The 54,855-nt window shown below is 69.6% G+C and carries 55 protein-coding genes, 3 tRNA genes and 2 pseudogenes (2 of these 60 cut by a window edge); 36 read left to right on the top strand and 24 right to left on the bottom strand.

Annotated features, from left to right (window positions below; all coding sequences use genetic code 11):
• Positions 1-1,089: the 5' portion of a hypothetical protein gene (locus ABZV77_RS08220; protein WP_356251825.1), read on the bottom strand. The gene continues 405 nt to the left of window position 1, outside the view; 1,089 of the gene's 1,494 nt are visible here — the first part of the coding sequence; it begins with the start codon at positions 1,087-1,089; its stop codon lies beyond the left edge, outside the window.
• A 145-nt stretch (positions 1,090-1,234) separates the two neighbouring features.
• Between ABZV77_RS08220 and ABZV77_RS08215 the strand changes: the two genes are divergently transcribed.
• Positions 1,235-2,173, top strand: a complete 939-nt coding sequence (locus ABZV77_RS08215; protein ID WP_356251822.1) for an NAD(P)-binding domain-containing protein — start codon at positions 1,235-1,237, stop codon at positions 2,171-2,173.
• Between the two features lie 44 nt (positions 2,174-2,217).
• Here the strand turns inward: ABZV77_RS08215 and ABZV77_RS08210 are convergent, their stop codons facing one another.
• Positions 2,218-2,670, bottom strand: a complete 453-nt coding sequence (locus tag ABZV77_RS08210) for a VOC family protein (RefSeq protein ID WP_356251819.1) — start codon at positions 2,668-2,670, stop codon at positions 2,218-2,220.
• Between the two features lie 78 nt (positions 2,671-2,748).
• Entirely contained in the window at positions 2,749-3,261 is a 513-nt protein-coding gene (locus ABZV77_RS08205) for a helix-turn-helix domain-containing protein (protein ID WP_356251816.1), read from the bottom strand.
• A gap of 102 nt (positions 3,262-3,363) precedes the next feature.
• Between ABZV77_RS08205 and ABZV77_RS08200 the strand changes: the two genes are divergently transcribed.
• Positions 3,364-4,887 carry an MFS transporter gene (locus ABZV77_RS08200; protein ID WP_356251813.1) on the top strand — a complete coding sequence of 508 codons (1,524 nt, stop codon included), beginning with the start codon at positions 3,364-3,366 and terminating at the stop codon, positions 4,885-4,887.
• Between the two features lie 99 nt (positions 4,888-4,986).
• On the opposite strand, the gene rarD is transcribed toward ABZV77_RS08200, so the two are convergent.
• The gene (gene rarD / locus ABZV77_RS08195; RefSeq protein ID WP_356251810.1) at positions 4,987-5,991 is read right to left on the bottom strand and encodes an EamA family transporter RarD; all 1,005 of its coding nucleotides are present in this window, start codon (positions 5,989-5,991) and stop codon (positions 4,987-4,989) included.
• A 112-nt stretch (positions 5,992-6,103) separates the two neighbouring features.
• On the bottom strand, positions 6,104-6,958 hold the full coding sequence (locus ABZV77_RS08190) for an SDR family oxidoreductase (RefSeq protein WP_356251808.1): 855 nt from the start codon (positions 6,956-6,958) through the stop codon (positions 6,104-6,106).
• 102 nt (positions 6,959-7,060) lie between these two features.
• Between ABZV77_RS08190 and ABZV77_RS08185 the strand changes: the two genes are divergently transcribed.
• Positions 7,061-7,441: a helix-turn-helix domain-containing protein gene (locus ABZV77_RS08185; RefSeq protein ID WP_356251805.1), complete on the top strand. Its 381-nt coding sequence runs from the start codon at positions 7,061-7,063 to the stop codon at positions 7,439-7,441.
• Between the two features lie 39 nt (positions 7,442-7,480).
• Here the strand turns inward: ABZV77_RS08185 and ABZV77_RS08180 are convergent, their stop codons facing one another.
• The 5 genes from ABZV77_RS08180 to ABZV77_RS08160 all read right to left on the bottom strand — a co-directional run bounded on the left by ABZV77_RS08180 (position 7,481) and on the right by ABZV77_RS08160 (position 14,662).
• Positions 7,481-8,572 (bottom strand): 2-oxoacid:ferredoxin oxidoreductase subunit beta, encoded by a 1,092-nt coding sequence (locus ABZV77_RS08180; protein ID WP_356251802.1) that lies wholly within the window; start codon positions 8,570-8,572, stop codon positions 7,481-7,483.
• A complete protein-coding gene (locus tag ABZV77_RS08175) occupies positions 8,565-10,496 on the bottom strand; it encodes a 2-oxoacid:acceptor oxidoreductase subunit alpha (RefSeq protein ID WP_356251800.1) in 1,932 nt (643 codons plus the stop codon). Before ABZV77_RS08175 ends, ABZV77_RS08180 begins: the two co-directional genes overlap by 8 nt.
• A gap of 520 nt (positions 10,497-11,016) precedes the next feature.
• Complete coding sequence (locus ABZV77_RS08170) at positions 11,017-11,676, bottom strand: response regulator transcription factor (RefSeq protein WP_055568996.1); 660 nt, start codon at positions 11,674-11,676, stop codon at positions 11,017-11,019.
• Between the two features lie 287 nt (positions 11,677-11,963).
• Entirely contained in the window at positions 11,964-13,328 is a 1,365-nt protein-coding gene (locus tag ABZV77_RS08165; protein ID WP_356251798.1) for a sensor domain-containing protein, read from the bottom strand.
• Between the two features lie 140 nt (positions 13,329-13,468).
• Positions 13,469-14,662 carry a sensor domain-containing protein gene (locus tag ABZV77_RS08160; protein ID WP_356251795.1) on the bottom strand — a complete coding sequence of 398 codons (1,194 nt, stop codon included), beginning with the start codon at positions 14,660-14,662 and terminating at the stop codon, positions 13,469-13,471.
• 228 nt (positions 14,663-14,890) lie between these two features.
• Here ABZV77_RS08160 and ABZV77_RS08155 point away from each other — a divergent pair, with 228 nt between their 5' ends.
• The 15 genes from ABZV77_RS08155 to ABZV77_RS08085 all read left to right on the top strand — a co-directional run bounded on the left by ABZV77_RS08155 (position 14,891) and on the right by ABZV77_RS08085 (position 28,205).
• On the top strand, positions 14,891-15,280 hold the full coding sequence (locus ABZV77_RS08155; RefSeq protein WP_356251792.1) for an NADH-quinone oxidoreductase subunit A: 390 nt from the start codon (positions 14,891-14,893) through the stop codon (positions 15,278-15,280).
• Positions 15,277-15,984: an NADH-quinone oxidoreductase subunit B family protein gene (locus ABZV77_RS08150; RefSeq protein ID WP_356252396.1), complete on the top strand. Its 708-nt coding sequence runs from the start codon at positions 15,277-15,279 to the stop codon at positions 15,982-15,984. The genes ABZV77_RS08155 and ABZV77_RS08150 overlap by 4 nt, the downstream gene beginning before the upstream one ends.
• Positions 15,981-17,132, top strand: a complete 1,152-nt coding sequence (locus tag ABZV77_RS08145; protein ID WP_356251790.1) for an NADH-quinone oxidoreductase subunit C — start codon at positions 15,981-15,983, stop codon at positions 17,130-17,132. The genes ABZV77_RS08150 and ABZV77_RS08145 overlap by 4 nt, the downstream gene beginning before the upstream one ends.
• On the top strand, positions 17,129-18,097 hold the full coding sequence (locus tag ABZV77_RS08140) for a complex I subunit 1 family protein (protein WP_356251787.1): 969 nt from the start codon (positions 17,129-17,131) through the stop codon (positions 18,095-18,097). Before ABZV77_RS08145 ends, ABZV77_RS08140 begins: the two co-directional genes overlap by 4 nt.
• Positions 18,097-18,672 (top strand): NADH-quinone oxidoreductase subunit I, encoded by a 576-nt coding sequence (locus ABZV77_RS08135; protein ID WP_356251784.1) that lies wholly within the window; start codon positions 18,097-18,099, stop codon positions 18,670-18,672. Before ABZV77_RS08140 ends, ABZV77_RS08135 begins: the two co-directional genes overlap by 1 nt.
• Entirely contained in the window at positions 18,669-19,271 is a 603-nt protein-coding gene (locus ABZV77_RS08130) for an NADH-quinone oxidoreductase subunit J (protein WP_356251782.1), read from the top strand. The genes ABZV77_RS08135 and ABZV77_RS08130 overlap by 4 nt, the downstream gene beginning before the upstream one ends.
• On the top strand, positions 19,271-19,687 hold the full coding sequence (gene nuoK / locus ABZV77_RS08125; protein ID WP_356251779.1) for an NADH-quinone oxidoreductase subunit NuoK: 417 nt from the start codon (positions 19,271-19,273) through the stop codon (positions 19,685-19,687). The genes ABZV77_RS08130 and nuoK overlap by 1 nt, the downstream gene beginning before the upstream one ends.
• On the top strand, positions 19,684-21,693 hold the full coding sequence (locus tag ABZV77_RS08120) for an NADH-quinone oxidoreductase subunit L (RefSeq protein ID WP_356251776.1): 2,010 nt from the start codon (positions 19,684-19,686) through the stop codon (positions 21,691-21,693). The genes nuoK and ABZV77_RS08120 overlap by 4 nt, the downstream gene beginning before the upstream one ends.
• Positions 21,694-21,699: 6 nt before the next feature.
• Positions 21,700-23,292, top strand: a complete 1,593-nt coding sequence (locus ABZV77_RS08115; RefSeq protein WP_356251773.1) for an NADH-quinone oxidoreductase subunit M — start codon at positions 21,700-21,702, stop codon at positions 23,290-23,292.
• Between the two features lie 2 nt (positions 23,293-23,294).
• Positions 23,295-24,830, top strand: a complete 1,536-nt coding sequence (locus ABZV77_RS08110) for an NADH-quinone oxidoreductase subunit N (RefSeq protein WP_356252394.1) — start codon at positions 23,295-23,297, stop codon at positions 24,828-24,830.
• Between the two features lie 185 nt (positions 24,831-25,015).
• A complete protein-coding gene (gene htpX, locus ABZV77_RS08105; protein ID WP_356251770.1) occupies positions 25,016-25,879 on the top strand; it encodes a zinc metalloprotease HtpX in 864 nt (287 codons plus the stop codon).
• A complete protein-coding gene (locus ABZV77_RS08100) occupies positions 25,876-26,271 on the top strand; it encodes a YccF domain-containing protein (RefSeq protein ID WP_356251767.1) in 396 nt (131 codons plus the stop codon). The genes htpX and ABZV77_RS08100 overlap by 4 nt, the downstream gene beginning before the upstream one ends.
• Before the next feature lie 16 nt (positions 26,272-26,287).
• The gene (locus tag ABZV77_RS08095) at positions 26,288-27,187 is read left to right on the top strand and encodes a hypothetical protein (RefSeq protein ID WP_356251764.1); all 900 of its coding nucleotides are present in this window, start codon (positions 26,288-26,290) and stop codon (positions 27,185-27,187) included.
• Positions 27,188-27,252: 65 nt separating this feature from the next.
• Positions 27,253-27,789, top strand: a complete 537-nt coding sequence (locus tag ABZV77_RS08090) for an SMI1/KNR4 family protein (protein WP_356251761.1) — start codon at positions 27,253-27,255, stop codon at positions 27,787-27,789.
• A 149-nt stretch (positions 27,790-27,938) separates the two neighbouring features.
• Positions 27,939-28,205, top strand: coding sequence for a GlsB/YeaQ/YmgE family stress response membrane protein (locus ABZV77_RS08085; RefSeq protein ID WP_356251758.1), 267 nt, complete (start codon positions 27,939-27,941; stop codon positions 28,203-28,205).
• 122 nt (positions 28,206-28,327) lie between these two features.
• Here the strand turns inward: ABZV77_RS08085 and ABZV77_RS08080 are convergent, their stop codons facing one another.
• Positions 28,328-28,816, bottom strand: a complete 489-nt coding sequence (locus tag ABZV77_RS08080) for a YajQ family cyclic di-GMP-binding protein (RefSeq protein WP_055564526.1) — start codon at positions 28,814-28,816, stop codon at positions 28,328-28,330.
• Between the two features lie 196 nt (positions 28,817-29,012).
• Between ABZV77_RS08080 and ABZV77_RS08075 the strand changes: the two genes are divergently transcribed.
• Positions 29,013-29,094 (top strand) — tRNA-Tyr (locus tag ABZV77_RS08075).
• A 131-nt stretch (positions 29,095-29,225) separates the two neighbouring features.
• Here the strand turns inward: ABZV77_RS08075 and ABZV77_RS08070 are convergent.
• The 3 genes and pseudogenes from ABZV77_RS08070 to ABZV77_RS08060 all read right to left on the bottom strand — a co-directional run.
• Positions 29,226-29,746 (bottom strand): annotated as a pseudogene (locus ABZV77_RS08070) (site-specific integrase); the annotation flags it as partial.
• 277 nt (positions 29,747-30,023) lie between these two features.
• A complete protein-coding gene (locus ABZV77_RS08065) occupies positions 30,024-30,269 on the bottom strand; it encodes a hypothetical protein (protein ID WP_356251755.1) in 246 nt (81 codons plus the stop codon).
• The gene (locus tag ABZV77_RS08060; RefSeq protein WP_356252392.1) at positions 30,257-30,439 is read right to left on the bottom strand and encodes a hypothetical protein; all 183 of its coding nucleotides are present in this window, start codon (positions 30,437-30,439) and stop codon (positions 30,257-30,259) included. The genes ABZV77_RS08065 and ABZV77_RS08060 overlap by 13 nt, the downstream gene beginning before the upstream one ends.
• A gap of 245 nt (positions 30,440-30,684) precedes the next feature.
• Between ABZV77_RS08060 and ABZV77_RS08055 the strand changes: the two genes are divergently transcribed.
• From ABZV77_RS08055 to ABZV77_RS08040, 4 genes and pseudogenes are all read left to right on the top strand, one after another.
• Positions 30,685-31,431 (top strand): XRE family transcriptional regulator, encoded by a 747-nt coding sequence (locus ABZV77_RS08055; protein WP_356251752.1) that lies wholly within the window; start codon positions 30,685-30,687, stop codon positions 31,429-31,431.
• A 2-nt stretch (positions 31,432-31,433) separates the two neighbouring features.
• The gene (locus tag ABZV77_RS08050) at positions 31,434-31,904 is read left to right on the top strand and encodes an NUDIX domain-containing protein (RefSeq protein ID WP_356251749.1); all 471 of its coding nucleotides are present in this window, start codon (positions 31,434-31,436) and stop codon (positions 31,902-31,904) included.
• Positions 31,905-32,035: 131 nt separating this feature from the next.
• A complete protein-coding gene (locus ABZV77_RS08045; protein ID WP_356251746.1) occupies positions 32,036-34,030 on the top strand; it encodes a hypothetical protein in 1,995 nt (664 codons plus the stop codon).
• A gap of 1,029 nt (positions 34,031-35,059) precedes the next feature.
• Positions 35,060-35,134, top strand: a pseudogene (locus ABZV77_RS08040) (DNA mismatch repair protein MutT); the annotation flags it as partial.
• Here the strand turns inward: ABZV77_RS08040 and ABZV77_RS08035 are convergent.
• Positions 35,130-35,969, bottom strand: coding sequence for an endonuclease/exonuclease/phosphatase family protein (locus ABZV77_RS08035; RefSeq protein WP_356252389.1), 840 nt, complete (start codon positions 35,967-35,969; stop codon positions 35,130-35,132). The pseudogene ABZV77_RS08040 and the gene ABZV77_RS08035 sit on opposite strands and share 5 nt — an antisense overlap.
• 883 nt (positions 35,970-36,852) lie before the next feature.
• A complete protein-coding gene (locus ABZV77_RS08030; protein ID WP_356251743.1) occupies positions 36,853-38,244 on the bottom strand; it encodes an NAD(P)-binding domain-containing protein in 1,392 nt (463 codons plus the stop codon).
• Between the two features lie 198 nt (positions 38,245-38,442).
• Between ABZV77_RS08030 and ABZV77_RS08025 the strand changes: the two genes are divergently transcribed.
• Positions 38,443-38,814, top strand: coding sequence for a metalloregulator ArsR/SmtB family transcription factor (locus ABZV77_RS08025; RefSeq protein ID WP_356251740.1), 372 nt, complete (start codon positions 38,443-38,445; stop codon positions 38,812-38,814).
• 80 nt (positions 38,815-38,894) lie between these two features.
• Entirely contained in the window at positions 38,895-39,380 is a 486-nt protein-coding gene (locus tag ABZV77_RS08020; protein WP_356251737.1) for an N-acetyltransferase family protein, read from the top strand.
• Positions 39,381-39,432: 52 nt separating this feature from the next.
• On the opposite strand, the gene arsB is transcribed toward ABZV77_RS08020, so the two are convergent.
• Complete coding sequence (gene arsB / locus ABZV77_RS08015) at positions 39,433-40,545, bottom strand: ACR3 family arsenite efflux transporter (RefSeq protein ID WP_356251734.1); 1,113 nt, start codon at positions 40,543-40,545, stop codon at positions 39,433-39,435.
• Positions 40,545-40,856 carry a metalloregulator ArsR/SmtB family transcription factor gene (locus tag ABZV77_RS08010; protein WP_356251731.1) on the bottom strand — a complete coding sequence of 104 codons (312 nt, stop codon included), beginning with the start codon at positions 40,854-40,856 and terminating at the stop codon, positions 40,545-40,547. Before ABZV77_RS08010 ends, arsB begins: the two co-directional genes overlap by 1 nt.
• A gap of 187 nt (positions 40,857-41,043) precedes the next feature.
• Here ABZV77_RS08010 and ABZV77_RS08005 point away from each other — a divergent pair, with 187 nt between their 5' ends.
• Positions 41,044-41,508, top strand: coding sequence for an arsenate reductase ArsC (locus tag ABZV77_RS08005; RefSeq protein WP_356251729.1), 465 nt, complete (start codon positions 41,044-41,046; stop codon positions 41,506-41,508).
• A gap of 117 nt (positions 41,509-41,625) precedes the next feature.
• On the opposite strand, the gene ABZV77_RS08000 is transcribed toward ABZV77_RS08005, so the two are convergent.
• From ABZV77_RS08000 to ABZV77_RS07990, 3 genes are all read right to left on the bottom strand, one after another.
• Positions 41,626-42,090 (bottom strand): MarR family winged helix-turn-helix transcriptional regulator, encoded by a 465-nt coding sequence (locus ABZV77_RS08000; protein WP_356251727.1) that lies wholly within the window; start codon positions 42,088-42,090, stop codon positions 41,626-41,628.
• A gap of 143 nt (positions 42,091-42,233) precedes the next feature.
• Complete coding sequence (locus ABZV77_RS07995; RefSeq protein ID WP_356251724.1) at positions 42,234-42,899, bottom strand: hydrolase; 666 nt, start codon at positions 42,897-42,899, stop codon at positions 42,234-42,236.
• A 177-nt stretch (positions 42,900-43,076) separates the two neighbouring features.
• Positions 43,077-45,785 (bottom strand): NACHT domain-containing protein, encoded by a 2,709-nt coding sequence (locus tag ABZV77_RS07990; RefSeq protein ID WP_356251721.1) that lies wholly within the window; start codon positions 45,783-45,785, stop codon positions 43,077-43,079.
• 243 nt (positions 45,786-46,028) lie between these two features.
• On the opposite strand from ABZV77_RS07990, the gene ABZV77_RS07985 reads away from it, so the two are divergent.
• On the top strand, positions 46,029-46,241 hold the full coding sequence (locus ABZV77_RS07985) for a hypothetical protein (RefSeq protein ID WP_356251718.1): 213 nt from the start codon (positions 46,029-46,031) through the stop codon (positions 46,239-46,241).
• 92 nt (positions 46,242-46,333) lie between these two features.
• Here the strand turns inward: ABZV77_RS07985 and ABZV77_RS07980 are convergent, their stop codons facing one another.
• A complete protein-coding gene (locus ABZV77_RS07980) occupies positions 46,334-46,990 on the bottom strand; it encodes an SDR family oxidoreductase (protein WP_356251715.1) in 657 nt (218 codons plus the stop codon).
• A gap of 148 nt (positions 46,991-47,138) precedes the next feature.
• Positions 47,139-48,434: an amidohydrolase family protein gene (locus ABZV77_RS07975; RefSeq protein WP_356251712.1), complete on the bottom strand. Its 1,296-nt coding sequence runs from the start codon at positions 48,432-48,434 to the stop codon at positions 47,139-47,141.
• Between the two features lie 244 nt (positions 48,435-48,678).
• Here ABZV77_RS07975 and ABZV77_RS07970 point away from each other — a divergent pair.
• From ABZV77_RS07970 to ABZV77_RS07935, 8 genes are all read left to right on the top strand, one after another.
• A tRNA-Thr gene (locus ABZV77_RS07970) sits at positions 48,679-48,751 on the top strand.
• Positions 48,752-48,798: 47 nt separating this feature from the next.
• Positions 48,799-48,871: transfer RNA gene (locus ABZV77_RS07965), tRNA-Met, on the top strand.
• An 88-nt stretch (positions 48,872-48,959) separates the two neighbouring features.
• Entirely contained in the window at positions 48,960-49,124 is a 165-nt protein-coding gene (rpmG, locus tag ABZV77_RS07960; protein WP_004571794.1) for a 50S ribosomal protein L33, read from the top strand.
• 104 nt (positions 49,125-49,228) lie between these two features.
• Positions 49,229-49,693 (top strand): MaoC family dehydratase N-terminal domain-containing protein, encoded by a 465-nt coding sequence (locus tag ABZV77_RS07955; RefSeq protein WP_356251709.1) that lies wholly within the window; start codon positions 49,229-49,231, stop codon positions 49,691-49,693.
• Between the two features lie 4 nt (positions 49,694-49,697).
• A complete protein-coding gene (locus ABZV77_RS07950) occupies positions 49,698-50,126 on the top strand; it encodes a MaoC family dehydratase (RefSeq protein ID WP_356251706.1) in 429 nt (142 codons plus the stop codon).
• Between the two features lie 127 nt (positions 50,127-50,253).
• On the top strand, positions 50,254-50,811 hold the full coding sequence (locus tag ABZV77_RS07945; protein ID WP_356251703.1) for a helix-turn-helix domain-containing protein: 558 nt from the start codon (positions 50,254-50,256) through the stop codon (positions 50,809-50,811).
• A gap of 77 nt (positions 50,812-50,888) precedes the next feature.
• Positions 50,889-52,334 carry an MFS transporter gene (locus ABZV77_RS07940; protein ID WP_356251699.1) on the top strand — a complete coding sequence of 482 codons (1,446 nt, stop codon included), beginning with the start codon at positions 50,889-50,891 and terminating at the stop codon, positions 52,332-52,334.
• Positions 52,335-52,372: 38 nt separating this feature from the next.
• On the top strand, positions 52,373-53,491 hold the full coding sequence (locus ABZV77_RS07935; protein ID WP_356252387.1) for a UDP-N-acetylmuramate dehydrogenase: 1,119 nt from the start codon (positions 52,373-52,375) through the stop codon (positions 53,489-53,491).
• Positions 53,492-53,529: 38 nt separating this feature from the next.
• Here ABZV77_RS07935 and ABZV77_RS07930 read toward each other — a convergent pair whose 3' ends face one another.
• Entirely contained in the window at positions 53,530-54,168 is a 639-nt protein-coding gene (locus ABZV77_RS07930) for an NAD(P)H-binding protein (RefSeq protein WP_356251696.1), read from the bottom strand.
• Positions 54,169-54,258: 90 nt separating this feature from the next.
• On the opposite strand from ABZV77_RS07930, the gene ABZV77_RS07925 reads away from it, so the two are divergent.
• A protein-coding gene (locus ABZV77_RS07925; RefSeq protein WP_356251693.1) for a helix-turn-helix domain-containing protein crosses the window boundary here: on the top strand, positions 54,259-54,855 show its 5' portion. It continues 6 nt past the right edge of the window; the window shows 597 of its 603 coding nt (coding positions 1-597); its start codon is at positions 54,259-54,261; its stop codon lies off the right edge, out of view.

Below are 54,855 nucleotides of genomic sequence, written 5' to 3'. Positions count from 1 at the left end.
GTCGCCGAGGGCGAGCACGCCGAGGGCGGCGGCCGGGGCGAGCAGGGCGTGGGTGGGGGCGAGGAAGCGCGGGGCGGCGTAGGGGACGAGGAGGAGGTACGGGAATGCGACGCACAGAGCGGCGACCACGGCGAGCAGGCACCCGCGGGAGCCCGCGGCTCGGAAGCCCGCGGCCCGGAAGCCCGCGGTGCCGGGCTGCCGCGGCTCGTGGCGCTCTCGGCGCGCCCCGGAGCCGCCCCGCACGCTCCACCACACCCCCACCGCCACCAGGAAGGGCAGCACGAGCCACCACTCCGCCGCGAGCGGGCGGATGTGGTCGCTGTCGCAGGGGCGGCAGAGCAGCGGCCCGTCCATGACGGTGAGGTGATGGACGAAGGAGAGCAGCGGGCGCAGGGTCCCCTGCACTTCACTGGCCTCCGCCAGCCGTTCGCGGGGCCCGCCGAACCGTACGTACGCCTCGACGACCCACGGCAACGCGCCCGCCGCGAGCCCACCGAGCACGGCCAGGACGCGGCTCCGCCCCCGCCAGGCGGGGACCAGCAGGGCGGCGGCCAGCAGGGGGGCGCCCAAGGCGAAACCGTCGTTGGGCCGCATCAGGGTGGCCAGGGCGAGACCGGTGAAGATCCCGGCGCGGGTGGCGGGGGACTGGCGCGCCCGGAGGAAGAGCCCGACTGCTCCGACGGCACCCATGGCGGTGTAGTGGTTGGGCATCGCGGCGCTCGCGTAGAACAGCACGAACCACAGGCCGCCGTACAGCGCGGCGGCGACCGCGGCCGCCGCGGGCCGCCCCAGGGGGCGCAGCCAGGGGCGGAATCCCAGGTAGAGGGCGGTGGTCGAGAGCAGTGTCAGCCACACCCTGAGCAGCACGACGGAGTCGCTCCAGGCGGCCACGGGCGCGATGAGGAACGGGACGCCCCGCGTCCGGGGCGCGCTGAAGGGGGTGGCGGGGGCGTGCGGCGCGAAGCGGCTTGCGTAGACGGTCTCGTCCCAGCCGAGCGGCAGGGTGAGCGGGACGAGGACGAGGGACAGCAGGGCGAAGGCGGCGCAGACAGCCAGGAGGAGGTGGTGGGCGCGCGACTGCGCTGCCATGCGGCCAGGCCTTCCTGATCCGACGTGCCGACGGGTACGTGCCCTCACCCAAAGGTAACCACGCACTAATTAGTGCGTACTTGAGGAGGTCGTGGCGACCGACACAGCATGGGGAGGCGATCAACTACAGGAACGGGGGCGGACCATGACGGACGCCGAGGGCACAGCCATGGGTACGGCTGCAGGGGCGGGCGCACGTACGCCCGTGACGATCATCGGGCTCGGCCTGATGGGTACGGCACTGGCCGAGGCCTTCATCGAGGCCGGGCACGGGACGACCGTGTGGAACCGCAGCGCGGAGAAGGCCGCCCCGCTCGTCGCCAAGGGCGCCTCGCATGCGACGGCGGTCGTGGACGCGGTCACCGCGAGCCCTCTCGTCATCGCTTGCCTGACGACGTACGAGGCCACGCTCGCCGCTCTGGAACCGGCGGCTGCCGCGCTGGCCGGGCGCACTCTGGTCACGCTCAACTCCGGCACCCCGTCCGGCGCCCGGGGGATGGCCGACTGGGCGGCGGGGCGGGGCGCCCGATTCCTCGATGGTGCCGTCAAGAACGTGCCGGGGGCCGTGGGGAACCCGGACACGTTGCTCTACTACGCGGGTGACCGTGCGACGTTCGACGCGTACGAGGCGACGCTGAAGGTGCTCGGCGGCGACACCGTCCACCTCGGCACCGACCCGGACCTCGCCGCCCTCTACGAGATGGCGGTCGGCAGCACGCTGCTCCCCGCACTGATGGGCTTCTTCCAGGGGGCAGCGCTGCTCCAGGCGCGCGGTCTTGAGGTCGGCTCGATGGTGCGGTACGAGGTCAAGTGGCTGGAGATGATCGCCTCGATCCTGCCGACCCTGGCCCAGGAGATCGACTCCGGCGACTACACGCGGCCCGCGTCGACGGTCGGCCTCTTCGACGCGGCGGCCGAGTACGACCAAGACATGGCCGAGGAGGGCGGCATCGACGTCTCCTGGCTCGCCCCGATGAACGACCTGGTGCGGCGGGCGGTCGCCGAGGGGCATCGCGACCACAGCATCTCGGCGCTGGTCGAGATACTGCGGAAGCCTGCGGAGGGAACCGCTCTGGGCGGTTAGTTGAAGCAGTGGCCAGTCGAAGCAGCGGTTAGCTGAAGCAGCGGTCAGTGGACGCAGAACTCGTTCCCCTCCGGGTCCGTCATGATCACCCACTCGCCTCCCGGCTCCTTGACGTGCCGCGCCACGGCGGCGCCCAGCGTTTCGAGGCGGGTCACCTCGTCGTCCCGGCGCCCCGGCCCGGTGTGCACGTCGAGGTGCAGCCGGTTCTTGCCGCTCTTGGCCTCGGGCACCCGCTGGAAGAGGATCCGGCGGCCCAGGCCGGTGCCGCTGGCCTCGTCGTACGGGTCGTCGGGGTGCCGGACGGCGATCAGGTCCCGCCAGGCACGGCGGCCGTCGAACTCGAGGGTCGCGGCCTCGGGGGCGGCGCCGAGGCCGAGGAGGCGCTCGATCAGTGCGCTGTTGTCCTCGACCTCATAGCCCAAGGTCGCGGCCCAGAACGCTGCTTGGGCGTGCGGGTCGGTGGCGTCGATGACGAGCTTCCAGTGCAGGGTGGTCATGGTAACCAGTTATAGCGGTTACGCGATGCCGACGCGCGCCACACGGCGAACCTCTGTCACCTAAGGGGCGATTGAGGGTCAGGTCGGGGCGGTCCCGGATCGTGCGGGGGCGGTGCGAGCGGCACTCTGGAATGGCTCGGACCGCGAGCTGGACGCCGACTCCTCCTCGGCGGTCCGCGCGTCGTAGTCGGCCCGGGCCGCGGCGATCTCGTTCTGGTGGTCCTCCGTCCAGGAGACCAGGGCCTGGATCGTGTGGTGCAAGGTGCCGCCGAGCGGGGTGAGTTCGTACTCGACCCGGGGCGGTACGACGGGGTGCACGGTCCGCTTCACGAGGCCGTCGCGCTCCAGCTGCCGGAGCGTGACCGTCAGCATCCGCTGGCTGATGCCGTCGATCTCGCGCCGCAGCTCCGTGAAGCGCAGACGGCGGCGATCCAGGAGGGCGATGACCAGCAACGACCACTTGTCGGCCACCCGGTCGAGGATCTGCCGCACCTGGCAGTCCTCGCGGGTGTCCCACTGGAAGGGATCCGCTTCGCCGTAGTCCACGGTGCCCGGGAGGTTACTCGGTGACTTTGAAGTGCCTTCTTCCACGGCTCCCGATGCTGCCGCAGGATGCCAGTGGTTACAAGAGGGAACCGACCCTCATCCGCGTAACCGCCCCTGCTTGCTGTGCTGCCCGTAAGGAGTCCCGTCATGAGTGCACGCGCCTGGGCGTTACTGCTCGTCCTCTGCGGCACGGTCTTCCTCGAAGGCATCGACATCGCGATGATCGCGATAGCGATCCCGGACATCAGGTCCGACCTGGGACTTTCGACCGGCACGGCCGCGTGGGTCATCAGCGCGTACGTCCTCGGGTACGCCGGGTTCACGCTGCTCGGCGGCCGGGCGGCCGATCTGCTCGGCAGGCGGCGGATGTTCCTCGGCTGGCTGGTGGTCTTCATGGTCTTCTCCGGGCTCGGCGGCTTCGCGACCGAGGGCTGGATGCTGGTCGTGGCTCGGTTCGTGACCGGGGTGGCCGCCGCGTTCATGACTCCGGCCGCGATGTCGATCATCACCACCTCGTACGAGGAGGGGTCCGAGCGGAACAGGGCGCTGCTGATCTTCGCCGGGACGTCGGCGGGCGGGTTCTCGCTCGGCCTGGTGGTGGGCGGGCTGCTCACCGAACTCGGCTGGCAGTGGGTGTTCTTCACGCCGGTGTTCTTCGCGGGCGTGATCCTCGCGGTGGGGGTCCGGCTCATTCCGAAGCGGGCCGACGAGGCGGCCGGGGCCGGGGTGGCTGCCCAGCACGCCCCCCGTGCCCCGCGGCGGTTCGACCTGCCCGGTGCCGTCGCGGCGGCCGGGGCCATGCTGTTGCTGGCCTTCGGCATCGTGCGGCTGGAGCACGGCTTCTCCGGCTGGCCGTTGACGGTCGGCGCGGCGGTCGCTGGTCTGGTGCTGGTCGCTGTCTTCGTGCGGGTGGAGCGGCGTACGGACGATCCGCTGGTGCGCCTCGGGATCTTCCGCACGGGGTCCGTGGCGCGGGCCGGGACGGGAGCACTGCTGTACCTGGGGGCCTTCATGGGCTTCCAGTTCGTCCTGACGCTCTACCTCCAGGAACTGCGCGGCTGGTCGTCGTGGCAGACCGCCGTCGCGATGATCGTGCTGGGCTGCGACGTGTTCCTGTCGCCGACGCTCACGCCGCGCCTGGTCCGGAGGTTCGGCAACGAGCGCGTGATCTTCGGCGGCTTCCTGCTGGCCACCGTGGGGTACGGCGTCTTCCTGCCGGTCGGCGCGGACTGGCCGTACCTGGCGATGTTCCCGACGCTGCTCCTCGCGGGCCTCGGCTTCGCGCTCACGCTCGGCCCGCAGATGATCGCGGCGACGGACGGTGTGCCGGAGAAGGAGCAGGGCCTGGCGAGCGGGCTGCTGCAGACGGCCACACAGTTCGGTGCCGCGATCGGGATATCCGCGGTGACCGCCGTCCACGGTCTGGTCTCGGGAGGAACGGGTGGAGGGGTCGGTGGGGGCGGTGGCGGCGCGGATCTGTCCGCGTTCCGCGTGGCGTTGGTGGTGCCGTTGGTGATGGCGGCGCTGGGCACGACCGTCGCGGCGGTCGGCGTATGGGGGGCGAAGGGAAGGGGCGGCGCGCGGCTCCCCGAGTCCCTGCCGCAGAAGGCCGCAGGCCGGAGTGGAACACCAGAGGCGCAGGCCGCTCTGCCTGCGTGCGAGGTCGGCTAGCCGCCCACCACCGGCCAATCCGCCCCCTCCACCCCATCCACCCCATCCACCAAAAAGGGAGGGAGCAGCCGAGCCACCCCCTCCCGCACCCCTCGCCCCTCAGACCGCCGCCTCCTGCTCGCCCCGCTCAGCGATGGGCCCGGCCCCGGCCCCGGTATCAGCCGCAGCCACCACCCGCGCCGCAGCCAGCCGCGCCGCGTTCCGTCGTGCCGTCCGCAGCGCGTCCCACGTCAGGAGGGAGAGCGCCAGCCACACCAGGGCGAAGCCCGCCCAGCGCTCGGCGGGCATCGCCTCGTGGAAGTACAGGATTCCGAGCAGGAACTGGAAGACGGGAGCGAGGTACTGCAGGAGCCCCAGGGTGGAGAGCGGCACCCGGATCGCCGCCGCCCCGAAGCAGACCAGGGGAGCGGCGGTCACCACGCCGGTGGCGGCGAGCAGCGCCGCGTGCCCGGTGCCCTCCGTGCCGAAGACGATGTCGCCCTGCGTGGCGAGCCACCCCAGGTAGGCGACGGCGGGCAGGAACTGGACGGCGGTCTCGGCGGCCAGGGACTCCAGGCCGCCGAGGTTGACCTTCTTCTTCACCAGGCCGTACGCGGCGAAGGTGAAGGCGAGGCAGAGGGAGATCCACGGCGGCCTGCCGTAGCCGAACGCGAGCACGAGCACCGCGGCCACCCCGACGCCGACCGCCGCCCACTGCACCGGCCGCAGCCGCTCGCCGAGCAGCAGGACGCCGATGGCGATGGTGACCAGCGGGTTGATGAAGTAGCCGAGGGACGCCTCGACGACGTGGCCGGAGTTCACGGACCAGATGTAGACGCCCCAGTTGACGGTGATGACCGCCGCGGCGACCGTCACCAGCAGGAGCCTGCGCGGCTGGCGCAGCAGCTCGCGCGCCCAGTCCCAGCGTCGTACGAAGAGCAGCGCGATGCCGACCACCACGAGGGACCAGGCCATCCGGTGGGCGAGGATCTCGACGGCACCGGCCGGTTTGAGGAGCGGCCAGAAGATGGGGACGAGGCCCCACATCCCGTAGGCGGCGAAGCCGTTCAGCAGCCCGACGCGCTGCTCGTTTCTTCCCGACGTCCCGGCTGCTCCGCTGTCCACGGCTCCTCCTAGGTGCACGGCAGTCCCACTGCTGCCGCACTGAAGGTAGCGCCGCGAACCCCCGCCTGTCATGCCCGTAAACAAAGGACAGTCATGACGGGGGAGTCGGTCCTCAGAGCGCTGTCGCGACGGCCTCGGAGAGCGGCGTGGTGGGCCGGCCGATGAGCCGCGCCAGGTCGCCGCTGGTCCCGGCGAGCAGGCCCCGGGCGACCGCCGCGTCCACGTCGACGAGGATCGCGGCCATCGGCTCCGGCACCCCGGCGCCGGTCAGCACGGCGAGGTGCTGCTCGGCGGGGACGTTGGCGTACGAGATGTCCTTGCCGCTCTGCGCCGCGATCTCCGCGGCGTACTCGGCGAAGCCCCACGGGACGTCGCCGCTGAGCTCGTACACCTTGCCCTCGTGGCCCTCGCCGGTCAGCACGGCGACGGCCGCCGCGGCGTAGTCGGCGCGCGAGGCGGAGGCGACCCGGCCCTCGCCCGCGGAGGCGACGACGGCGCCGTGCGCCAGGACCGGGGCGAGGTGCTCGGTGTAGTTCTCGTGGTACCAGCCGTTGCGCAGGAAGGTGTGCGGCAGGCCGGAGTCGAGGATGAGCTGCTCGGTCACGATGTGCTCGGCGGCCAGCTCGAAGTCGGCGTCGGGGCCGCCGAGGATGCCCGTGTAGGCGAGGAGCGCGACGCCCGCCGTGCGCGCCGCGTCGACGACCGCGCGGTGCTGCGGCACGCGCTGCCCGACCTCGCTGCCGGAGATCATCAGGACGCGGTCACCCGCGGCGAAGACGCCGTCCAGGGTCTCGGGAGCGCTGTAGTCCGCTATCCGCAGCTCGATGCCGCGCTCGGCGAGGTCGGCGGCCTTGCCCTTGTCGCGCACGACGGCCGCGATCTCCCCGGCGGGGACCCGGGCGGCGAGCAGCCCCTCGATGACGAGGCGGCCGAGGTTTCCGGTGGCTCCGGTGACGACGATGCTCATGGCTGAAATCTCCTGATAGGTGGCGCTTCGGTGCGGTCTGCCACTCACCCTAGCCGGGGTACTAACTATTCGTAAGTACCCACTTTGAAGTAAGGTACTGGCATGGCCGTAAGCAATGCGAAGCCGGGCGCCGAGGCGATGTGCCCCTACCGACTGGTCCTGGAGCACGTCACCAGCCGCTGGGGCGTGCTCATCCTGATCGCGCTCGAAGAGCGCTCGTACCGCTTCAGCGAGCTGCGCCGCGCCATCAGCGACATCAGCCGCGTGAGCGAGAAGTCGCTGACCCAGACCCTGCAGACCCTGGAGCGCGACGGCCTCGTGCACCGCGACGCCAAGCCGGTCATCCCGCCCCGCGTGGACTACTCCCTCACGGACCTCGGCCGCGAGGCGGCCGTGCAGGTCAGGACCCTCGCGACGTGGACGGAGCGGCGCATGGACGACGTGCAGGAGGCGCGCCGGGCATACGACGAGGCCCGGCCCTGAAGGATCAGGACCGGGCCTCGGCGTGCGGAGCCGGGACGGCTAGCCGACGACCGTCCACGTGTCGCCGCCCGCGAGCAGTCCGGCCAGGTCGCCCTTGCCGTTCTGCTCGATGGCGCTGTCGAGCTGGTCGGCCATGAGCGTGTCGTAGACCGGGCGTTCGACGCTGCGGAAGACGCCGATCGGGGTGTGGTGCAGCGTGTCCGGGTCGGCGAGCCGGGAGAGCGCGAAGGCCGTGGTCGGCGACGTGGAGTGCGCGTCGTGGACCAGGATGTCGCCCTCGGTCTCCGGCGTGACGGCGACGACCTTGAGGTCGCCGGTCACCGCGTCGCGTACGACGCCCTTCGATCCTTCGGCGCCGAAGCGGATCGGCTGCCCGTGCTCGAGCCGGATCACCGCCTCCTCGGCCTGCTGCTTGTCCTTGAGGACCTCGAAGGCGCCGTCGTTGAAGATGTTGCAGTTCTGGTAGATCTCCACCAGCGCGGTGCCGGGGTGCTCGGCGGCCTCGCGCAGCACCGAGGTGAGGTGCTTGCGGTCGGAGTCCACCGTGCGTGCCACGAAGGAGGCCTCGGCGCCGATGGCCAGCGAGACCGGGTTGAAGGGCGCGTCCAGCGAGCCCATCGGCGTCGACTTGGTGATCTTGCCGACTTCCGAGGTGGGGCTGTACTGGCCCTTGGTGAGACCGTAGATCCGGTTGTTGAACAGCAGGATCTTCAGGTTCACGTTGCGGCGCAGGGCGTGGATCAGGTGGTTGCCGCCGATGGACAGCGCGTCGCCGTCACCGGTGACCACCCACACGCTCAGATCCCGCCGCGAGGAGGCCAGGCCCGTCGCGATGGCCGGGGCGCGGCCGTGGATGGAGTGCATCCCGTACGTGTTCATGTAGTACGGGAAGCGGGAGGAGCAGCCGATGCCCGAGACGAAGACGATGTTCTCCTTCGCCAGGCCCAGCTGCGGCATGAAGCTCTGCACCGCGGCCAGCACGGCGTAGTCACCGCAGCCGGGGCACCAGCGCACCTCCTGGTCGGACTTGAAGTCCTTCATGGACTGCTGGGCCTCGGCCTTGGGCACCAGGGAAAGCGCTTCGATCGTGCTCCCGGTCCCCTCCGGTCCGGCCGTTTTCGTGTCAGCCATCGATGGCCTCCTTGAGAGCCGTGGCGAGCTGCTCGGCCTTGAACGGCATTCCGTTGACCTGGTTGTACGAGACGGCGTCCACCAGATACTTCGCCCGGATCAGCGTGGCGAGCTGACCGAGGTTCATCTCGGGGATCACCACCTTGTCGTAACGCGCGAGGACGTCGCCCAGATTCCGCGGGAACGGGTTGAGGTGGCGCAGATGGGCCTGCGCGATGGACTCACCCGCGGTGCGCAGCCGCCGGACCGCCGCGGTGATCGGCCCGTACGTCGAACCCCACCCGAGGACCAGCGTGTCGGCGTCCCCGCCGGCGTCGTCGACCTCCAGGTCGGGGACGGCGATGCCGTCGACCTTGGCCTGGCGGGTGCGGACCATGAAGTCGTGGTTGGCCGGGTCGTACGAGATGTTGCCCGTGCCGTCCTGCTTCTCGATGCCGCCGATGCGGTGTTCGAGGCCCGGCGTGCCCGGGATCGCCCACGGGCGGGCCAGCGTCTGCGGATCGCGCTTGTAGGGCCAGAACACCTCGGTGCCGTCGGCCTCGGTGTGGTTCGTCCCGGAGGCGAACTGCACGCGCAGGTCGGGCAGTTCGTCGACCTCGGGGATGCGCCAGGGCTCCGAGCCGTTGGCCAGGTAGCCGTCGGAGAGCAGGAAGACCGGCGTCCGGTACGTCACCGCGATCCGGGCCGCCTCCAGCGCCGCGTCGAAGCAGTCCGCCGGGGTCTTCGGCGCCACGATCGGCACCGGCGCCTCGCCGTTGCGTCCGTACATCGCCTGCAGCAGGTCGGCCTGCTCGGTCTTGGTCGGCAGGCCCGTGCTCGGGCCGCCGCGCTGGATGTCCACGATCAGCAGCGGCAGTTCGAGGCTGACGGCCAGGCCGATGGTCTCCGACTTCAGCGCCACACCGGGCCCCGAGGTCGTCGTCACCCCGAGCGAGCCGCCGAACGCGGCGCCCAGGGCCGCGCCGATGCCCGCGATCTCGTCCTCGGCCTGGAAGGTCCGCACGCCGAAGTTCTTGTGCTTGGACAGCTCGTGCAGGATGTCCGAGGCCGGGGTGATCGGGTAACTGCCCAGGTAGAGCGGCAGATCCGCCTGCTTGCCCGCCGCGATGAGACCGTACGACAGGGCCAGGTTCCCGGAGATGTTGCGGTAGGTGCCGGTCGCGAACGCCTGGGAGGCCGGGGCGACTTCGTAGGAGACCGCGAAGTCCTCGGTGGTCTCGCCGAAGTTCCACCCCGCGTGGAACGCCGCGATGTTCGCCTCGGCGATCTCCGGACGCTTGGCGAACTTGGCTCGAAGGAACTTCTCGGTGCCCTCGGTCGGCCGGTGGTACATCCACGACAACAGCCCGAGCGCGAACATGTTCTTCGAGCGACCCGCGTCCTTGCGGGAGAGGTCGAATTCCTTCAGGGCCTCCACGGTCAGCGTGGTCAGCGGCACCGGGTGCACGCTGTAGCCGTCCAGGGAGCCGTCCTCCAGCGGGGAGGTGGCGTAACCGACCTTCTGCATGGCGCGCTTGGAGAACTCATCGGTGTTCACGATGACCTCGGCGCCGCGCGGCACGTCACCGATGTTCGCCTTCAGCGCCGCCGGGTTCATCGCCACCAGGACGTTCGGGGCGTCGCCCGGCGTCAGGATGTCGTGGTCGGCGAAGTGCAGCTGAAAGGAGGACACGCCCGGCAGCGTTCCGGCCGGTGCGCGGATCTCGGCGGGGAAGTTCGGCAGCGTCGACAGGTCGTTGCCGAAGGACGCCGTCTCTGAAGTGAAGCGGTCACCCGTGAGCTGCATACCGTCACCGGAGTCCCCCGCGAAGCGGATGATCACCCGGTCCAGGCGCCGCACGTCTTTGTCACCTGCGGGCTTGCGTTGCTCTCCGACGAGCGCTCCGTCGGCCTGCTCGGCTTGGCTACTGACCTGGCTGGTCACTGAACTGGACCTCCCTCGAGGCGACTGAGCGGAATCGCCGGGACGACCGGCGCTCCCAAGGTCCACCCTACGTCTGTAAGGGTCGCCTTCCTGGGGTTGTTCGCATGGTGGATGCACTTCTGAGACACCGTGTTGCACTGCTTTGCCATGGTTTGCCTCGCCCCCCGGTCCTTCATGGATGACGCTCCCCGCTCATCCTTTGGTTCTAGGACTTGCTTCCCGTGACCTGCTTCCGGCCGACTCCGGCCGCCCGTGACGCTGCGCGACTTCCCGTGACCCGCCGTGGCCTTCCCAGCTTCCGCACCTGCTCCCGCCGCTGTTCCCGCTTCCGCCCCCGCTGGTCGCGCCCCTCGATCCCGGTGTCACCCGACCGTGTCCCGGGAGTGTCCGGGCGGGCCCCTCGGCGCCCCTTTTCGGGGGTTCCGCGGCACCCGACCGGTACTCCAGTGACGCCCGACCGGGACTGTGGCCACAGCTCCGGACCGACGCCTTCCGCCGTATCTGACAGGGTGTCAGTTATTCATGAGTTGAGGTAGGTGAGGACCGCGAGCACGCGTCGGTGATCCCCGTCACTCTGGGACAGGCCGAGCTTCAGGAAGATGTTGCTCACGTGCTTCTCGACGGCGCCGTCGCTCACCACGAGCTGCCGGGCGACCGCCGAGTTCGTCCGTCCTTCGGCCATCAGACCGAGTACCTCGCGTTCCCGCGGAGTAAGCCCCGCGAGCACGTCCTGCTTTCGGCTGCGGCCCAGCAACTGCGCCACGACCTCCGGATCGAGCGCAGTGCCCCCGTCCGCCACTCGCACCACCGCGTCGACGAACTCCCGCACCTCGGCGACCCGGTCCTTGAGGAGATAGCCCACGCCACGGCTCGAACCGGCGAGCAGCTCGGTGGCGTACTGCTCCTCGACGTACTGCGAAAGGACCAGGACCCCGAGCCCCGGATGCTGATGGCGCAGATACACCGCGGCGCGCACGCCCTCGTCGGTGTGGGTCGGCGGCATCCGCACGTCGGCGACGACCACGTCCGGCAGGGCGTCCTGCGCGGCGAGGTCGGTGATCGTCTTGATCAGGGCCTCCGCGTCACCCACCCCGGCGACGACGTCGTGCCCGCGGTCGGTCAGCAGCCGGGTCAGGCCCTCCCGAAGCAGCACTGAATCCTCGGCGATGACGACCCGCACTTTGTCCTCCACTTTTTGGCCCCCCGGCACTTTTGTTCCCCCGGTGCGCTTGTCCGGCCCGGATCGGTCCGACATCGGTTGTGTCAGCCGAACACATGGCGCCGAACGCGGGCGCCGAACACTCGGCACCTCAGTATCGCGCGATCCGCCGCGGCCCATCGGCCCGCTCGCCGGACTGGTGCGCCGGTGGCCCACGGACCGCCGTCGACCGCGCGCAGCGCGCCGCCCCCGGCTCGGTGTACGAACCGGGGGCGGCGCGCCGCAGACAGGGTGCGGGTGGGCTCAGCTCAGGCCTGGCGCCACGGCAGTTCCGCCGTGATCGTCGTCGGACCGCCCACCGGCGAGTCGACGACCAGGATTCCGTCGACCGCGTCGAGCCGCTCCGCGAGCCCCGCGAGGCCGGAGCCCGCCGACACGTCCGCGCCGCCTGCCCCGTTGTCGGTCACCTGGAGCATCAGCCGGGTCTCGGCCCGCCAGACGTCGACGCCCGCGGCCTTGGCGCCGCTGTGCTTGCTGATGTTCTGCAGCAGCTCGGAGACCGTGAAGTACGCGATGCCCTCGATGGCCGCCGCGGGACGGCTTGTCAGGTCCACCTCGACGTGCACCGGGACCGTGCAGCGGGCGGCCAGCGAGGAGAGGGCGGCGTCCAGGCCGCGGTCGGTGAGGACGGCGGGATGGATGCCGCGGGCCAGGTCGCGCAGCTCCTGCAGGGCCACCTTCACCTCGCCGTGCGCCTCGTCCACCATGCGCGCCGCGGCCTCCGGGTCCTCGGTCAGCTTCTCCTTGGCCAGGCCCAGATCCATGGCGAGGGCGACGAGGCGGGCCTGCGCGCCGTCGTGCAGATCGCGCTCGATGCGGCGCAGGTCGGCGGCCGCGGTGTCCACGACCACGCCACGGTCCGACTCGAGCTCGACGACGCGGGTCGCGAGCCGCGAGGGGCCGAGCAGCCCGTAGACCAGTACGCGGTCCACGGTCGTCAGGGCCCGCAGGATCCACGGGGTGGCCAGCGTGACGAGGAGTCCCGTCGCGGCCGTGATGCCGATCTCGAAGGGGTTGTCGAGGTAGATGCGGTGGCCGTCGTCCCCGCCGTACAGCTGGATGCCGTCCTGCCCGCCGTACATCGGGAAGAGCCAGAACCACAGCGGGTACGTGAGCATCAGCCAGCCGTACGACCAGAAGACGATCGCCACCGTGAACGAGAAGATCGACCACGGCAGCATCAGCAGCGAGTACAGGACGTGCCGCCAGGACGCGCCGCTCTTGAGGATCGCGCCCATCAGCGCCATCGGGCCGCCGCCCTTGGGGCGCAGCTGCTCCGGCGACGCGACGTCCAGGCCGAGCAGCCCGCGCGCCCGCGCCCGCTCCAGGGCGCCGATGCCGCGGCAGCCCGCGAGACCGGCCGCGAGCACCGGGATGCCGATGAAGGTGATCAGCAGGCCCGCGCCGAGCGAGAGCATGGTGATGGCGAAGACGAAGGACATGATGCCGATCGGCAGGCTCAGCATCGTGTAGCCGAACTCCCGCCAGGTACGGGCCTCGACGGGGGCCCGCAGTCCGGCGGGCAGCCGGTGGCTCCGCCGCTCCTCGACGTCGGTTCCCCGGAAGTCCGGCCGGTCCATGTGCGGGTACCCCTGTCCGTAGTCCGTGGCCATCGTTGCCGTCCGTTTCTGCGTCTGCGTCTGTGTCGGTGTGGTTCCAGATTCGCCGGTGCGGCGGTCCACGACCATGGAGCGGGTCGGCGTCTTCGACCGGGGGTTTTCCCTACCTTTGAGGGCTGGGCGGACCGGGTCCGTCACTTTCGGGCGCCGGGCGCGGCGTCCGTCGAGCGGTCCCGCCACGGCAGCTCCGCCGTGATCGTCGTGGGCCCGCCCTCGGGCGACTCGATCACGAAGAGCCCGTCGACCGCGCCGAGCCGGTCGGCGAGGCCGGACATGCCCGTGCCGCCGTCCAGCCGCGCCCCGCCGCGCCCGTCGTCCCAGACCTGGATGAGGAGCCGCTCGTCCGCCCGCCAGACCTCGACGCTCGCGGACCTCGCGCCGCTGTGCTTGCTGATGTTCTGCAGCAGCTCGGAGACCGTGAAGTACGCGATGCCCTCGATGGCCGCCGCCGGGCGCGCCGGGAGGTCGGCGGTCACCTTCACCGGCACGGTGCAGCGCGAGGCGACCGAGGAGAGCGCCGCGTTCAGGCCGCGGTCGGTGAGGACGGCGGGGTGGATGCCGCGGGCCAGGTCGCGCAGTTCCTGCAGGGCCAGTTTCACCTCGCCGTGCGCCTCGTCGACCATCGAGGCCGCGGCGTCGGGGTCCTCCAGAAGCTTCTCCTTGGCCAGGCCGAGGCCCATGGCGAGGGCGACGAGGCGGGCCTGCGCGCCGTCGTGCAGATCGCGCTCGATGCGGCGCAGGTCGGCGGCCGCGGTGTCCACGACCACGCCACGGTCGGACTCCAGTTCGGCGATCCGCTGCTCCAACTCGTCGGAGGGGGAGAGCAGTCCGCGCACCATCGCCCGGTCCGCGTTGGCGAGGCCGCGCACGATGAAGGGCAGCACGGGCCAGAGCACGAAGAGCCCGACGGTGGTGATGGCGAAGGTCAGCACGCCCCAGGGCAGCCGGATGAACCCGTACAGCATGGTGCGCCAGCCCACCGGGTCCTTCAGGTTCGACCACAGCCGCCCGAGGAAGCTCTGCCCGCGGTACCCCGGCATCGGACTCGGCTCGTCCACCTGCACGCCGAGCAGTTTCCTGGCCCGCGCCCGCTCGAACCTGCCCAGGACGCGCGCCCCGAGCAGCCCCATCGCGAGCAGCGGCAGACCGATCACCGTCACCGTCAGACCGATGCCGACGGACAGCACGCTCACCGCGTAGACGAATCCGACGACCCCCATCGGCAGGTTCACCAGGAGATGGGCGATCTCCTTCCAGGTGTACGTGCTGTACGCGAAGCGCGCGGGTGGCGGCCGGTCGTCCTGCGGGGGCGTGGTGCGTGCGGTCATAAGCGCTAGGGTGCCCGGCCCGACGCCGCAATGCCATGAGGGCGGCCGCCGGGACGACCGGGGGATAACCCCACCCGGCCGAATCGTGGGGTGACCGATCTGCGACCACGTGGCCTGACCGATGCGTGACGCTCTGCTTACCGATCCTTTAGCAGGCCCTAGACTCCCGTGCGTACAGATCGTCGAAAAGGGTCAGGGTCAAGGACGGTCAGGGAGTGAGGGACTGACGTGCACGTGACGAACGTCGCGGCGAGTTACTACCAGTCGTACTCCGTCGTCGGACTGCTCGCCGTCGTCGGCGTGCTGTTCGTCGCAGTGGCCTTCGGCGTGGGGCGGCTGTTGCGCCCCGTGGTGCCCACCCCGGAGAAGCTCCTGACGTACGAGTGCGGCGTCGACCCGGTCGGCGAGGGCTGGGCCCACACCCAGGTCCGCTACTACGTCTACGCGTTCCTCTACGTCATCTTCGCCGTCGACTCGATCTTCCTCTTCCCCTGGGCGACGGTCTTCGCCGCGCCCGGCTTCGGCGCGACGACGCTCGTGGAGATGTTCATCTTCCTCGGCTTCCTGGCCGTGGGCCTGCTGTACGCATACAAGAAGGGCGTCCTGACGTGGACGTGACCCCGGACCCCAACGGGCAGCCCGTGTCGCAACCCGTGCCGCAACCCCTGCCGCAACCCGTGCTGCTTCCCGAGCCGAAGAGGCTGGGCGCGCTCGCCCGGCTCGCCCCCGAACCGATGAAGGTGGTCCTCAACTGGGGCCGCCGGTACTCGCTCTGGGTCTTCAACTTCGGCCTCGCCTGCTGCGCCATCGAGTTCATCGCCGCGTCCATGGCGCGGCACGACTTCATCCGGCTCGGCGTCATCCCCTTCGCGCCCGGGCCGCGCCAGGCCGACCTGATGGTCGTGTCCGGCACGGTCACGGACAAGATGGCGCCCGCGGTGAAGCGCCTGTACGAGCAGATGCCCGAACCGAAGTACGTCATCTCGTTCGGCGCCTGCTCCAACTGCGGCGGCCCGTACTGGGACTCGTACTCCGTGACCAAGGGCGTCGACCAGATCATCCCGGTCGACGTGTACGTCCCCGGGTGCCCGCCCCGACCCGAGGCGCTGCTCCAGGGCATCCTCAAGCTCCAGGAGAAGATCGCGCGGGAGTCGCTGGAGGAGCGGTACGCGACCCCGGGCCAGAACGGGACTCCGAGCTCCAACGGCACCCAGAGTCCCAACGGCACCCCGAGCGCCAACGGAAACGGCGCCCGCCCCTCGGTGGCCGCCCTGCAGAGCGGTTTGGTGAAGGCGCCCGCGCCGGGGAAGGACCAGGCATGACCGGCTGGCTGCCGAGCCCCGTCGAGGAGCTCTTCGGCGCGGAGGCCACGGCCGAGGAGTCGTACGACGTCCTGACCGTCGACGTACCTCCGGCCCAGTGGATCGCGGCCCTCGAAACCGCCCGCACCACGCTGACCTGCACCTACTTCGACTGGCTGAGCGCGGTCGACGAACCGGGCACCGGCTTCCGCGTCGCCGCCCACGTGGTCGCCCTCTCTCCCGTACGCCGACTCCTCGTCCGTACGACGGTCGCGCACGACGCCCCCGTCCTCGCCTCCGCCGTCGACGTCTACGCGGGCGCCGCCTGGCACGAGCGCGAGACGCACGAAATGTTCGGCGTGACGTTCGAGGGCCACCCCGGGCTGACCCCGCTGCTCCTGCCCGACAGCTTCGAGGGCCACCCCCTCCGCAAGGACTTCGTGCTCGCGGCCCGGGTCGCCAAGGCCTGGCCGGGCGCCAAGGAGCCGGGGGAGTCGGAGCACGGCGGTCCCAAGCGCCGCCAGATGCTGCCGCCCGGCGTGCCCGACCCGAACGAATGGGGCCCTCTCAAGGGCCGCCTGCCCGCGGCACCGGCCCGCCCTGCCCGCGGCGCGGGCCGCGCGGCGGGTGCGGGGGCAGGTGCGGGTGCGGGTGCCCCGGGCCGTGCGGCGGCCGGTGAACGCCCGCCGCGCAGAACCCGCTCGGCCAGCCAGGGTTCGGCAAGCCAGGGTTCGGCAAGCCAGCCGACTCCCGAGGCGCAGCCCACGTCCGCCCCGGAGCCGCAGCCCACCGAGCCGCAGCCCACCGAGGCGCGGCAGCCGGAGACTCCCGCACGCCCTCCGCGGCGTTCGCGCAGCGCAAGCCAGGGCTCGGCGTCGCAACAGGCGACGACCCCGGCACCGGAGGCAACGGCACCGGAAGCCCCGGCACCGGAAGCCCCGACACCTGAGGCACCGGCACCGGAAGCCCCTGCTCCCGCGACTCCGGCCCCGGAGTCCGCACCCGAGGCGAAGTCCGACGCCCCGTGGCACCACGCCCGCCCGGCATTCGAGGACCCGGAGAAGAAGCCGCAGTCGGAGGCCGCCCCTTCCCCGAGCCCCGAGCCCACTACGGCCCCCGAGCCCCCTGAAGACGAAAACGGCGACCGCGCAACTGGAGGCACCGAGTGAACGACGCCCTCGACGTCGCCCTGCGCCTCGTCATCGTCTTCGGGGTGTTCCTGGTCCTCCCTCTCGTCATCGGCCAGACCGAGCACAAGGTGATGGCCCACATGCAGGGCCGCCTCGGCCCCATGCACGCGGGCGGCTTCCACGGCTGGGCGCAACTCGTCGCCGACGGCGTGAAGTTCGCCCAGAAGGAAGACGTCGTCCCGGCCGAGGCCGACCGCCGCATCTTCCAGCTGGCGCCCGCCGTCGCCCTGCTGCCCTACCTCCTCGTCCTCATCGCGATCCCGATCGGCCCCGACGAGGGCGCGGTCGGCGAGGTCGTCGACGCGGGCATCTTCTTCGTGCTCGCCGTGATGGGCGTCGGCGTACTCGGCTCGCTCATGGCGGGCTGGGCCAGCGCCAACAAGTTCTCCCTCCTCGGCGGCCTCCGCACCGCCGCCCAGCTCCTCGCGTACGAACTTCCGATGCTGCTCGCCGCCGCCTCGGTCGCGATGGCCTCCGGCACGGTCTCGCTGCCCGGCATCGTCGACGCGTTCGAGTGGTGGTGGGTGCCCTGGCAGATCGTCGGCGCGCTGGTGTTCTTCATCGCGGGCCTCGCCGAACTACAGCGCCCGCCCTTCGACATGCCGGTCGCCGACTCCGAGATCATCTTCGGTGCCTACACCGAGTACACCGGTCTGCGTTTCGCCCTCTTCCTCCTCGCCGAGTACGCCGGGATCGTCGTCCTGTGCGGACTGACCACCGTCCTCTTCCTGGGCGGCTGGCACGGCCCGTGGGGCGCCGACGGCCTCGGCTGGGTCTGGACCCTCCTGAAGACGGCCGTCCTCGCCTTCGTCGTGATCTGGCTGCGCGTCAGTTACCCCCGTCTCCGCGAGGACCAGCTCCAGAAGCTCTCCTGGACCCTCCTCGTCCCGCTCGCCCTCGCGCAGATCGCGCTCACCGGAATCGTGAAGGTGGCGATCAACTGATGCCCCCGATCCCAGGCGCAGGCCTCGCCAAGGGCCTCGCCGTCACCCTGCGCACGATGACGAAGAAGACCGTCACCGAGCAGTACCCCGAGCACCAGCCCGAACTGCCGCCCCGCACCCGCGGCGTCATCGGCCTGTTCGAGGAGAACTGCACGGTCTGCATGCTCTGCGCCCGTGAATGCCCCGACTGGTGCATCTACATCGACTCCCACAAGGAGACGGTCCCGCCCGCCGCCCCCGGCGGCCGCGAGCGCAGCCGCAACGTCCTCGACCGCTTCGCCATCGACTTCGCCCTCTGCATGTACTGCGGCATCTGCATCGAGGTCTGCCCCTTCGACGCGCTCTTCTGGTCGCCGGAGTTCGAGTACGCCGAGACCGACATCCACGAACTCACCCACGAGCGCGACAAGCTCCGCGAGTGGATGTGGACCGTCCCGGCCCCGCCCGCCCTTGACCCCGCTGCCGAGGAGCCCAAGGAACTCGCCGCCGCCCGCAAGTCCGCGGAGAAGACCGCCGCCGAGCAGGCCGCCGCCGCGGAGAAGCCCGAGCCGCCCCGACCGGAGGGAGACGCGTGACCTTCGCAGCAGCCTCCACGACGGCCGCGAGGGCAGCCGAGACCCAGAGCTTCCTGTCCCCGACGGGCGTCGAGATCGCCTTCCTCCTGGTCGGCCTCGTCACCCTCGGCGCGGCGGTCATCACGGTCACGACCAAGCAGCTGGTGCACGCCGCGCTGTGGCTGGTGGTCGCGCTCGGCGGGCTCGCCGTCGAGTACCTCCTCCTGACCGCCGAGTTCATCGCCTGGGTACAGGTCCTCATCTACGTCGGTTCCGTCGTCGTGCTCCTCCTCTTCGGACTGATGCTCACCAGGGCGCCCATCGGCCGCTCCCCGGAGGCCGATTCGGGCAACCGCCTGGTCGCGCTGGCAGTGGCCGTCGCCGCTGCCGCCGCCCTGGTCTGGGTCGTCGTGGATGCGTTCCGCACCACGGTGATCGACCTGGACGGCGCCGCCCAGGGCTCCACCGACGTGACCGGATCGATCCTCTTCCGGCACTGGGTGCTCCCCTTCGAGGCCCTCTCGGTCCTCCTCCTCGCCGCCCTCGTCGGGGCGATCGTCCTGTCCCGCAAGAACGCCGCCCAGGACCAAGCCGCTCAGGACCAGGGGGAGAACCGCTGATGCACCTCCACCTCGCCTATCCCGCCGTCCTCGCCGCCCTCCTCTTCTGCGTCGGCCTGTACGGCGTACTCGCCCGGCGCAACGCGATCCTGGTCCTGATGTCCGTCGAGCTGATGCTCAACGCCGTCAACCTCAACCTGGTCGCCTTCGACGTCTGGCTCCGCGACTCCCTCCACGCGGGACAGGCCCTGACCCTGTTCACCATCGCGATCGCCGCCGCCGAGATCGGCATCGGCCTCGCGATCGTCCTCGCCGTCTACCGCAACCGCGGCAGCTCCGCCGTCGACGACCTCCGCGACACCGCCGAGGGCCCGGACGACGACCCCGGCGACAGCGAAGCTGTCAACGAAACCGAAGCCGCCGACGACACCGACGCAGAGGCCGCACCGGCGCAGAAGGCTGAGGCCACCGCGTGACCACGACCACCCTCGCCGTCCTCGTCCCCCTCCTTCCGTTCCTGGGCGCGGCCGCGGGCCTGCTGCTCGGCCGTCGCATCCCCGGCCTCGTACGCCCCCTCGCGGTGCTGCCCACGCTGACGGCGCTGCTGCTCGCCGTCCTGGTGGCGGTCCGTCAGGGGGGTGGCACCGGCGGCGGGAAGGCCTCCGTCGACGCCGCCACCGAGCTCACCCCGACCGGCTCGGTCCCCATCGAGCTCGCCCTGCACATCGACGGCTTCGCCGCCCTCGTCGCCGTCCTGGTCGGCGTCGTCGCGTCGTGCGTGCAGATCTACTCGACGGGCTACCTCCGCGAGGACCCGCGCTACCCCTCGTACGCCGCCCTCGTCTCCCTCTTCACCTCCGCGATGCTGCTCGTCGTCTACTCCGGCGACCTGATGGTGCTCCTGGTCGGCTGGGAGATCATGGGCATCTGCTCGTACTTCCTGGTCGGCCACTACTGGGAGACCCCCGAGGCGCGCGCCGCCTCCCTGAAGGCCTTCCTCGTCACCAAGCTCGGCGACGTCCCCTTCCTGATCGGTCTGTTCGCCCTCGCCGCCGACACCGGCTCGTTCCGCATCACGACGATCCTCGCGACGGTCGCGGACGGCGGCCTGAACCACCCGACAGTCATCGCGCTGCTGCTGCTCGCGGGCGTGGCGGGCAAGTCGGCGCAGTTCCCGCTGCACACCTGGCTGCCCGACGCGATGGCAGGCCCCACACCCGTCTCCGCGCTGATCCACGCCGCGACGATGGTCGCCGCCGGTGTCTACTTCGTGGCCCGGCTCCTCCCCGTCTTCGCCGCGTCCGCGGCCGCCCTGGTCGTCCTCGCCGTCATGGCCGCCGTCACGATGGCCGGCTCGGCCCTCGCCGCGCTCGCCCAGGACGACATCAAGCGCGTCCTCGCGTACTCGACGATCGGTCAGCTCGGTTACATGACCGGCGCCCTCGCCGTCGGCGACCGCGGCGCCGCCGTCTTCCACCTCCTGTCGCACGGCGCCTTCAAGGCGCTGCTGTTCCTCGCGGCGGGCGTGATCATCCACGCCGCGGGCACCAACTCACTGGCCGCCATGTCCCGCATGAGCGGCCTGCGCGACCGCATCCCCGACGCGTACTGGACGATGACCGTGGCGCTCCTCGCGCTCGCCGCGATCCCGCCGTTCAGCGGCTTCTTCTCCAAGGAGGCGGTGCTCGGCGCCGCCGAGCACACGGCCACGGGCCACGCCGAGTCCGTGCCCACCGCGGCGGGCTGGATCGTCCTCGTCGCCGGTCTGCTCACCGCCCTCCTCACCGCCGCCTACGCGACGCGTCTGTGGCTGCTCACCTTCCACGGCCAGGGAGCGCAGGCCCCCGACCACGGGCGGCAGCCCATCGCCATGACCTCCGTGCTCTGGGTGCTCGCCGTGCCCTCCCTCGCCTTCGGTCTCGCCGTCGGTGTTCTGCCGGACTGGTTCGACGGCCACTCGCTCACCCCGACGCTCACCACCTCCGTCCTGGGCACGGGCCTCGCGCTCGTCGGCGGCCTCGTCACCTACGGCGCATGGCGGCACACCACGGCGCTCGCCGCCCGCGTCCCGATGGGCGCGGTCGCCGCGGACCCCGACGGCGACGGGGGGCAGGTGGAGGCGGAGGCCATCGCCACCCACGCCCCCGCGTACGGAGACGTCGCCTCGGCCCCGGACCCGGCCGACCCCGGCCGCCTGCTGCTCGGCCCGCTGCACCGGCACGCGGCCGTCGGCTTCCACCTCGACGCCGTCTACACCGCCCTGTTCGTACGCCCCGTCCGCGCCGCGGCGAGCCTGGTCCGCTTCCTGGACCGCGAGGTCGTCGAGACGTACGTACGCGGCGCGGGCACCGCACCCCGCTGGCTCGGCGCGGCCGTCCGCCGCGCCCAGACCGGAAATGTGCAGACCTACCTGAGCGCGCTGCTCGCAGGCACGGTCGTCCTGGCCGTCGCCGCCGTCCTCGTCGCCACCGCCGGAGCGTGAGCAGCCGTGATCGGTATCAGTGAGTCCGTGATGCAGTTTCTTCTGGCGTTGATCGTCGTCGGCCCGCTCATCGGCGCCGTGGCCGCTCTCCTGCCCGCCCCGCCCGGGCTGAAGGGGAAGTCGCCCGACCAGGCAGTGCTGCGCCACGGTGTGGTCGTGACCGGCGTGATCCTGCTTGCCGCGATCGTCCTCGCGCTCGGCTTCGACCACGACCAGCCGTCGAAGATGCAGGCCACGACCGATATCAGCTGGATCCCCGCACTCGACGTGCGCATCCATCTCGGCATCGACGGCATCTCGCTCCCCCTTCTGGTCCTGACCGCGCTGCTGACCTTCCTCTGCGCGCTCTACTCCTACTTCAAAATGCCCGCGGGCCCGTCCCCCAAGGCATTCGTCGCGCTGATCCTCATGCTCGAGTCCGGCACCCTCGCGACCTTCGCCGTCCTCGATCTGCTGCTGTTCTTCCTGGCGTTCGAGATGGTTCTCATCCCGATGTACTTCCTCATCGCCCGCTGGGGCGGTGAGCAACGCACGCAAGCTGCCTGGAAGTTCATCCTCTACACCCTGCTCGGTTCCGTCGTCATGCTGCTGGGCCTGCTCCTCATCGGGCTCAAGTCCGGCACATTCGACATGGTGGCACTCGCCACTGACAACGGCCGGGGCCTGACCACATCCGTGCAGGTCATCGCGGTTCTGGCGATCGGTGTCGGGCTCGCGGTGAAGACGCCGATGTGGCCGCTGCACAGCTGGCTCCCCGACGCCCACACCGCCGCGCCCACCGTCGGATCGGTGCTGCTGGCCGGCGTCATGCTGAAGATGGGTACGTACGGGTTCGTCCGGATCGTCCTGCCCATCGCCCCCGACGGAATGCGGGAGTTCGCGCCGTACCTCGCCGCCTTCGCGGTCGTCGGCATCATCTACGGATCCCTGGCCTGCCTCGCGCTCGCCAAGCAGGGCGCGAAGGGCGACCTCAAGCGCCTCATCGCGTACTCGTCCGTCGGCCACATGGGCTTCGTCCTGCTCGGCATCTCGACGATGAGCCCCACCGGCGTGAACGGCGCCCTGTTCGCCAACATCGCCCACGGCCTCATCACCGGCCTGCTCTTCTTCCTCGTCGGCGCCCTCAAGGACCGCACCGGCACGACCGACCTCGACACCCTCGCGCAGGAATCCGGCGCCGCGCTCTACGGCAAGGCGCCCCGCCTCGGCGGACTCCTCGCGTTCGGCGCCGTCGCCTCGCTCGGCCTGCCGGGGCTCGCCGGATTCTGGGGCGAAATGCTCGCGCTGTTCGGCGCGTTCGAGCCCGCCGCCGACCTGAGCCGCCCCGCCTTCCTCACCTTCATGGCCATCGCCGCGTTCGGCACCCTGCTCACCGCCGCGTACATGCTCATCGTCGTACGCCGCGTCTGCATGGGCCCGATGCCGAAGACCACGACCGACGAACCCGCGCCCAAGGCGCTCGCCGACGTCCACGGCTACGAGTTCGCCGCCTGGACCCCGCTCGTCGCCCTCACCGTCCTCGCCGGACTCTGGCCCGCGGCTCTCCTCGGCCTGACCGACCCGGCCGTGCAGAAGCTCCTCACTGGAGGCAAGTCGTGACCGTGGCCGCCGCAAGCGCCGAGAGCGCCACAAGCCTGGTCCAGTCCGTCGACTGGCTCGCGATCGCGCCGCCGACCATCGCGGCGGTCGTCGGCCTCGTCGTGCTCGTCGCCGACCTCTTCTTGAAGGACGGCAAGAAGGCGCTCCTCGGCTGGGTCTCCGTGGCGGGCCTGGCCGCCGCCGCGCTCGCCCTGCTGCCGCTCCTGAACGACGACCGCTCGACGTTCTGCCTGACCGGCGACGGCACGCACGCGTGCAGCTACAGCGCGGACCGCTTCACCCTCGTCATCCAGCTCCTCGTCCTCGGCGGCGCCCTGCTCGCCGCCCTGCTCTCGATGAGCACCCTCAAGGACTCCGGCGACGAACTGCCCGCAGGGGAGTTCTGGTTCCTGCTGCTCTCGTCCGCGGCGGGCGCCGCCCTGCTGCCCGCATCGCGCGACCTCGCGACGCTGATCGTCGCCCTCGAAGTCGCGTCCCTCCCGGCGTTCGCCCTCGTCGGCCTCAAGAGGGGCGACAAACGCTCCTCCGAAGCGGCCCTGAAGTTCTTCCTCTCCTCGGTCACCGCGACCGCGGTGACCCTCATGGGCGTCAGCTTCGTGTACGCGGCCACGGGCACCCTGCACCTCACGGAGATCGCCACCGAGCTCCAGAACGTCGACGGGCAACTGCACACCCTGGCTCAGACGGGCGTCGCCCTCACCCTCGTCGGCTTCGCCTTCAAGGTGGCGGCCGTGCCCTTCCACTTCTGGGTACCCGACACCTACGTAGGCGCGCCGCTGCCCGTTGCCGCCTACCTCTCCGTCGTCGGAAAGGCCGTCGGCTTCACCGGCCTCATCCTCGTCACCGTCGTCGCCTTCCCGTCGTACGCGGACGTCTGGGGTCCGGCGCTCGCAGTCCTGGCCGCGCTCACCATGACCGCGGGCAACGTCGCGGCCCTGCGCCAACAGGCCACGCGCGCGTACAGCGCGGTGCGCCTGCTCGCCTGGTCATCGGTCGGCCAGGCGGGCTACCTCCTCGTGCCGATCGCCGCCGCCGGATACGCCGACGACACCGCCGGTGCCGAGAAGGCCATCGGCTCCACCGTGGCCTACGCCCTGATGTACGCGGCCGTGAACCTCGGCGCCTTCGCCGTGGCGGCCCTCGTCGGCCGTACCCGGCGCCTGAACCGCGTCAGCGACTACCGCGGGCTGTACGCGCGCAGCCCCCTGGCCGCCCTCGTCCTCGGCTTCTTCCTGCTCTGCCTGGCCGGGCTGCCGCCCGGCATCATCGGCCTCTTCGCGAAGGTCACGGTCTTCTCGGCCGCCGTCGACGCAGGTCTCGGCTGGCTCGCCGTGGTGATGGCCGTGAACGTGGTGATCGCGCTCTTCTACTACCTCCAGTGGACCGCGCTCCTGTTCCGCGCCCCCGAGGGCGAACCGGTCAAGCACCGCGTCCCCGCCCCGCTCACCGCGGCCATCGCGCTGACGGCGGTCCTCGGGATCGCCCTCTCCGGAGCGCCCCAGCTGATCCTGAGGTTCTCGGACACCGGCCTGTTCTGAGGCCGGCCCCGGGGCCGGGTCCCACAAGGTGCGCGCGACCGTCACCCGCGCGGCCTACATCGCTCCTGCGTGCACAAGGGAACTAGTGCTCCCCGCCTGGCGTTGACCAGTACGGGAGGGTCCACTGAACAGTGGAAGCACCAGTCAGCAGAGGGTTCCCCCACGCACCACCAGGAGGGCGTACCGTGCACCGCCGGCACAACGGATTGAAGACCGCCGTACTCCTCGGGGGACTGTCCGCGCTCATCCTTGTCATCGGCAGTTTCTTCGGGCGTACGGGCCTGATCATCGCGCTCTTCGTGGCGCTGGGCACCAATGCGTACGCGTACTGGAACAGCGACAAGCTCGCCCTGCGCGCCATGCGTGCCCGCCCGGTGAGCGAATTCGAGGCCCCGCAGCTCTACCGCATGGTCCGCGAGCTCTCCACCCAGGCCCGCCAGCCCATGCCCCGTCTGTACATCTCGCCCACCGAGGCGCCGAACGCGTTCGCGACGGGCCGCAACCCCCGCAACGCGGCGGTGTGCTGCACCGACGGCATCCTGCGCCTCCTCGACGAGCGCGAACTGCGCGGAGTCATCGGCCACGAGCTCAGCCACGTCTACAACCGCGACATCCTGATCTCCTCGGTCGCGGGCGCTCTCGCCTCCGTGATCATGTTCCTGGTGAACTTCGCCTGGCTGATCCCCGTCGGCCGCTCGAACGACAACGACGGCCCCGGCATCTTCGGAATGCTCCTGATCATGCTGCTCGGCCCGCTGGCGGCCTCCATCATCCAGCTCGCGATCAGCCGCTCCAGGGAGTACGAGGCCGACGCGTCCGGCGCCCAGCTCACCGGCGACCCCCTGGCCCTGGCGAGCGCTCTGCGTAAACTCGACGCAGGGACGAAGCAGTTGCCGCTGCCGCCCGAGCCCCGCCTGGAGACAGCGAGCCACATGATGATCGCGAACCCCTTCCGTCCGGGGCAGGGCATGTCCAAGATGTTCTCCACGCACCCGCCGATGGCGGAGCGGATCGCCCGACTCGAGCAGATGGCAGGTCGTCAGCAGTGAAGACAATTCTCAACGTCATATGGCTGGTCCTCTGCGGCTTCTGGATGTTCCTGGGCTATCTGCTGGCGGGCGCACTGCTCTGCATCACGATCATCGGCATCCCGTTCGGCCTCGCCAGCTTCCGCATCGGCCGCTATGCCCTGTGGCCCTTCGGCTACACGACGGTCGAGCGCCGTGACGCGGGCGCGCCCTCCTGTGTGGGCAACGTGCTGTGGCTGGTCCTCGCGGGCTGGTGGCTCGCCCTCGGCCACATCGTCACGGGCTTCCTGCTCTGCGTCACGATCATCGGCATCCCCCTGGGCATCGCCAACTTCAAGCTGATCCCCGTCTCCCTGCTGCCGCTCGGCCGCGAGATCGTCCGTACCGACCAGCCGTTCGCCGCGCGCTACTAGAGCGGGGCGCACTCCGGTGCGGCAGCCCGAGTACGGCTTGCCCAAGTACGCCCTCGCCGCGTACGACCCCGAGGCCGCTCCGTACGACGAGATCTGGGCACTCTGCGCGGACGCGCACCACTTGTTCGCCGATCAACTGCCGGACCGGCCGGGCGTCTCCGAAGAGGGTGACGCCCCGTCGGACGCGCTGATGGAGCCCCCCGTGCGGCTGCTCGGCTGCTCCCCGCGCGGTGCCCTGAAGGACGGGCTGGAGTCCGGCAGGGGCGACCTCGGCCACGGCAGGGTCCTGCGCCTCGGCAGGCTGGGGCGGCCCCTGCAGCACGCCGTGGAGGGCGAGATCGTCGCCTGGATCCCCTCCGCGCGCGGACCGGGCCTGGTCGACCTCGCCCTGGACCCGTGGACCGTACGACCCCCGAGCGCCGCCGAGAAGGTCTGGGACGCCTGGTGGCCCGGCCGCCCCACGGAGCCCAACCTCTGGGCGGGCGACGGCACGGGCGCCGACGGCCGGTCCCACTGGCTGTCCGTGGCCCGCGCGTACGGGGGACGGCCCGGTCCGGGCCCCGCCCCCGGCGCCACGTACCACCTCGACGGCCGCCACATCACCGACGAACCCGCCTTCTACTGCGCGCTCGGCGAGGCACTGAACGGCCCCGGAGGGTACGCCGGACGGAGCCCGGACACGCTCTCGGACTGCCTCCGCGGAGACCCGGACGCACTGCCGCTCCACGGAGAGGCGGATGCACCGCGGCCCCGCGGAGAGGCGGATACACCGCCGCCCCGCACCCTCGTCTGGCACGCCGCACACACCGCCCGTACCTGCCTCGGCGTCACACCCCGCACGGACATCCGCCCGCCGTCCTTCGAGGAACTCCTGGCCCTGCTGCGGCAGATGGGCGTAGAGGTGGTCCTGGCCTGAGAACCGCACCAGCCGACCGTGCCACGCCCCGGCCGATTGTCAGTGCCGTGGTCCACCATGAACTCATGACCGACAGCGAGCAGTTGCTGGCCCGTGTCGCCGCCCGGGCGCGCGCCACCCGCCCCTGGGGCTGGGACTCCCTGCCCGCCCCCGTGGACGCGGCCACGCTGGCCCGGGCGGAGGCATCCCTGGGCTTCACCCTGCCGCCGCTGCTCGCCGCGTTGTACACCCGCATAGGAGACGGCGGATTCGGTCCGGAGTACGGCCTGTTGTCGCTGCTCGAAGGCAAGTCCTCCGGAGGCGAGCCGGCCGTCGTCGAGAAGTACCTCGCGATGCGCGAATCCGACTGGGGCTGGCCCGAAGGCGTGGTGCCGATATCGCACTGGGGCTGTGCGATGTACGCGTGCGTGGACTGCCGCAGCGACGACGCCCAGGTCCTGCTCTTCGAGCCCAACGGCGGTGACCCGCGGCACGCCTGGTTCGTCGACGCCCCGAGCCTCACGGTCTGGCTCACGGCGTGGCTGGACGGCACGGGTTGGTACGAGGAGGACAGCGACGGCACGGACCTGCCGCCGTGGCAGGACGCCGACAAGCGCACGTGAGGCGCCCCCTCCGCCCCCGGGATCACGGCCTACGGCGCTGTGTCATACGCCGCACCTAACGGATCACCGCAACCGAGCCTCTCCGTAGACACGTCCTACAGGACAACAGCGCACACAAGCTCTCCGCGCGGGAAAGGCCGGGTCATCACATGGGCATCATCAGCTGGGTCCTTCTGGGACTACTGGCCGGAGCCGTCGCCAAACTGCTGCTGCCCGGCCGCGACCCGGGCGGATTCATCGGCACGACCGTCATCGGCATCGCAGGCGCCTTCATCGGCGGCTGGATCTCCGCCCGCTACCTGGACCGCCCGATCGTCAACGACTTCTACGACGGCGCCACCTGGGTGGCGGCCATCGGCGGCTCACTGGTCCTGCTCGTCGCCTATCGCATCCTCTTCGGCCACTCACGGCGCTGAGACGCCGTCCCACGGTCTGCGGCCAGCAGCAAGGGCGGGTACCCCATCCGGGGTGCCCGCCCTCCGTGGTCCGTACGACAGTGCACCGTCCGGCGAACCGACTACCGACTAACGACGACCGTCTACCGGTAGTTCACGAACTGCACCGCGAAGTCGAAGTCCTGCCCCTTGAGCAGCGCCTGCACGGCCTGCAGGTCGTCCCGGCTCTTCGAGCTGACCCGCAGCTCGTCACCCTGGACCTGCGCCTTGACGCCCTTGGGGCCCTCGTCGCGGATGATCTTGGCGACCTTCTTCGCGTTCTCCTGGGAGATGCCCTCTTCGATCGAGGCGAAGATCTTGTACTCCTTGCCGGACAGCTGCGGCTCGCCCGCGTCCAGCGACTTCAGCGAGATGCCGCGCTTGATCAGCTTGGACTGGAAGATGTCGAGGATCGCCTTGACCCGCTCCTCGCCGTTCGCCTCCATCAGGATCTTCTCGCCGGACCAGGCGATCGAGGCGCCCGTGCCCTTGAAGTCGTAACGCTGCGAGATCTCCTTGGCGGCCTGGTTGAGGGCGTTGTCGACCTCCTGCCGCTCGACCTTCGAGACGATGTCGAAACTGGAGTCGGCCATGTCCTGTGGCTCCTTGTATCGGGGTCTGCGTACTCAGCGGATATGCGGCCGACCGACGCCGACCGCGTCCGCAAAGCCTAGCCACCGCCCCCGCGTGGGGTGCCGCTCAATCGGGTGGCGAAGCACCCCTGTGCATCAGGTATCGTTTACGTCGTTGCCACGGAGCGCCGCGAAAGCGGAGTGAGGCAGCAAACCCGGCGGTGTGCCCGAGCGGCCAAAGGGAGCAGACTGTAAATCTGCCGGCTCAGCCTTCCCAGGTTCGAATCCTGGCGCCGCCACATGAAGGTAAACCCCCTCCGATCTGCGGAAACGTAGATTGGAGGGGGTTTCTTCGTATTCGAACGCATCGATTCGAGCGATGATCGAAACGGGTGGCTTGTCTCGCTCGTTCCGGGGGTGGCCCGGCCCTGATCTGTCGGTTTGCCCGCTCCTGCGCCTGAGCCAGGACCTTCGCATAGACGCTGAGAAGGACGGCCACGGAGCGCCCGGCCCTGCGGGCCACCTCCATCGGGTCGACCCCGGAGAAGAGCCAGAAGAGGGCCCCGGCACACCGAAGGTCGTATGGACGTCGGGCGAGCGGGGACGCCACCTCAATGGGGGAGAGGGCGGCACTCCGGGCCTCTGCCCAGACCTCGCCATAGCCTGTGTCTTGAATCACGCCGCCGCGGCTCGTGCGAAACAGCCGCCCGTCCGGGGCCGCGCCATAGCGCGCGATGTGCCACCGGAGCATGGCCACGAAGTGCGGATCGTCCGTCCAGCCATGGCCAGCGTGGACGATGCCGCCACGGAGTGGGAGTCGGCCCCACCGCCGTTCCACCCCGAGTCCGAGCACGTCACTGAGGCAGGCCCTCTTGGGGTTGGCCGTACGTCCGGCCGCGGGGGAGCCGTCAATGCCGACAGGGTGTCCAGCGCCCGGCGGAGGGTCTCGGGGCCCCAATGCCGTGTTCGGGCACGCCGATCACCCCGGTACCACCGGCACTGGGGCTTTGTTCAGGGCTTCCGCGACCGGACCACCCGGAATGCTGTCCAGGCTGCAGGGTGATCCGGTCTTTGGCTTGGGGCATCCCTCCTCTGCGTCAGAGGCGTTTGTTGTGAGCGCCGGTCATTTCCTGGTGGAGGTGTGAAACCCGCCCCCACCGCGCCTGTTGAGCGGTGATGGTCAGCAGTGGGCCGGTGAACTGCCTCAGCTGCGTGATCGCTGGGCGCATCAAGGCCGCCTCCAGGTCCGCCATGGGCGCGTGATGATCTCGCGGTAGGTGTGGTGGGAGGGATGCTCACCGCAGTGCTGCAGTACCCAGTTTTGTGGCTCCACGTAGTCCTCGCTGGCCGGTGAGGACTCCTCGTCCACAACGCACTGCATGGCGTAGGTGGTTGGCTCCGCGTCCGGTTCCAAGTCGGGTTCGAGGGTCCATGTCTCGTACCGCAATACAGCCCGAGGGTTCACAGTCCCCACCGCCCGTTGGCGACCGACACCTTGGAACTCAGCTCTTCCGCCTGGGTAGGTGGGCGGAGCGCGTCGGGAGGGGCGTCCCACTCGGTGCCCCCGCGAGCTGGACGCAGTTGTACGTACGGGCCCTCGTGTCCCATGACTATGCCCGTCTTGCCGGTGCGCGCATCCACCATGAGGGTGCCGACACTCGGAAGAGCCGCGTCGTCTATCACTTCTGCCTCCTACTCGCCGACGGAGGGGACTGACGCCAAACCGGAGCGCCGCGTCACTCGGTAAGCAGTCGGTATCCGTCCGTGCTCATGCGGAGAAGCATCGGGTCGACGGGGAGGGCCTAGGAACCACCCCCAAACCCCACTTCGGGACGTCCCGCGTCGGGTAGAACGTCCCTAGTGCCGTCCTGACGCTCAGGGAGAAACTCATGCAGAACGAGAGACTACGAGCCGTCATGGCGGCCGGAGGCTGGACGTACGCCGCCCTCGCAAAGGCCGTTGAGGTCGACCCCAAGTCGGTGGAGCGATGGGTGAATCTGGGCCGTACGCCGCGCCGTGCTACAGCCTTGGAGGCGGCTGAAGCCCTAGGAGAAGACGTGCACGCACTCTGGCCAGCGCTTCGACAAGCCCGCGCCGCCCGCGCGATCAGCCCGGAACTCGTCGCTCTCTACGAGCAGCGAGCCGACCTGCCCGTATCCACGTTCGTGGACATGATGGCTCAGGCCCGCGAGCGCATCGACGTGCTGGTCTACGCGGCCGTCTTCCTGCACGAGGCCTACCCGCGGCTCAACGCCCTGCTGCGCGAACGAGCTGCTGAAGGCTGCATCGTACGCATCGCGGTGGGAGACGCCGAGAGCTCGAACGTCCAGGCGCGCGGCCAAGAGGAGCGGTTCGGCCACGGCATCGAGTCCCGGTGCCGGCTGGCCCTGATGCACTACCGACCTCTCGTCGGCGTACCTGGCATCGAGATAAGGACTCACGAAACGACGCTCTACAACTCCTTGTATCGCGCCGACGATCAGCTCCTGGTCAACGCCCACGTCTGGGGAGCGAACGCGTACGGTGCCCCGGTGTGGCACCTCCGCCGTAACGGGGAAGGCGGCATGTTCGACACCTACGGGCAGAGCTTCGACGCGGTCTGGGCGACGGCGGAGCCGGTACAGCAGGAGGAGTGACGGTGGCGCGGACCGAGTACTACGACGACCCGAACGCCCCGAAGCCGAACAGCATGGTTGTCGCGGCCTCCGCGGTCGTCACTGACAACCAGGGGCGCATCCTGCTCCAACGACGCCGGGACAACGACCTGTGGGCCCTTCCGGGCGGCGGTATGGATCTCACCGACTCCCTGCCTGGCACGGCGGTCCGCGAGGTCAAGGAAGAGACTGGCTTGGACGTGGAGATCACGGGCTTGGTCGGTACGTATACCGACCCGAAGCACATTATCGAGTACACAGATGGCGAAGTGCGGCGACAGTTCAACGTCTGTTTCACTGCCCGGGTCATCGGCGGTCAGCTCGCGATCTCCGACGAGTCGACCGAACTCCGTTTCGTCCGCCCGGACGAAGCGGAGGAGCTGCCGATGCACCACACCCAGCGGCTCCGGATCCGGCACTCCCTGGAGCACCGCGCTCGGCCGTATCTCGGCTGATTGCTGACGTCGGTGATTAGTGCGGGGGAGCGGGGAACTGTTTAACCGTCAGGGGCGCTGTACCGGTCATCGTCTCTTTCCGAGCGTGTAGGCCTACTGACGGTTGCCATAGTGCGTCAGACACTGAGTCCATGATGATGGGGCTCCAAGTGTCTGATGTCGCTCTGCGCAGTACGGGAATCGTCGTTGCTGGTGCTGCGGTGGCAGGCGCGGGTTGGGCGATCTACCTGGCACGTGACCTGTCCGCTCTCCAGTCAGCCGGTGAGCAACCCCTGTCGTATGGGCAACTGGTCAGTGTCACGATGGCGACGCTTGCCAGTGTCGTGTTGATCGCAGCCCGCCCTCGCAACGTGATCGGCTGGATCCTGCTGGCGTTCGCTTTTTCTGGTACAGCACAGGATGCTGCCGCGGTGTATGCGGCGCGTGCCCAAGTAAGGCCCGAGGAGGCCCTCCCATGGGAGTCGCTGGCCTACTCCTTGGGGGCTTCGTTATGGGTACCGGCGTTCTCGCTGCTGCTTCTGCTGCTCAGCGCCTATCCCCTGGGACATCTTCCTGCTGGAGGGTGGCGCTGGATCAACCGGGCAGTGGTGGCAGGAACCGTGGTCGTAACTGCAGCGCTCGGCACGATCTCTCCACGCACTGCAGAGCTACTCGTGTGGGGCGAGGGGCCTGTCGTTGAGATGCCAGCTCTATGGTCGGCTGTGTTGCTTTTGGTCGGGTGTGCTCCATTGGTTGGTGGGTTCGCTCTGATCGTCGGTGGCACGGTGGTGCGTACATGGCGCGCAGAGGAACCGGAACGTCAGCAGTTACTGTGGTTGCTCGTCAGTGTGGCTTTGCTGCTTTCGGTGTCATTCGTAACGCCGTGGGCCTGGCTATTTCCGGTCGCGTTGGGCTTGATTCCGTTTGCCGTTGCGGTGGGTGTGCTGTGGTTCCGGTTGCTGGGGCTTGAGCTAATTCTCCGTCGCACGCTGGTGTGGGCAATGCTGACCGCGCTAGTGCTCGGAACATTTGCGGGAGCGTCCGCAGTCATCTCTGCCGTCGTGCAGGGCGGCTCCCTGGCGGCTGTAGTGGCGGCTGCAGTAGTGGCGGCGTTGCTCACACCTGTGCGGGATGCCTTACAGGGAGTGGTTGATCGGTTGGTTTCCGGGGCCGAGAATCCGGCACCACCCTCACCCAATGAAACTGGGACAGAGGAAGTCGCGGCGCCTGGCGGTGCCCTGAGCGCAATCTTGGCGGCGGTAGCCGCCGCGGTGAGGACTTCCCATGTATCCGTAGTCGATTTAGGCGGGAATGTCCTGGCCGAGGAGGGTGACGCACGCACCTCAGCAGTGACTTATCCGCTTACCGTGACTGGCATGCATGTGGCCGATCTAGTGATTTGCCCAGCGCATTCTGACGGCTTGCAATCGAGTGAGAGCCGGGTCGTAGAAGCGCTCGTCGTGCCGATCGCGCTGGTCGTTCGTATGCAACGCATCAACCGCGTGGCGAAGGCCGCTCGGGAGCGCTCTGTAGAGGCGGTTCTGGTCGAGCGAGACCGGATACGCCGTGATCTTCAAGACGGCTTATCTTCGCTGTCACATGTTGCGCTTGCCTTGGAAGAGGCTGGTCCGCATGCTCTCAGCGAGCCGGGTCGACTTCGCGACCTTCTTCAGCGTCTGAGCAGTGAAGTCAACCGGGTGGCGGAAGGCGTGCAGCGGATCATTCGCACCCTTCGCCCATCCAACTTGGAGCTATTTGGCCTGCTAGCGGCACTTCGTGAGCGAGTTGCTGCGTGCGGTAATGAATCTGGCCGGAACTTGTCCATCGCGGTCGAGGAGTCAGCTCCCCTGCCGGTCCTGCCGAGTTTCACTGAAAGCACCGCATATTGGATAATCGATGAGGCGTTGAGCAGTATCGTCCGATGCGCTCATGTGACACGGTGCGCAATCCGCCTTTCGGCTAATAGCCTCCTCACTCTTGAAGTAGAGGGACGCGGAGATCGGCAAATTGGTGCTGCTGCGTATGGTGACGAGATCCATCGCGCGTCCATGCGTCAGCGCGCAGAAGAGCTCGGTGGCTCGCTTCGAATCACCGTAGGTAGTTCTGGAGCCAATATGATTGTGCAACTCCCGCTGAGTGTGTATTGACCCTCTGGTGGACGGCCCGAAGGATCGACTTTCGACCGGCGGTGGTTGCATTCAATGTGTAAGCATCGGAGCGACAGCTGGAGATCTCTGATTTGTTCGCAGTGCTGACGACGACTTCGTACGGGCGCGTGATCGCTAAAGCGGGCGATCGCTTTGGGAGGCTGCTAGGGGCTCTCGCAAGGTGCTGCTTGCCCCCCAATCCGATGGTGGCAAGTCTGCCTCGCTAGTGCTCCCCAGGGTGGACCTTGTGTGGACCGCGCCAATATCGAAATGTGCACGGTCAGCTATCTGCAGGCACTTCATCGTAGATGGGCGGGGTGGAGATGCCGTGCCCGAGCAGCCTAGGGGGACGGTCTTGAAGACCGTGGAGGCCCAGCTTCCGTGAGGGCGTCCCGTACCTCTTCTGGTCGGGCCTCGGATTGCAGGTCGTGTCCGATGGCGCTGGCCGAAGGGCGGTCAACGGCTCCCCGAACCGGCTCGGCACGACGAGGCGTGACGCAGTTTCAGGGACTTGGATTCCCCCGTGCGTCCCCCGCGGTCACGGCAGCCTGTGGATTTGCAGGTCAGGGTGTACGGAGCCAGCCCTCTGTAAATCTGCCGGCTCAGCCTTCCCAGGTTCGAATCCTGGCGCCGCCACATGAAGGTAAACCCCCTCCGATCTGCGGAAACGTAGATCGGAGGGGGTTTCTTTTTATTCGAACACCACGATTCGAACGATGGTCGAAACAGGCGACTTGTCTCACTCGGTTCCGGGTGTGGCCCGGCCCTGATCGGCGCGTGCCCCCCGGCGTCCCCCAGGTGCCCCGGGGGTGGCAGCCGTCAATGCCGACAGGGTGTCCGGCGCCCGGCGGAGGGTCTCGGGGTTCGTAGGCCTGGCGCTCTCCGTGGGGCTTCCACTCCATACCTGCGGCCCCTCCGATCGGTCTTCAGGATCTCAGGCCGATCGGAGGGGGGATGCAAGTTCAGCCCTTTTCGCGTCAGACTGACGAGATTTCCCTACCCCCTTCCCGGCGCGGCGGTCCGCGAGGTCAGGAAGAGACCGGTCTGGACGTGGAGATCACGGGGCTGGTCGGCACGTACACCGGCCCCGAGCACATCATTAGTACGCGGGGAGGGAGATCACCGAATGGATCGAGTAGTGGTCGGAGCGCCCGACGTAGTCCTCGACCGAGCATGAGCTGCTGGAGTTCCCCGGACCGAAGATGTAATCGATCTTCGCCCCGTCCATCGTGTTCCTGCCGTCGTTCGGTGCGAACGGAGGATTCTCGTCGCACTCCTTGTAGCGGTCGTACACCGGCTTGAGGACATTGAACCCCCGCGCCGGCGGGGTGACGTTCAGGTCACCGCCGAAGACGGGTCGATAGCCGCGCTGGTCGGCGGCCGCGGTCAGCTGGGCGGCTTGCTGGGACTGGTAGGTACGGCCGGGGTCGTCCCAGTTCTTGCCGCCGGTGCTGAAGTGCGCCGAGCAGTACATGGACGCGTGCGAGGGGACTGTCGCGCAGATGGCGGCTCGCTGCTCCACCTTGTACTTGTTGCCGTTCTTGTCGGTGGCTTGGGCAGGGGACTTCAAGTCGTACGCCTGGTACCAGGTGTTCTCATCAGGAACGGCCACGGCGACACCGTAGGACCCGCGGTCGTAGCCTCCGGCATCCGCGCACTGCTTCTGTGCCTTCAGACCGCCGGTGCCGTCGACGTTGTAGTTGATGGGCGCGAACCGCACGTCCCATCCGCGCTTCGGCTCCATGCTTTCCAAGAGCTGTTCGATGGGCTTGGCGTGCTTCTCGCAGAGTTCCTGGAAGAAGATCACGTCGGGAAGCCCGCCACCGGGACGTGCGCCGTGGTTCGCCAGCCGGGACCTGAGGTCCGCGGTGAGATCGTCCTTGCCCGTGTGGTAGTTCCCACAACCGTTGTTGTTGTCGCCGCAGACGTTCCAGGACATCACGCGCGTCGTGCGTCGCGGAGCGCTCGCGGGAGCAAGGGGAGGAAGGGCCTTGCCCACCTCGGTGTTGCCGGTTCCGGTGACAGCGGCCCGATCCAGGGCGAAGCGTTCCCAGGAGCCGATCGTCTTCGAGCGGGCGCGCAGCAAGCCGGAGTCGCCGCCGGAGGCGTTGACCTCAGCCGATACGTAGAGGCCGTTCGCCTGCGACTTCAGCGCGTACGTTCCCTTGTCCGCCGGTATCAGCGAGAACCGCTCCCACTTGCCCGTCTTGGCGCCACGGGCGCGCAGCATGCCTGAATGGGTGTCACCATCCTTGATTTCCGCACTGGCGAAGTAACCGCTCGCCTCGTAGCGCAGACTGACGGTCGCCCCCTTGTCATCGGTGTGCAGCGTGAACCGCTCCCACGCCCCAGGGGCGTCCGATCGGGCACGGAGCTTGGCCCACTGATTGTCGCTGTCCTTGATCTCCGACGAGACGTACTTGCCATTCGCAGCGGATCTCAGGGTCCACTTCTGGCCGGCGGACTTCGCGATCGCCCCGGTATCGGCGGCCGAAGCCGCCGGAGCGAACACCAGCATCGCCCCGAGCAAAGCTCCCACGGCCACGTTCCAGCTAAATATTCGATAGAACAAAATCTCACCATTTCATGGACATCACAGACGAACCATCCTACGAGGCGTGCGTAGTTGTTCCGGGTGTGAGCCGGTGGGTCCGATTGTGGTGGGTTGCACCGGGTTGGGCCGGATAGTGAAGCGGACGCGGAGTGTCTTCCAACCTGGCGTGGCTGGCTCCGCGTTGGCGATCTGGCCACGACCTGCTGGCATTCAGAAAGATCAGGGCCCGTCCCGTACCTCTTCCCGCTTCTGGTCGGGCATCGGATGGTCAGCAGCCACCGGACGTGGGTGCCTGTGCCTGGTGCGTGGCTGCGGTGCCGAGTTGGACCAGGGTCGGGGCGGGGGCGCAGCAGCCGCCGCCGCTGTCTACCTGGTCGGTGTCGGGGGTGTCGAAGAGGCCTGCGCCGCCGCAGACGCCGGTCTCGGGGAGGGTGAGTTCGACGCGGTCGGCGGAGTCGGTGTCCCCGGCGATGGCGGCGACGACCGAGCGGACCTGTTCGTAGCCGGTCATGGCGAGGAAGGTGGGGGCGCGGCCGTAGGACTTCATGCCGACCAGGTAGATGTCCTGCTCGGGGTGGGACAGCTCGCGGTGGCCGTGCGGGTAGACGGTGCCGCAGGAGTGCTGGTTGGGGTCGATCAGCGGGGCCAGTTCGACGGGGGCCTGGAGGCGTTCGTCAAGGCCCAGGCGGAGTTCGGAGAGGAAGGACAGGTCCGGGCGGAAACCGGTCAGGACGATGACCTCGTCGACCGGGTCGAGGCGGCGGCCGTCCTCGGCGACCAGGATCAGGCGGCCGTCCGCGGCGCGCTCGACGGTGTCGGTGCGGAAGCCGGTGACCACGTCCGCGTGACCTTCGTCCACCGCGGCCTTCGTGGCCAGGCCGAGGGCGCCGCGTGCGGGCAGTTGGTCGGCCTCGCCGCCGCCGTACGTGGAGCCGGAGATGCCGCGTCGCAGGATCCATACGCCCTTGGTGCCCGCGCCGTCGTCGGCCTTGGCGAGGTCGGCCAGGTGGGCGAGGGCGGTGAAGGCGGAGGCGCCGGAGCCGATGACGGCGGTGCGCCTGCCCGCGTAACGGGCTCGTACGGAGGGGGCGTTGAGGTCGGGGACGCGGTAGGTGATGCGGTCGGAGGCGGTGTGTTCGCCGAGGGCGGGCAGGCCGCTGCCGCCCGCCGGGGACGGGGTGGCCCAGGTGCCCGAGGCGTCGATCACGGCGCGGGCGAAGATCCGCTCCTCGCGGCCGTCGGAGTGGGTGACGTGGACGACGAAGGGCTGGGCCTCGCGGTCGGCGTCGACGATGCGGTCGCGGCCGGAGCGGGAGACGCCGGTGACGGTGGCGCCGGTGCGTACCTTCTCGCCGAGGACGTCGGCGAGGGGCTGGAGGTAGTCGTTCGCCCAGTCGCCGCCGGACGGGTACGTCGCCGGGTCGGGGCGGGTCCAGCCGGTGGGGGCGAGGAGCTTCTCGGCGGCCGGGTCGACGACCTCGCCCCAGGCGGAGAAGAGGCGCACGTGCGACCACTCGCGCACCGCCGCGCCAGCCTGCGGTCCGGCTTCCAGGACGAGCGGTTCGATGCCCTGGGTGACGAGGTGCGAGGCGGCGGCCAGGCCGATGGGGCCGGCTCCGATCACGACGACGGGCAGTTCGGCGGTGGCAGGCGCGTTCACGGCGACTCCTTGCTTGTTTCGACGTGTGTCGATGGCTTGTGCGGTCAGCATTGCAGACTGATTCGATGAGCGTCAACATAGACATGTATCGAAGTAGTGGGGTGGGGTGGGTGCGGGGTGTGTCCGGTGCTCGCCGCTTTGCGGCCAGGGGCGGCCGCTGGCCTCCATCGCTACTTCGACGTGTGTCAACATAGACGTATGTCGAATGCCAAGGTGCTGCCGATTCTCGAACCCGCCGACCAGGGCGCGGCACCGTGCTGCCCGCCGCTGACCGAGCGGCCGTTCTCCGCCGAGGAGGCGGAGACCGCGGCCCGTATGTTCAAGGCGCTCGGCGATCCGGTCCGCCTGCGCCTGTTCTCGCTCGTCGCCTCGCACGAGGGCGGGGAGGCCTGCGTCTGCGACATCTCCGACGTCGGGGTCTCCCAGCCGACCGTCTCCCACCACCTGAAGAAGCTCAAGGAGGCCGGGCTGCTCACCTCCGAGCGGCGGGGCACTTGGGTCTACTACCGGGTCGAGCCGTCCGTGCTGGCTGCCATGGGCCAGCTGCTGACCTTGCGTACGGTGGCGTGATTCCGGGAGGCGGTGAGGGGCAGGCCGTTGCCGGTGGCGGTGCCAGTGGCAGTGGCAGTGGCGGTGCCAGTGCCACTGCCTTGATCGTGCCGCTGACGGTCGACCACGCCGAACAGGTCCTTGCGATCTACCAGGCCGGGATCGAGGAGGGCAACGCCACCTTCGAGATCAGCGCTCCCAGTTGGGAGGCGTTCGACGCGGTGAAACTGCCCGAGCACCGCTTCGTCGCCCTGGGCGCCGACGGCAGGGTGTGGGGGTGGGTCGCGGCGACGAAGGTCTCCGACCGGTGTGCGTATGCCGGTGTCGTGGAGCACTCCGTCTACGTACAGGCCGATGCCCGCGGCCGTGGCATTGCCGCCGCGCTGTTGAAGGCGCTCATCGACTCCACCGAGGCGGCCGGGATCTGGACCATCCAGTCCGGCATCTTCCCCGAGAACACCGCCAGCCTCGCCCTCCACGAGCGTGCCGGGTTCCGCGTCCTGGGCGTCCGCGAGCGCATCGGCAAGCAGCACGGCCGTTGGCGCGATGTCGTACTCGTGGAACGCCGCAGCCCGCACGTCGACTGAGCGAGTCCCAGATGTGCTGCCAGGCGCCGCCCGGTGCGGACGTACTTCTGGCTCATGCGGATGTGGTGATCGAGGACGGGGCGAACTTCTTGCGCCAAGCGAGCGCCACGTACACCAACCCGATCAGGACGGGTACTTCGATGAGCGGGCCGACGACCCCCGACAGTGCCTGGCCGGAGGTGACACCGAAGGTGGCGATGGCGACCGCGATGGCCAGCTCGAAGTTGTTGCCCGCCGCGGTGAAGGCGAGGGTGGCGGTGCGGTCGTAGGCGAGGCCGAGCCCCTTGCCCAGCAGGAACGTGCCGAAGAACATGACCGCGAAGTAGACGAGCAGCGGCAGCGCGATGCGGATGACGTCGACCGGCTGCGAGGTGATGGTCTTCCCCTGCAGTGCGAAGAGGATGACGATCGTGAAGAGCAGGCCGTAGAGGGCCCAGGGGCCGATCTTGGACAGGAAGTTGGACTCGTACGTCTCCCGGCCGAGCTTGCGCTCGCCGATACGGCGGGTGAGGAATCCGGCCAGCAGCGGCACGCCCAGGAAGATGACCACGTTCAGGGCGATCTTCCACATGGAGATGTCGAGCTTTTCGCCGTTGCCCAGGCCTAGCCAGCCGGGCAGCAGGTCGAGGTAGAACCAGCCGAGCAGGCCGAACGCGATGACCTGGAACATCGAGTTGAGGGCGACCAGGACGGCAGCCGCCTCGCGGTCGCCGCAGGCGAGGTCGTTCCAGATGATGACCATGGCGATGCAGCGGGCGAGCCCGACGATGATCAGGCCGGTGCGGTACTCGGGCAGGTCGGGCAGGAAGATCCAGGCGAGGGCGAACATGACGGCCGGGCCGACGATCCAGTTGATGACCAGGGAGGACGCCATCAGCTTGCGGTCGCCGGTGACGGCATCGAGCTTGTCGTAGCGGACCTTGGCGAGCACCGGATACATCATCACGAGCAGTCCGATCGCGATCGGCAGTGAGATGCCGCCGATCTCGACCTTGGCGAGGGTGTCGTTCAGGCCGGGGATCAGGCGGCCCAGGCCGAGCCCGACGCCCATCGCGATGAGGATCCACACCGCGAGGTAGCGGTCCAGGGTGGAGAGCTTCGCGACGATCGAGCCGTCATCGGTGGTCGGCGCGGTCTCGGGGGGCCTTCGGTCGGTCGTGGTCATCAGCAGGCCCGTTTCCGGCCGGTCTCCACGGTCGTCTGCGCGGTCGCGGCCAGCTCGGTGAACTGGCCCGCCAGGGCGGCGATGACGTCCGGCCTGAGCCGGTAGTAGGTGAACCTGCCGCACGGCTCGGTCTCCACGACCCCCGCCTCGCGCAGCACCTTGAGGTGGTTGGAGAGGTTGGTCTGGCGGGCCCCGGTCTCCGCCACCAGGTGCGTGGTGCACAGGGTCTCGCGGGCGAGCAGGTTCACGATCTGCAGCCTGAGCGGGTCGGCGAGCACCCGGATCAGGTCAGTGTCGACTGACGTCATCATGGGCTGATACTTTCACGCATCACCCTGCCCTGATGTCAGTCAGGGGTGATCTGTGGGTGGTTTCCGGCTGATCGGCTGCCCGCTGGATTGGCCTGTCCCCGCCCCCCCCCCGGCCCCTGCCCTGATCGCCGCCTGAGGTCCACCACCGCTGGATCTGCTGCTCGACCACTCACGAAGGAAGAACCCCATGACCGCGTCCCCGTCCCCGTCCCCGTCCCCGTCCGCGTCCGTGCCGCCCGCCTCCGTCCTGTTCGTCTGCGTCCACAACGCGGGCCGCTCGCAGATGGCCGCGGGAATCCTCGACCACCTCGCGGGCGACCGAGTGGAGGTCCGCTCCGCTGGATCGGTCCCCGGCGACCGGGTCAACCCGGCCGCTGTCGAGGCGATGAAGGAGGTCGGCATCGACATCTCCGCCGCCACACCGAAGATCCTCACCACCGAGGCCGTCCAGGCCTCCGACTACGTGATCACCATGGGCTGCGGCGACGCCTGCCCGGTCTTCCCCGGCAAGACCTATCTCGACTGGGCCCTTGACGACCCCGCGGGCCAGGGCGTCGAGGCCGTCCGCCCGATCCGCGACGAGATCAAGACCCGCATCGAAGCCCTCATCGCCGAGATCGACGCGAAGGGGAAGGTGAAGGGGAAGGCTTAGCGGTCGGGGCCGTACCCATCGGCGCCAACCGCCAACCGCCAACCGCCAACCGCCGCCCGCCGACCGACGGGCAGTCAACAACTCCCCGAGCTGGCTCGGCGGGCCGACGTTCACCGTTCAGGCGTCGTGATCCAGCTTCTCCACCACGCGGACGGAGACCTCGGCCAGGGTTCGGAGCTCCGCCGCGGTGAGGTGTTCCAGGAAGAGGGAGCGGACGGCCTGCACGTGCAGGGGAGCCGCCGCCGCGATGGCCTCGCGTCCCGCTTCCGTGATCACCGCGAAGGCGCCGCGGCCGTCCTCGTGGCACTCCTCCCGCACCACCAGCCCGCGCCGGATCATGCGCGCGATGTGGTGGGACATCCGGCTCTTCTCCCACTCCAGTGCCCGCGCGAGGTCCTGGTACCGCTGACGGCCCTCCGGCACATCCGTGAGGTTGACCAGGACCGCGTAATCCGCAGACGCCAGACCGGATTCCGTCTGCAGCAGATGTGACAGGCGGCCGATCAGCCGCTCATGCAGCCGGACGAAACTCCTCCACGCGTGCTGCTCCTCCGTCGTCAGCCAGTTCACACCGTCAGTCACGAGGCCGAGTGTAGTGAACTGGTCGATGCGTCATCTACTGGATGGGCGGAGGGCGGAGAGTGGAGGGTGGAGCGCAGGGGGCGTACTCCGATACGCCGCCGGGGCCGCCCCACCGCCCCCGTCGCCACTACGCCCCGCCGCCGCTACGCCCCAGCCGTCTCGGCGACCGGAGTGTTCAGGAGCTGCTGCTCCCAGACCGTCGCGATCCCGGTGGCACCCGTGTGCTCCAGGGCCGCCAGCTGGTCCTCCGGCGTGATGCGGTCCGTCCGGGCCCAGTCGCGCTGCCACTCGCCCATCACGGCCAGCCAGGTGATCGGGGTGACCCCGGCCTGGATCATGCGCTGCACCGCCATGTCGTGGGCCTCGGCCGACACGCCCCCGGAGGCGTCGGTGACGGCGTAGACGTTGAAGCCTTCGCCCGCTGCCTGGATGGCGGGCATGGCCACGCAGATCTCCGTCCACAGGCCCGCGATGATCAGCTTCTTGCGTCCGGTGGCCTTCACTGCGTCCACCACGACCTGGTCCTGCCAGGTGTTGATGAAGGTCCTGTTGATCGGCTTCTGGTCCGGAAAGACGTCCTGCAGCTGCGGGATCAGCAGGCCCCCGCGCTCTTCCACGACCGTGGTCAGGATCGTCGGGACGCCGTAGCCCTTGGCCGCCTTGGCCAGGCCCACGACGTTGTTGGTGACCATCATCGGCTCGTGGCTGTGCAGGTTGGCGAACTGGTACGGCTGGTGATCTATCAGGACCAGGACGCTCTCCTCGGGGGTCAGTAGCGCTTCGAGGCCAACCTTCGGCGACGTGCTCATAGAGATCTCCTTAAGGAGGGGGGTGTGGGCGCGCAGAACCAATTTGGATGACGCATCATCTTTCTATATGACACGTCAACTATCTGTCCAGGGCTGGCTGTTCAGGGACAGAGCAGGGCAGGGCAGGGGCAGGGCGGGAGCAGTGAGCTGTCGGCCGGGCAGCGACCGGCGCCCGTGTCAGACCGGGCCGAGACGTCCGCGTACGACCGCCGTGGACTCCGGAAGCAGGTGGGAGCCGACGAGGACGGCCTCTTCGGGGACGCGGAGCGTGAGCAGGCTGCGGACCCTCTCCAGGGTGCTGAGGTCGATGTGCGGATGGAGTGTCTCGATGGTTAGTTCGCACAGCTTGGGGAAGAGGCCCAGCCAGTCCCACGTGGCTCCCATGTCGGCCTCGACCCACAGATGGGTGAGACGCTGCCCCGGGCACGTCGCGACGAACTCGTCCCTGGTGATCTCGCCCGTGATCTTGATGCGGGAGCGCCCTCCGTAGCTGCGCAGCGCGCGCAGCTCAGGCAGGTTCGACACGGGGAAGTAGAGGCCGTCCTCGGCGAGGTGCGCGACCACTTCCTGGCCGTACGGATCCGTCTCGTACCCGCCCCACGCGCGGGCGAGTTCGTTGCGGACCCGCAGGTCCGGATGGTTGCGGTACTTGGCGAGCACCTCGATCGCGGCGTCCGTCGCGATCGGCGTGGCCGTCAGCACGGTGAAGTACGCCTCGTCGGCCACCGCGCGGTAGGCCGCCTCCTGCGCCACGGCCTTCGCCTTCTGCGCTTGCGTGGCGAACGGGTCCGGGGCGTTCGGGCGCGGCGGCAACTCGCGCGGGCCGGGCAGCAACTCGAGTACGACGGGTCCGATCGCCGCCAGCGCACGCGCCTGGTCCGGCGAGCGCGGGGGGATGAGAGCGGCCGCCCGCTCCTGCACCTCCGCCCGCACCGAAGGGTCGAGCTCGGTCGCGTGCTCCAGGCAGGCGGCCGCCAAGAGGTGGAGGCGGTCCCTGCCCTGGCGCGAGGTGTCCTCGCGCCTGATCAGGCCGGTGAGCAGGTACGTGCGCTCGGTGGGACGTGCGTGGGCCACCGCCATCCTGATGACGTCCTCCCACTGGTCCAGGTGCGCATTGGCGATCAGGAAGTCGAAGTCGAGCCCTTCGACGGCCGCTTTCGCCCCGAGGTAGTCCTGGAAGGTGCGGTGGACGAAATCCATGGAGTCGGCGCTCGGCTCCCGGAGCAGGCCACTACGGACGAGCAGATGCCTGTAGACCGTCTCCGGAGAGCCCTGTTCGGCGACCTTGGGCATGGCGGGCAGGGCCTGGCCCAGGAGCTCCACCGCGTCGGTGCGGGTCATCTCGGAGCGGCCGTTGCGGATCATCCAGTAGGCCAGTTTCTGGATCAGCTGGATGTGCTCGGCCTCGCTGACGTGGATGGGGCCCGTCTTGTAGACACCGCGTTCGCGGTCACGCCTGAAGAGCAGCATCGACAGGGCCGCGTCGTAGATCTCCTTGCGGCCTTCCGGGAGGTAGCCGCGGCGGTCCTGGTGGAGTGCGCAGATCAGCCCGCACATCAGCGGGTTGATGGCCAGTCGGCTCAGGTCCTGCTGGGCCCGCACGACACGGAGCAGCTCGCTGGCGTACTGGTCGCTGATGCCCGCCGCCTTGTGCCACCGCTGGATGAACTCGGCGATGTCGTCGCGCTTCATGGGGGCGAGGTCCAGCTCGGCGAAGTCGTCGTCGTTCAGCCAGCGTTCCCGCACGGCCGACGGCCGCGAGGTGACGAGCCAGCGGTTGTCGGGGTAGGCGCTGAGCAGCTCCCGGAGCCAGCGGCGGGCGTCGTTGCGGTCGTCCTCGGGGATCTCGTCGATCCCGTCGATGAGGATGAGCCCGCGGCCCGCCTGCAGCACCCTGTCGATCCACCCGTGCGGCTGGCTGCCCGCGATCGGGCAGTCCACGGCCGCCAGGAACCCGTCCGGCGCCGGGAGCGGCGCACCGCTGCGCGTCAGGGTGCGCAGGGGGAGCACGAACGGCACGAGTCCGTAGAGGTGGAGCAGCTGTTCGTCGAAGGACTTCTTCGCCGTGGACACGGCCAGCCACTGGATGAGGGTCGTCTTGCCGGAACCGGCAAGTCCGCGGAGGAGTACGCGGTTGCGGTTGGCGAGGACGTGATCGGCCGGGACCACGGAGGGGGCGGCGCTCAACACGTCGGCGGCCGCGTTCAGCCGGAGGTAGGCCACGTCGAGCCGCCAGCTCTCCGGCGCGCCCGACAGGTCGAGGCCGAAGATGCTCAGCTTGCCGTGCTTGGTCGCGATGTAGTGCGCGTACCGCTCTTCGAAGGGGCCGTCCGCCGGGGACGGCGACCGGGTGATCAGGGAGTCGATCTTCCGGGTCAACTCCTCGATGCCACGGCTCTGTTCGAGCAGGGTGCGGGGAACGAAAGTGGACCGCTGGGTGAAGAAGTTCAGGATGTGCAGACAGGCGGTGTCCAGGACACCGGCGTGCAGCGTTACCGCGTCGTGGGACAGGCCGAGCGTCGCCGTCCTGTTCTGCGCGCGCAGGTGCTGGGAGAGCGCGAGATGGCCGAGGCGCACGGCCTGCACATCGTCCATCTCGAGTGTCCCGAGGGACCGCAGCGAGTCGGTGACGGCGTGGATGACGGCCTGCTTCTCGAAGGACGGAAGCAGCTCCTCCACACCGGTCGAGTGCGCGGCACGCTTGACGAGCTCTTCCGCGATCTTGCGCAGATCCTTGTCGGAGAGCGTGCGCTTCTCGCCCCGGAAGGAGACGAGACGGGACACGCGGATGGGTTTGTCGACGAGGTCCGCCCCGGCGCCCTCGGGCAGGAACAGCTTTTTGATCAGTGGCCCCACGACGCTCGACGCGAGTCGGGCTCCGATCACGGCGGGTTCCATCTGCCCTCCGGGGCATCCATGCGGCGTGACCTGCCAGCCGTCCTGGGGTCAGGATAGGGCCGCGCCCGCGGTGGGGATGCTCAACTGTGGTATTCCGTGGGGCAGTTGGGGCGTACGCCGGTGACCTGCGGAAACCGCGGGGATTCGGCCCGGAATTCTTTTCGTACGTGCATCCGGGGCGTTCCGCAGGGGTGGCGATCCTCGGGCGCCCCGGATGGGCACACTGATCACATGTCGTCCCGTCGCAGAAACTGCCCGGAGTGCCGCCGCGAGATCGCCGTCGTCGGCGGCCGCTTCGCCCGCCACGACCCGCCCGGTCCGCGCGGCACCGGTGAGCTGATCTCCTGCCCCGGCTCCCGCAGCCAGGCCCACCTGGGCGCCGCACAACCGGCTCTGGACGGCTACGTGGTCCCGGACTGCCCCGGACAGCTCCCGCTGTTCTGAGGGGCCTCAGAGGCCCTCAGAGGTCAAGGGGCCCTCAGAGGCTCTCAGGGGCTCTCAGGCGCCGTCCTGGACCCCTCGGCGGTCGCCCGACCTCAGTTGCCCGCAACCGACTTGGCCGCGACCGACACCGGCACGGACCCGCTGACCAGCTCAAGCGTCAGTCCGGCCGTCGCCGGTGTCTCCAGGAGCTCCGCCAGCACCGCGGCCACGTCGTCCCGCGGGATCGGCCCGCGCCCGGTCGACGCCTCCAGGCGTACGAGACCGGTGCCCGCGTCGTCCGTGAGCATCCCGGGACGCAGGATCGTCCAGTCCAGGGCGCCGCGCGCGCGTACCGACGCGTCGGCCTCACCCTTGGCCCGCAGATAGGCGTCGAAGATCTCGTCGCCCTGGTGCGCGGGATCGGCGCCCATCGACGACACGACGATGTACCGCCGCACTCCGGCCCGCTCCGCCGCGTCAGCGAAGAGGACGGCCGCGCCCCGGTCCACGGTGTTCTTGCGGCCGACGTCGCTGCCGGGCCCCGCGCCCGCCGCGAAGACGGCCGCGTCGGCGCCGCGCAGATGCCCGGCGACCTCGTCGACGGATGCCGACTCCAGGTCGCACAGCACCGGTTCGGCACCGGCCTCGCGCAGATCCGACTCCTGCCCGGCGCTGCGGATCAGCCCGGCGACTTCGTCACCGCGCGCGGCGAGCAGACGCTCCAGCCGCAGCGCGATCTGACCATGACCTCCAGCGATGACAATGCGCATACTCCCGACCGTACGACAGGGCGGACGCGAGCGCTCAACACGCGCGTGGAGACCCGCTGATCCGCCGACCGCAACCACCCCGCAGAGCCGCTTCACAGACGCGCCACAGCGCCACAGCGCCACAGCGCCGCCCCGCAACCGCACACCCTCACGCAGACGGCTCGTCACCCGTCGGCCGCGCGGGCCCCGTCCCCGTCGACCGCCCCTGCCGCGGCAGGTCCAACGCCACCGCCGCGGCGGAATCGCAGTACTCACGCACCGCGCTGGTCCGTGCCACGACCCGCCCGCGGTGCACCACGATCCGGCTGTACGCGAGCGACAGCGCACCCGAAAGACGCTCGCCGCGCACGGCGAGCAACTCGGCGGGGAAACCCGCCTCCACCCGCACCTCCGGCAGCCCCATGGCCGCCCGCGCGGCCCCGCTCACCGCGCCGTAGGCGTCCTCGGGCCGCAGCCTGCACCGCGAGGCCAGCAGATACGCGGCCTCCAGCGGATCCCCGCGCCCCACCGGGTTCGAGAGGTCCCGCATGGCCCCGCTGCCCGCGGCGACCCGCACTCCCGCCGACCGCAGCAACCGCACGGGAGCCACCCCGTGCCGCTCCGCGCTCCCGCAGCCGCCCTGCGGCAGACAGACCACCGTCACCGCGGCCGCGGCGAGTTGCTCGGCGGCGCGTGAGGCCACGTCGGAGGGCAGTCGGCCGAGTCCGGCACACGGACCGATCGTCACGCCGGCCCGCAGGCCTCCCGCCATCGCGGCGAGCCGTCCGAGGCGCGCCGGATCGTCACCGTCCGTGTGCAGGTCGACGGGGCAGCCGTGCTCCGCGGCGAGCTCCAGGACCGCCTCCGCGTACCCCGCGGGATCGGGGTCGAGATCAGGGCAACCGCCCACTACGGAGGCGCCCATTTTCACCGCGTCCCTCAGCATCGCGAGCCCGTCCGCGCCCGCGACGCCGGTCAGCAGCCGCGGCACGGCGACGGCCGTCAGGTCGACCAGTCCCCGGAGCGAGCGCCGCGCCTGCAGCACCGCCTCCATCGGGCCGAGCCCTTGGACGTCCCCGATCCGCACATGTGACCGCAGCGCCGTGGCGCCGTGCCCGAGCTGCAGCAGCGCCGCTTCGGTGGCCCGGCGCTGGACGTCCGGCGCGTCGTACGAGACCGGGCCCGCCGTGTCCGCCGACAGCGCCGTGTCGCCGTGCCCGTGCGGCTCGGCGGCCGCGGGCAGCAGGAGGTAGCCGCCGAGGTCCACGCGCGCGGCGTGGGCGCTCAGGCTGCCTGCCGTGCCGACCGCCTCGATGCGTCCGTTGCCGAGCCGGACGTCCACGGTCCGGCCGTCGGTGAGCCGGGCGCCGCAGAGCAGCAGGGCCCCGGTGTCCGCGGCGGGGCCGGAGCCGGCGGGCCCGGAGGCGCCGGAGGAGTGGGGCTGCTGCGGCTGGCTGTCGGGCATCGCGCGCTCCTGGGGCTCGGGGGCGGCTGCAGTCGTCGAGGCGTCAAGATCACGCAGCGCGCGTCGAGCCTAGGACGGTGAAAGGCCTGCTTCGAGGAGGAGCGGAATAGTCGTACCGGTGTGGTGCGAGTACACGGATGGGGTGCTCACAGACGCCTGAGGCGGGCTGCCTGATGCCCTTGGACAGCCCCGGCGAAACGGATTTGGGCGATCGGCGACCAACCGTGTAATGTCTTCATCGCTCGCCCCAATAGCTCAGTCGGTAGAGCGTCTCCATGGTAAGGAGAAGGTCTGCGGTTCGATTCCGCATTGGGGCTCTGATGTCGCGTGATCCTCACCCTCGGGTGAGGGGATCCGGCATCGCAGCGGTGTAGCTCAGTCGGTAGAGCAAGCGGCTCATAATCGCTGTGTCACCGGTTCAAGTCCGGTCACCGCTACTAACAGTAGCCGATTGTGGGGTCGGTCCTTCGATCGGCTACTCTTTTATGCGTTCATCCGTCCATCCGTCCGTCAAGGAGCACTCACGTGGCTGCCACAGACGTCCGCCCGAAGATCACGCTGGCCTGCGTGGAGTGCAAGGAGCGGAACTACATCACCAAGAAGAACCGGCGTAACGACCCGGACCGTCTTGAGATGAAGAAGCACTGCCCGCGCTGCAACGCGCACACTGCGCACCGCGAAACGCGCTAAACACAGGCTCGTACACGAGGCCGTCCCCGATTGTCGGGGGCGGCCTCGTGTCGTGTTTTCTGAAACCAACCGCAGTGAAACCAACCGCAGGAGGTGCCGAGTCCATGGCGCTCGACCAGTCCTTCGTGGGGCGTTCCTATCCCCCCACTGATCCTTATGAGGTCGGCCGGGAGAAGATCCGCGAGTTCGCCGAGGCCGTGGGGGACGCAAATCCCGCGTACATCGACACGGAAGCCGCCAAGGCGCTCGGCCACCCCGATGTGATCGCCCCGCCGACTTTCGTGTTTGCGATCACCTTCAAGGCCGCGGGCCAGGTCATCGAGGACCCGCAGCTGGGCCTCGACTACAGCCGCGTGGTGCACGGCGACCAGAAGTTCGCCTACACCCGCCCGGTGCACGCGGGCGACCGGCTCACGGTGACCTCGACCATCGAGGCCATCAAGTCGATGGCGGGCAACGACATCCTGGACATCCGCGGAGAGGTCCACGACGAGTCGGGCGAGCACGTCGTGACCGCCTGGACGAAGCTCGTCGCCCGCGCGGCCGAGACAGCGGCAGAGGAGGCCTGAGGCGATGACGGCGAAGATTACGTACGGTGACGTCGAGGTCGGTACCGAGCTGCCGGCCCAGAACTTCCCGGTGACGCGCGCCACTCTCGTGCAGTACGCGGGCGCTTCCGGGGACTTCAACCCGATCCACTGGAACGAGAAGTTCGCGCTCGAGGTCGGTCTCCCCGACGTCATCGCGCACGGCATGTTCACCATGGCCGAGGCGATCCGTGTCGTGACCGACTGGGTGGGCGACCCGGCGGCCGTCGTCGAGTACGGCGTGCGCTTCACCAAGCCCGTCATCGTCCCGAACGACGACGAGGGCGCCACCATAGAGGTGAGCGCCAAGGTCGCGGCCGTCCTTGACGACAACCGCGTGCGGGTCGACCTGCTGGCGAAGAGCGCGGGCCAGAAGGTCCTCGGCATGTCGCGGGCGGTCGTACAGCTGGCCTGACGGCTGTCGCCGGTCCACGTGGATACGTAGCCGGGTAAGTAGATACGGGTAAGGGGCGTCCTCCATGGAAGGACGCCCCTTACCCGTACCCCTTGACTGCTTAGTGATTGGCCACTAACTTTCTCGCATGGTCAGGATGAGCGCAGAAGAGCGGCGCGAGAGCGTCATCCGTGCGGCAATGGTCGAGTTCGCCCGAGGCGGCTACAACGGCACCTCCACCGAGGTGATCGCCAGGCGCGTGGGTGTCTCGCAGCCGTACCTCTTCCGCCTCTTCCCGGGGAAGCAGGCCATCTTCCTCGCCGCGTCCGGGCGCTGCTGCCAGGACGTCACGGAGGTCTTCCGCAAGGCGGCCGAGGGCCTGCAGGGGCAAGAGGCCCTGGACGCCATGGGAGGGGCTTACCAGTCCCTCATCGCCGACGACCCGGACATGCTCCTCATGCAGATGCAGATGTACGTCGCCGTGGCTTCCGCGGAGGCGTCCGGCGACCGGGAGTTCGGTGACGCGCTGCGGGCCGCGTGGATGGAGATGTACGACACGGTCCGGCTCGCGCTGGGGGCGGATGTCGAGGAGACGACGCAGTTTTTGGCGTACGGGATGCTGGTGAACGTCCTGGTGTCGATGGGGTTCCAGCCCGAGCACCGGGTGTGGACCGGTTTCTACGAGTCGGTGCAGCCCAAGAAGTAGCAAGTGCGTGTGTCACGGGGGTGCGCGTTTTTGCGCCCACAAAAGTTAGTCATCAATAACTAACCTCAGGGGAAGCAATGCAAGAACAGGAAACGCAGACGACACCACGCGGGGGAATGGTCTGGGCCCTCGTCATCACCAGCGTCGCCGGGTTCATGGCGGCACTGGACAACCTCGTCGTCACCACCGCCCTGCCCTCCATCCGCGAGGATCTCGGGGGAGCCCTGCACGACCTCGAATGGACGGTGAGCGCCTACACCCTCACCTTCGCCGTGCTGCTGATGTTCGGCGCGGCCCTGGGGGACCGGTTCGGCCGCCGTCGGCTCTTCATCGTCGGCCTCACGGTCTTCACCGCCGCCTCCGCCGGAGCGGCACTCGCACCCGGCCTGGAGACGCTGATCGCCGCCCGCGCGGTGCAGGGTGTCGGCGCCGCGATCATGATGCCGCTCACGCTGACCCTGCTGACGGCAGCCGTTCCACCGGCCAAGCGCGGTATGGCGTACGGCATATGGGGTGCCGTCAACGGCCTCGCGGTCGCCAGTGGACCGCTGATCGGCGGAAGCCTCACCGAGCACGTCTCCTGGCAGTGGATCTTCTGGCTGAACGTCCCGCTCGGTCTCGTCCTGCTCCCGCTCGCCCGCCTCCGCCTCGCCGAGTCGCACGCCCCCGGCGCGCGTCTGGACATGGTCGGCACCCTGCTCGCCAGCGGCGGGCTCTTCGGAATCGTGTACGCCCTTGTCCGCGGTCCCATCGACGGCTGGTCCAGTGCCACGGTCCTCGTCAGCCTCACCGCGGGCGTCGTCCTGCTCGCCGGATTCATCCGGCACGGGATGCGCCACAAGGCGCCGATGCTGCCGATGCGCCTCTTCCGTAGCCGTGCGTTCGCGGGAATCAACGCCGCGAGCCTGCTGATGTTCCTCGGGATGTTCGGCTCGATCTTCCTGCTCAGCCAGTACATGCAGGGCGTCCTCGGCTACTCGCCCACCGAGGCCGGGCTGCGCATGCTCCCCTGGACCGGCATGCCGATGCTCATCTCCCCGCTGGCGGGCTATCTCTCCGACCGGATCGGCGGCCGTCCGGTCGTCGCGGCCGGGCTCTTCCTGCAGGCCGTGGGCCTTGCCTGGTACGGCGCAGTGGTGGCGGTCGACGCCTCGTACACCACCCAGCTGCCCGCCCTGATCATCAGCGGCGTCGGGATGTCCCTCTACTTCGCCCCGGCCTCCAACCTGGTCATGTCCAGCGTGCGGCCGCAGGAGCAGGGCATCGCGTCCGGCGCCAACAACGCGCTGCGCGAGGTCGGCGGCGCCCTCGGCATCGCCGTGATGTCCTCGATCTTCTCGGCGCAGGGCGGCTACGCCTCCGGGCAGGACTTCGTGAACGGTCTTGAGCCCGCGCTGTGGGTGGGCTCCGCTGTGGTGGCCCTCGCGTCGGTGGCGGCGCTGTGCATCCCGTCCCGGCGACCTGCGGCCGGAGGGCCCGGGGCGCCCGCGGCCAAGTCCCAGGACGAGCTGATTTCCGTCTGAGGGACGCAGGAGCGCGTCTGACGGACGCACGGGGGCGCCTGACAGACGTACGAGAACGGCCCCGCCCTGACCGGCGGGGCCGTTCTCGTACTCTTGAGCACGTGCAGGAACTCCACGATGCCCCCCTCGCCCCACTGACCACCTTCCGGCTCGGCGGCCCCGCGGCCCGTCTGATCACCGCGACGACCGACGCCGAGGTGGTCGCCGCCGTCCGGGAAGCCGACGACTCCGGAACCCCGCTGCTGCTCATCGGCGGCGGATCGAACCTGGTCATCGGCGACAAGGGCTTCGACGGCACGGCCCTGCGCATCGCCACCCAGGGCTTCGAACTCGACGGCACGCGGCTGGAGCTCGCGGCCGGTGAGATCTGGACCGACGCGGTCGCCCGCACCGTCGAGGCGGGTCTTGCGGGCATCGAATGCCTCGCCGGAATCCCCGGCTCCGCGGGCGCGACGCCGATCCAGAACGTGGGGGCGTACGGCCAGGAGGTCTCCTCGACCATCACCGAGGTGACCGCTTACGACCGGAAGACCCACGAGACGGTCGTGATTCCGAACGCCGAGTGCGAGTTCTCGTACCGTCACAGCCGCTTCAAGGCCGACCCCGACCGCTTCGTGGTGCTGCGGGTCCGCTTCGAGCTGGAGGACGCGCAGGGGATGAGCGCGCCCCTCAAGTACCCGGAGACGGCCCGCACGCTCGGCGTCGAGGCGGGCGACCGGGTCCCGGCCGCGGTCGCCAGGGAGACCGTCCTCAAGCTCCGCGCGGGCAAGGGCATGGTGCTCGACCCCGAGGACCACGACAGCTGGTCCGCCGGATCGTTCTTCACCAACCCCATCCTCACCGAGGAGGAGTTCACCGCCTTCCACGCGCGCGTGAAGGAGCGCCTCGGCGCGGACGTCGCCCCGCCCGCCTTCCCGACCGGCGACGGCCGCGTGAAGACCTCCGCCGCCTGGCTCATCGACAAGGCGGGCTTCACCAAGGGCTACGGAGAGGGCCGGGCCCGCATCTCCACCAAGCACACGCTCGCGCTCACCAACCGCGGCGGCGCCACCACCGAGGACCTGCTGGCCCTGGCCCGCGAGGTCGTCGCAGGGGTCCGGGACGCCTTCGGAGTCACCCTGGTCAACGAGCCGGTGACGGTGGGCGTCAGCCTGTAGAGCACGGCAGGGCGGTTCAAGGGCGAGGTCAGCAGGGGTCAGTAGGCCACGCCCACGCCCTGCTTCACGGTCCCGCGGTCGTCGATCATGCCGAGCATCGCGTGCGCCACGTCCGCGCGCCCGATCGTGCGCCCCGAGCGCGGGGAGCCGCCCACCACCGTGCGGTAGGTGCCGGTGAGGGGCTTGTCCGTCAGTCTCGGCGGGCGGACCGAGGTCCAGTCCGTCGGACCCGCGGCCAGCTCGGCCTCCATGGCCGACAGGTCGGTGTAGACATCCCTGAGGACCCGGCCGATCACGCCCAGGACGGCGCGATCGAGGAACGGCGAGTCCGCGGGCTCCGGGCCCACCGGGGCCGCGCTCACGACCAGCAGCCGCCGCACGCCCTCCGCGTCCATCGCCCGCAGCACACCGCGCGTGAGCTCCGTCGCGACTCCCCGGGCCGCGTCCGCGCGGCTGCGGGCACCGAGCCCCGAAAGGACCGCGTCCCGGCCCGTGACCGCGGGGCGCACCGCCTCCGGATCCAGGACGTCCGCGCGGAACACCTCAAGCCCCTCGCCGGTCACCGTGAGGCGCGCCGGGTCGCGCACCACCGCCGTGACCTTGTGTCCTGCCGTGAGCGCCTGCCGGACGATCTCCTGACCGATGCCACCGGTCGCACCGAACACCGTGAGTCTCATCGCGCACCCTCCCAAGGTGGGTAAGTATTCACTCACCTCTAGAGTGAGTAAGCACTCACCTCCCCGTCAAGCCAGGTTGGACGGCAGCCCATGCAGCAGAAGCCCACCCGGGCCCGCATCCTCGACGCGGCCCACGAACTCATGTTCACCCACGGCCTGGCCCGCGCCACCACCAAGGAGATCGCCAAGGCGGCGGGCTGCTCCGAAGCCGCGCTCTACAAGCACTTCGCGAGCAAGGAGGAGCTGTTCGTGAGCGTGCTGCGGGAGAGGCTGCCCAGGCTGAACCCGCTCCTGAGCGAGCTCGTGGAGAAGCCGGGGGAGCGCAGCGTGCTGGCGAACCTCACCGAGATCGCCCGCCTGGCCAGTGACTTCTATGCGCAGAGCTTCCCGATCGCCGCCTCCTTGTATGCGGAGACCAAGCTGAAGCGCCGTCACGAGGACTCCATGCGCGAGATGGGCACGGGTCCCCACATGCCCATCGAGGCCCTGGACGCCTACCTGCGGACCGAGCGCGACGCGGGCCGGATCGCACCCGACGCCGACACCTTCGCGGCCGCCTCACTCCTCATGGGCGCCTGCGCGCAGCGGGCCTTCGCCTACGACGCCACGGTCGGCAAGGAGCCCCCGCAGTCCGTCGAGGAGTTCGCGGCCGCCATCGCCCGCACGCTCCTGAAGGGCATCACACGC

Source organism: Streptomyces sp. NPDC004732 (genome assembly GCF_040609235.1).
In the GTDB taxonomy this organism is placed as follows: domain Bacteria; phylum Actinomycetota; class Actinomycetes; order Streptomycetales; family Streptomycetaceae; genus Streptomyces.
Note: the sequence above shows the minus strand (reverse complement) of the source record. Positions and strands in the feature narration are given on the sequence as shown.

Excerpts from the sequence above, each read along its gene's own strand:
- ABZV77_RS08200 (WP_356251813.1), top strand. The coding sequence starts at position 3,364 with ATGAGTGCACGCGCCTGGGCGTTACTGCTCGTCCTCTGCGGCACGGTC.
- ABZV77_RS07940 (WP_356251699.1), top strand. The coding sequence starts at position 50,889 with ATGCAAGAACAGGAAACGCAGACGACACCACGCGGGGGAATGGTCTGG.
- ABZV77_RS08080 (WP_055564526.1), bottom strand. The coding sequence starts at position 28,816 with ATGGCCGACTCCAGTTTCGACATCGTCTCGAAGGTCGAGCGGCAGGAG.
- ABZV77_RS08135 (WP_356251784.1), top strand. The coding sequence starts at position 18,097 with ATGCCCCCGATCCCAGGCGCAGGCCTCGCCAAGGGCCTCGCCGTCACC.
- ABZV77_RS08145 (WP_356251790.1), top strand. The coding sequence starts at position 15,981 with ATGACCGGCTGGCTGCCGAGCCCCGTCGAGGAGCTCTTCGGCGCGGAG.
- ABZV77_RS08010 (WP_356251731.1), bottom strand. The coding sequence starts at position 40,856 with ATGATGACGTCAGTCGACACTGACCTGATCCGGGTGCTCGCCGACCCG.
- ABZV77_RS07980 (WP_356251715.1), bottom strand. The coding sequence starts at position 46,990 with ATGCGCATTGTCATCGCTGGAGGTCATGGTCAGATCGCGCTGCGGCTG.
- ABZV77_RS08035 (WP_356252389.1), bottom strand. The coding sequence starts at position 35,969 with ATGTCCTGGAACGTCTGCGGCGACAACAACAACGGTTGTGGGAACTAC.
- ABZV77_RS08060 (WP_356252392.1), bottom strand. The coding sequence starts at position 30,439 with ATGGTGGATGCGCGCACCGGCAAGACGGGCATAGTCATGGGACACGAG.
- ABZV77_RS08180 (WP_356251802.1), bottom strand. The coding sequence starts at position 8,572 with ATGGCTGACACGAAAACGGCCGGACCGGAGGGGACCGGGAGCACGATC.
- ABZV77_RS07995 (WP_356251724.1), bottom strand. The coding sequence starts at position 42,899 with ATGAGCACGTCGCCGAAGGTTGGCCTCGAAGCGCTACTGACCCCCGAG.
- nuoK (WP_356251779.1), top strand. The coding sequence starts at position 19,271 with ATGCACCTCCACCTCGCCTATCCCGCCGTCCTCGCCGCCCTCCTCTTC.
- arsB (WP_356251734.1), bottom strand. The coding sequence starts at position 40,545 with ATGACCACGACCGACCGAAGGCCCCCCGAGACCGCGCCGACCACCGAT.
- ABZV77_RS08215 (WP_356251822.1), top strand. The coding sequence starts at position 1,235 with ATGACGGACGCCGAGGGCACAGCCATGGGTACGGCTGCAGGGGCGGGC.
- ABZV77_RS08185 (WP_356251805.1), top strand. The coding sequence starts at position 7,061 with ATGGCCGTAAGCAATGCGAAGCCGGGCGCCGAGGCGATGTGCCCCTAC.
- ABZV77_RS08055 (WP_356251752.1), top strand. The coding sequence starts at position 30,685 with ATGCAGAACGAGAGACTACGAGCCGTCATGGCGGCCGGAGGCTGGACG.
- ABZV77_RS08005 (WP_356251729.1), top strand. The coding sequence starts at position 41,044 with ATGACCGCGTCCCCGTCCCCGTCCCCGTCCCCGTCCGCGTCCGTGCCG.
- ABZV77_RS08085 (WP_356251758.1), top strand. The coding sequence starts at position 27,939 with ATGGGCATCATCAGCTGGGTCCTTCTGGGACTACTGGCCGGAGCCGTC.
- ABZV77_RS07930 (WP_356251696.1), bottom strand. The coding sequence starts at position 54,168 with ATGAGACTCACGGTGTTCGGTGCGACCGGTGGCATCGGTCAGGAGATC.
- ABZV77_RS08160 (WP_356251795.1), bottom strand. The coding sequence starts at position 14,662 with ATGACCGCACGCACCACGCCCCCGCAGGACGACCGGCCGCCACCCGCG.
- ABZV77_RS08025 (WP_356251740.1), top strand. The coding sequence starts at position 38,443 with ATGTCGAATGCCAAGGTGCTGCCGATTCTCGAACCCGCCGACCAGGGC.
- ABZV77_RS08210 (WP_356251819.1), bottom strand. The coding sequence starts at position 2,670 with ATGACCACCCTGCACTGGAAGCTCGTCATCGACGCCACCGACCCGCAC.
- ABZV77_RS07975 (WP_356251712.1), bottom strand. The coding sequence starts at position 48,434 with ATGCCCGACAGCCAGCCGCAGCAGCCCCACTCCTCCGGCGCCTCCGGG.
- ABZV77_RS08190 (WP_356251808.1), bottom strand. The coding sequence starts at position 6,958 with ATGAGCATCGTCGTCACCGGAGCCACCGGAAACCTCGGCCGCCTCGTC.
- ABZV77_RS08045 (WP_356251746.1), top strand. The coding sequence starts at position 32,036 with ATGATGATGGGGCTCCAAGTGTCTGATGTCGCTCTGCGCAGTACGGGA.
- ABZV77_RS07945 (WP_356251703.1), top strand. The coding sequence starts at position 50,254 with ATGGTCAGGATGAGCGCAGAAGAGCGGCGCGAGAGCGTCATCCGTGCG.
- ABZV77_RS08165 (WP_356251798.1), bottom strand. The coding sequence starts at position 13,328 with ATGGCCACGGACTACGGACAGGGGTACCCGCACATGGACCGGCCGGAC.
- ABZV77_RS07950 (WP_356251706.1), top strand. The coding sequence starts at position 49,698 with ATGACGGCGAAGATTACGTACGGTGACGTCGAGGTCGGTACCGAGCTG.
- ABZV77_RS07955 (WP_356251709.1), top strand. The coding sequence starts at position 49,229 with ATGGCGCTCGACCAGTCCTTCGTGGGGCGTTCCTATCCCCCCACTGAT.
- ABZV77_RS08090 (WP_356251761.1), top strand. The coding sequence starts at position 27,253 with ATGACCGACAGCGAGCAGTTGCTGGCCCGTGTCGCCGCCCGGGCGCGC.
- ABZV77_RS07985 (WP_356251718.1), top strand. The coding sequence starts at position 46,029 with ATGTCGTCCCGTCGCAGAAACTGCCCGGAGTGCCGCCGCGAGATCGCC.